Here is a 57,317-nt window from a genome sequence, read left to right as displayed (position 1 = left end):
CGCTGCTTCTTCATTCGTCCGTCCTTTATTGGGCCGGAATCTAATCCATTCTGGAGGAAATTCTCAGTGGCAGGTCACGAAAGATCCGCACTCGACAGTTCTGTCACTGGAAGAGGAAGCTGTCGTTGTCGCCTTCCGCAGACATATATTACTACCTCTTGATGATTGCCTGTATGCGCTTCAGCCCACAATTCCGCACCTGACACGCTCGTCGTTGCATCGATGCTTGCAGCGTCACGGCATTTCGCGCTTGCCCGATGTTGAAGGCGATAAGGAACCGAAAAAGAAGTTCAAAAATTATCCAATCGGCTATTTTCACATCGACATTGCCGAGGTGCATACAGCAGAAGGCAGGCTTTATCTCTTTGTGGCCATTGATCGAACATCCAAATTCGCCTTCGCCCAACTGGTTGAAAAGGCAACCCGGCGTGTTGCTGGGAACTTCCTCCGTGCCCTGGCTATGGCTATACCGTACAAAATCCATACTGTGTTGACCGACAATGGAACCCACTTCACCGATCCAACCGGCGATGGCTGGACACCTGAAGATATCAAGGCCATGCGCAGAGATAACGTGCCCTTTCGCTGCCATTCATTCGAGATGGCTTGTGCTGATCTCGACATCGAACATCGCCTGACCAAACCCCGCCATCCATGGACCAATGGCCAGGTCGAACGGATGAACCGCACTATCAAGGATGCAACGGTAAAGCGGTTCCACTATGACAATCATGAGCAACTACGCAGGCACATGATCGACTTTATCAATGCTTACAATTTTGGTCGGCGGTTGAAGAGGCTTCGAGGTCTCACACCATACGAGTTCGTCTGCAAAATCTGGACAACAGAGCCGGAAAGATTCATGATAAATCCGATCCATCAAATGCCGGGACTAAACATCTAGGAAGCCTTCGGCAAGCTCATCGGTCCGTTGCCTGAGTTCGGAATAGGTCAGCCGGATATTCTGGTGCCGGACGACGACGGCGGGACGGTCAGGATATTTTTCCGCGATCTGGTCCAGAAGCCGGCCGATCGTATTGCCGATGAGAAGCTTGTCGCTCGCGCCATGCACATAACTGGGAACAGAGCTGGCCTGCTGCATTTCCGATCCTCCCAAACCGAAGATGACGCCCGAAGGCGATGCATCAAGTGGTGAGAGGATGCCATCCGCAGAGCTTCATGAAAACCGCAGATTTTTAAGGCCGGGTTCAGCGTTTCGTGCAGCGCACCAGCGTGGCGGCTCCGGCATTGGTGTATTTGCTCTGCATCGTATAGAGCCAGCCCTTGCATTCGGACATGCTGCTGAAGCAGCGGATACGGTCGATCGGAACCAGCCCGTCGCCGCCGGTGGTGAAGGGTGAATCGTCCACGCCGCTGAACTGGCCGACGATGATGCCGCTGCCTCTTCTCGGCACGCTGCAGCGCTGGCCGGCAAATTCACCGACATCCTTGCGCACCTGAGCCTCAGCCGACATGGGCAGCGCAACAAGGCCGGAAACCGCAAGCGATGCGGAAGTGAGGCAGGCAGCAATGACCTGACGCAGCATCGAACTCTCCTTCAAAAGAATAGTTACAGAACAATAGTATAAGGGAAATGGCGCGTTCTTCCAGAGCATGCCTCCCGAAAGCGCGACCGGTCCGGAAAAGGCATGCGTAAGAGGAAGGCATCGCGCCCTTGAAAACTGGACGCGATGCTATCTGGCGGGAGCCGGAACAGGGCGGCTCTGGATGAGGCTCCTAGAGCGTGCCGCCCGCCTTGCCTGTCACCTTGAGCGCGAAAGCGTAGGTGTAGGCGACTTCTTCCAGCCGCGAGAACCGACCCGAGGCCCCGGCATGGCCTGCATCCATGTTGATGCGGAACAGGACAGGGTGGTCATCGGTCTTCAGTTCACGCAGCCGGGCGACCCATTTGGCGGGTTCCCAATAAGTCACGCGCGGATCGGTAAGCCCCGCCACCGCCAGAATGGCGGGATAGCCCTGACGGCTGACATTATCGTAGGGCGAATAGCCGGCAATGATCCGGTAATCCGTTTCCGATGTGATCGGGTTGCCCCATTCCGGCCATTCCGGCGGGGTGAGTGGCAATGTGTCGTCCAGCATCGTGTTGAGCACGTCGACGAAGGGCACTTCGGCGATGATGCCGCCGAAGGCGTCGGGCGCCATATTGACAATCGCGCCCATCAGCATGCCGCCCGCCGAACCGCCATGGGCGACGATGCGGTCATGGCTGGTAAAACCTTCGGCAACAAGGTGCCGTGAGGCGGCGATGAAATCGGTGAAGGTGTTCACCTTTTTGTCGCGCTTGCCGTTTTCATACCAGGCAAAACCCTTGTCCTTGCCGCCGCGGATATGGGCGATGGCATAGACGAAGCCGCGATCCACGAGCGACAGCCGCGAGGTGCTGAAGCTTGCCGGAATGGTGATGCCATAGGAGCCATAGCCATAGAGCAGGCAGGGCGCGGAGCCGTCGAGCCGGGTGTCCTTGTGATAGAGCAGGGAGACCGGCACCAGTTCGCCATCCGATGCCCTGGCGAACACGCGGCGCGTGACGTAATCCTGCGCATTGTGGCCGGACGGAACTTCCTGCGTCTTCAACAGCTTGCGCTCGCGCGTCCGCATATTGTAGTCGAAAAGCTGTTCCGGCGTCGTCATGGACGAATAGGAGAAGCGGATTACATCCGTATCATATTCGGCGCTGCCATGAAGGCCGAGCGAATAGGCTTCCTCGTCAAAGGCAATGGCATGTTCCTCGCCGGTTTCGCGGTCGCGGATCACGATGCGCGGCAGGCCGTTATCGCGTTCCATCCAGACAAGGTGATGCTTGTAGGCCGAATGCGACAGGATCAGCCGTCCCGGCTTTTCCGCCACCACCTCGACCCAGTTTTCCGGCTGCGGGGCGCTGGCCGGCGCCTGACAGATCTTGAAATCCTTGGCGCCGTCGGCATTGGTCAGGATGTAGAACACATCGCCGCCCGGCGCGATATCGTATTCCGTGCCGGTCTTGCGCTTCATGACGAGCTGCGGCTTGGCCGCCGGGTCGCTGGCGGGAAGGAGCCAGCACTCCGATGTTTCATGGTCATGAATATCGATGAAGATATAGTCGTCCAGCGCCGAACCGCCGACCCCGAGGAAAAAGCCGGGGTCTTTCTCCTCATAGATCAGCCGGTCATCCGACTGCGCCGTGCCGATCCTGTGATAGAAGACCTTGGATGGCCGATGGTTTTCATCAAGGCGCGTATAGAAGAAGCCCTCGCTTTGTGCATCCCACGCGCCGCCGCCATTCGTGTCGGTGACGATGTCCTCAAGGTCCTTCATCGAAGACAGGTCGCGGACCTTGAGCTTGTAGAATTCCGATCCCTTGTCGTCATAGCCCCAGATCAAAAGCTTGTGATCCGGCGCGTGATCGGCGGAAGCGAGGCGGAAATATGCCTTGTCCTTGCCCTCCACGTCACCGTCGAGAAGGATGGTCTCGGTGCCGCCATCGCGCGGCGTGCGGATGAAATAGGGCTGTTCGCCGCCGGTGCGATAGGACACGCCATAGGCATAGGGGCCATCCTTGGAAGGAACGGAGGAGTCGTCTTCCTTGATGCGCGCGCGCATTTCGGCAAACAGGCTTTTCTGCAGCGCTTCCGTGTCCTTCATCAGCGCTGCCTGATAAGCGTTTTCCGCCTCCAGATGCGCGCGGATTTCGGAGGAGAGAACCGAGGGGTCCTTGAATACATCCTGCCAGTTATCTGCGCGCAACCAGGCATAATCGTCGGTGCGGGTGATCCCGTGACGGGTGTCATTGACCGGATGTTTGGTTGCGTGCGGCGGTTGAAGTTGCAAGGAGCTCTGAGACATCCACAATTCCAATGAAAACTGTTTCGATTTGCTGCAAGGCAGGTAAGTAGTACCTTCTAATGGATTGATTTTGACGACGAATCCCGGCTGACATTGATGCTGTTTCGAACGTCAAATTCGAAAAATCCACCAGATACATATACTTCCTGACGGTCTTTTGAACACCAACATTTGCTCAGCGCTTGAACCAGTGGAGGCAAATGTTGGAATCAGACCATTAGCGGGTGACGGTGATATTTATATAGTTGGCTGAAAAGGCGAAAGCGAGTTCAATCCGTTGAAATATATTTGAACAATGCCATTTTGAGGCCCGATTCTGCGCCCAAAAGCTACGTTACGGAAGGCAATTAGTCTTGAGTCGCGTACAAGAAAACTTGAGGGAGAAAACTATTGCTAACGATAGCCCGGCAAATTAAAGGAAGCAACGCAGTGAACTGCGGCTCCACCCATATCCTGTAATAAATGACAGGGGCGGCAACGCCAACACATTGTGATTCAAAGTTTCCATATGTTGGCGCGGTTGCGATCCGAATTTTTGTATTTGACGATTCAAGAAGAAAGACTTGTTATTAATGTAATGTGGTTTGACAATTCTATTGCAAATGACATTATCAACTGATATTCGCAGTCGGGAATGGATGGGGCAGAGTTGGAATACGTAACGGCGATGGCAGGCGGGGATCTCCAGTCGTCGATTGCGCAACAATAAGAAGTAAAAAAGGAAATCTGATGGAAAATCTGGACACGCACGACGAGAGCGCAGAACTGCTTCTGAGCCTTACTGCAGATGTTGTAGCTGCATATGTCGGCAATAATTCGATTCGCGCTGGCGAGTTGCCGCTGCTGATCGCCGAAGTACATGCCGCGTTCAAGCGTCACGTCGAACGCGAAGAAGCGCCTGTCGTCGTTGAGAAGCCGAAGCCTGCCGTCAACCCGAAGAAGTCGGTTCATGACGACTACATCATCTGCCTCGAAGACGGCAAGAAGTTCAAGTCGCTGAAGCGTCACCTCATGACCCATTACAACATGACGCCGGAACAGTACCGCGAAAAGTGGGATCTCGACCCGAACTATCCGATGGTCGCCCCCAACTACGCTGCTGCCCGTTCGCGTCTTGCGAAGAAGATGGGCCTCGGCCGCAAGCCGAAGGAAGCTTGAGCGCTCTGACTTTCGAGCGCACTGCGCTTTGCCACATCTATTCTTGAGCGTTTGTTGAAATGGCCGTTATCGTAAAGCGCAAGCTCGACGATAGCGGCCATTTTGCTTGGGGTGCCTTTTCCGAAATGCTGGCCCCGTCAGCCGATCCGGTCGAAAGCCTGTTTCAATGCGATGTGTCGGTTCAGGTCATAACTCCAGTGACCGCACATTCCTTTCAGGCGCTCCCTTTCCATAAGGCGCGTCAGGCGCCGCTTGGTCCGTTCCTTTTCTTCCTGCGGCGCCTTGAGAACTTCATCCAGATCGATCCCGGCGATGATCTGCAAGGCGATGCGTTGCATCGCCGTCAGTTGATTCTCTTTTTTTCTGGCAAGGAATAATTTGCGGGCGTGTCTGATATCCGCATCCATCGTCACAATCCTCATTTCTCGGTGTGAACGAGCATGAACCTCGTGAGATGCTGTTGGATAATATTCCTAGATTTTGGCGCAGTTTTCTGTAAAATAGCGAGTAGCCGCACCCCTTTGGGTCCCGTTAATTCCACGCTTACAAGGCCTTAGCCTATCTTAGAAGTGTCGAAATTAACCGCGAAACACAATCCATTCTACAAAACTTATCCACTCTTGCATTTTTCTCCGTATAAGAAGATATTCCTATTCTGGCGAGGGAAGATGAATGTCTTTGGAACTATCGGATGTCATTCACACGCGGGCGGAAGCTTTCGAAGCATTGAAGCTGCTGGCAGCAAGGCATGGTCGGAACCTGAGCCTCACAATGGAGGAGGGCTGCGCCGACCGGTTGCGGCAACGGCGGAATGTGGCGCTGTGCGACGCACTGATCGATTTGCTTGTGGCCATGTTCGGGGTTTCCGGCACCGAATTGCGGTCCCCATTGCGTTGCAGGCGGGAGGTCGCGCGGGTCCGGCAGATCGGCATGTATGTCGCGCACACGGCTTTCGGGCTGGCCATGCGGGGTGTGGCCGCGGGCTTTGCACGGGGCCGCACCACGGTAATGCATGCCTGCCATCTGGTGGAAGACATGCGCGACGATACCGAATTCGATGCAATCGTCTCGACCTTCGAGCGCATTGCGTACAGTGCTTTTGCGGAGTGGAGGATGGCGGCATGAGCACTCAACTGTCAGTGTCCGAAGCGAGGATCATGCGCTTTCTGAAAGGCGGAGCCTGCGAGGTTCAGGATTCGGTCCGCGCGACGCATGTATTGCTGGCGGCGGATCGCGGAACCATCGCCGCTTCCCGCGCCGAACTGGAATCCATGCATCGGAAGGGGTTGCTGCGCTGGGAGGATGAACGGCTTGTTCTGGCGCCGCACGGTAACAGATGCCTGAAACAGAGGGGCAAGCCGCTGCCTAGCCCGGCAAGAGCCACGCTGACCGTCGAGTATGAGCAGGGCGAGAAGGTTGAAATCAACCCTGAAGAGTCGCCGCTTGCCATGCTTTACCGGCGCAAAACCGCAAGCGGTTCTTCCTTTATTTCGCAGAACGAGTTTCTTGCAGGTGAAAGATTGCGCGCCGACTTCACGCGCGGCTCGCTGATGCCTTCCATCACGATGCGTTGGGACAAAAGCGTCAGAAGCAGGGCGAGTGGGTCGGGCGGCATGGCCGAACTGACGGATATTGCGCTTGCCAGCCGCATCCGGGTCGAGCGGGCGCTGGAAGCGGTAGGGCCGGAATTGAACGGCGTTCTGGTCGACGTCTGCTGCTTCCTGAAAGGTCTTGAAACCGTGGAGCGCGAGCGGCAATGGCCCGCGCGTTCGGCCAAGATGCTGCTCAAGGTCGGCCTGGCCGCGCTCCACCGGCACTATAATCCGCAACCCGAAAAAGAACGCGGCGGCGGCGCTGTCCTGCATTGGGGAGCCGACGACTATCGTCCCCGGATGCAGCCGCTGAACAAGTGAAGCAATCTCCCGGATTGACACTCCACTGGGGCGGGTCTATCGCCTGTGTCCCAAACAAGCCTGACAGGCCTGATGGGGAAGTGGGGAGAAATCACATGAATTCGGTACGGGATCGGCTGGAAAGCATCCTGTCGCGGCTGGAAGCGCGGGCAGGCAACGAGCGCGTTTTCAGCAAGATTTATGCACGGCAGGCGCGTGCCGAGGCGGATGCCGCCGATGCGCGTCTGCGCGACGGAGGCGCTGTCGGCCCCCTCGACGGGCGCATCGTTTCGATCAAGGATCTCTTCGACATTGCCGGAGAACCGACGCTGGCCGGTTCGGTCATTCGCCGTGACGCGGCGCCCGCGACCAGAGATGCCGCGATTGTTCGCCGTCTGCGCGAGGCGGGTGCGGTCATCGTCGGCAAGACCCATATGACGGAATTCGCCTTCACGCCGGTCGGTCTCAATCCGCATTATGGCGAGCCGGGCAACGCCATTGATCCCACGCGCATTCCGGGCGGTTCGTCATCGGGCGCTGCCGTTTCCGCGGCGGAAGGCACCAGCGAAATCGCCATCGGCTCGGACACGGGCGGGTCGGTGCGCATACCGGCGGCGCTGAACGGCCTTGTCGGCTTCAAGCCGACGGCGCGGCGCATTCCGCTCGACGGTGCTTTTCCGCTGGCGCCATCGCTCGATTCCGTTGGTCCGCTGACCAGAACCGTCGCCGACGCCATTCTGACCGACGCGATCATGGCGGGCGAAACGCCGGTCCTGCCTGAAGCCCTGTCGCTGAAGGGCCTGCGCATCGCGCTGCCCAAGGGCTATCTTCTGGCCGATATGGAGCCGGACGTGGTGAAGCACTTCGAGGCAACGGTCGCGATTCTTGAAAAGGCGGGTGCTGTCATTGCCGATCTGGGGGTCGATGACCTGATCCAGCGTCTGCGTGAGGCAACCCGCGTCGGCTCCATTGCCGGGATCGAGGCAAGCCATGTCCACGCATCGACCTGGCTTGGCGATCCCGATGCCAATGTCGATCTTCGCGTGAAGCGTCCGCTCGCCGTGCGCGTCAAGGTGCCGATGGAAACCTATCGCGGCATTATGGAAACGCGCGCGGCGCTGGTGCGGGAAATGGACGAACGCCTGAGCGAGTTCGACATGTTCGTGACACCCGCCACGCCGATCGTTGCCCCGACGATTGCTTCGGTCAGCAATGATGAGGCCGAATATGACCGTGTGGAAGGGCTTCTGCTGCGTGATACGCAGGTTGGAAACCAGTTCGACCTGTGCAGCATCACCGTGCCGATGCCGGGCATGACCCTGCCGACCGGCTTCATGCTCACCGCACGCGGCGGCACCGACAAAAGACTGCTGGCGGCTGCCTTGTCGGTTGAGAAACTTTTACGCTGATTCTTTCGCCAGCTCTGCCTCACGCCGTATGCGCGCCACCATGGCGCGCAGGCCGTTGGAGCGTTGCGGCGTCAGATGTTCATCGAGGCCGAGCTTTTTCAGAATGGCTTCCGGCTCAATCGTCAGGATTTCCGACGCCTTGCGGCCCGAATAAAGCGCCAGCACGATGGCCACCAGACCGCGCACGATATGCGCATCGGAATCGCCCAGAAACTCCATGACCGGATCGTTGCCGCCTTGCGGCAGCGTCTTCAGCCAGACCTGGCTGACACAGCCCTGCACCTTGTGCACGGCATCGCGCGCATCGTCGGGATAGGGCGGCAGTTCCTTGCCGAGATCGATGACATAGCGATAGCGGTCTTCCCAATCGTCGAGAAATTCGAAATCGGACATGATGCTATCGATGGTCGTGGTCATGGTACTCGCCTGAAAAAGTTTCTTGCCGCTTATATAGTGATGAAACGCCGCGAGGTCACGGAAAACCAGAGCATGAATCCGAAAAGTGGCAACCGGTTTTCGGGTAAAATCATGCTCGAACAAAAGCCTGGAGCATGAATCCGAAAAGTGGGAACCGGTTTTCGGATAAAATCATGCTCCAATAAAAGCTTGAACCATGATGACGTTTCAACCTGAAAAAATCCCGCTCTAACGCCTAATCGCGCCGGTCGAGCGGCGATCCAGTGCGCGAAGGGCTTCTTCCCGCGGTGTCGGGATGGGAATGCCGGTTGCCCCCTGCACGGCTGGGGATGCCGCCGGTTCCGCTTTCGCCGGCGGTTGCGGCTTGGTGCCGAAGCGGTCGCTCAGGTATTCGAGCGCAACCCGGCTTCCTTCCAGAAGGCCGCTTCCGGCGCTGGACACAAGCGACGTTCCGTTCTGGCAGAAGGAAGGATTGTCGATGCAAAGCTTGCCCAGTTCCACGGCGGTTTTGCCGTTGGCGAGAAGCTGGTCGATGGAATCCGGCTCCCGCCTGGTGCCCGTCATGGCGGGCTTTTCCTGCGGGGTGTTCTGCTCATCCGCGGGGAAGATGCGTGGCATCACGAGGAATGCCAGCGTCAGCCAGAATGCGGATTTGATGAGAAAACGGATCATTGCCATGCTTCGGTTGCGATGTGTCGCCGTCAATGTCCGATGAATTCGAAAAGATTCCGTAACCGTTCGGTCTGAACGTTAAAATTGCATCGGCCAGCAATGGCGTCTCGCCGATTGCTACTCTCTGTTTACCATAGACAGAAAAGCAGACCCGGCATGTCACTTATCCGCTTTGGGCGCTCCCGCTTTATCGTTTCTTTAAAGCCTCCGCTGCAATCTGTTGCTGGCTGGGAATGCGTCGCCACGGCGAAGGGTTTCCAGTTCGGATCATGCAAGAGTATTGAGTGAGTAGGGCACGTTGAACGCCATTCTTTTGAAAACAGCCGATACCGTCCGCACGAGCGTGCAGGCGATCAGCCGTTTTTACGAACGTTTCTGCTGCCGCTGGGTGTCCACACCCGGCGCGGCCTCCATACGTGTCATCGGCTCGGTTCTCACCGTGCCGGTCCTGCTTTGTGCTGCGGTGCTCGGCTCCGGTGTAACGCCGAGCTTCACGGAATTTGCGATTCTCGCCGCCAGCTTTGCAGGCGTGGCCATGATCCTGTGCGCGCTGTCGCTGATGGGCGTTGCCGCGCCCGTTCTGGCGGGCCTGAATTTCGCCGCCTATGGCGCGGGTCTCGCTGCCATTGGCGCCTTCTCGCATGGCAATGCGGTTCTGTGGCTGATGGCGGCAGGCCTGCCGCTTGAAGTCTGGTTTGTGACCAGCCGACCGGGCGCTGCCGCAGCAGGCGCTGCGTTCGCCGCCATGATTCTGGCTTTCCTCGCGACCGCAAGCGGCGGCGCTGTTTCCGGCGGCAGCTATGCGTCTGTCGCGGTTCTTGTCCTTTATGCCGCAAGCCTTGTGGCGCGTGGCTTTGTGAACGCTGCCAAACCTGCCGAGATCAAGGTCGGCGCACCGCAGATCGCGGTTGCTGCCGGTGACGTGCAGTTCAGCCTCGACATGGAAGGCGTGGTGTCTTCGGTCGATGCAAATTCTGCCAAGCTTCTGGGCGTGCAGCCGAAAATGCTGGAAGGCACGGCCCTGATCGACCGCGTGCATGTGGCCGACCGCGTGGAATATCTTTCGCTTCTGGCCGATCTACGCGCCGGTGCCACGGTACGCAAGATCGACGTGCGCCTGCGCTCCATCGAAAATGGCGAGACCATCTTCCGTACCTATCGTCTCGAAGGAGCTGCAAGCGCCCACGCCATCACGCTGATCGGCCGTTCGCTGGAAGGCGAGCAGAAGCTTCTGGAAGAGATTGCCACGCTGAAAGCGGAGCTGGAATCGGAGCGCATCGGCAAGGGCCGTCTGCTTGCCGCCGTCAGCCACGAACTGCGCACGCCGCTCAATTCCATCATAGGCTTTTCCGACATGCTGTCGCATGAAATGGGCGGCAAGCTCGCCAGTGAAAAGCAGCGCGAATATGCGGGCCTCATTCACCAGTCCGGCCATTATTTGCTGGAGCTTGTTAACGCCGTTCTCGACAATTCGCGTCTGGAGACCGGCAATTACAGCATCGATCCGCAGACGCTCGCTTTCCGCGAAGCAGCCGAAATGTGCACCGCCGTCATGCTGCCGCTGGCTGAAAAGAAAGGCGTCGCCTTCTGCCATCGCGTCGGCAACGGTATTGGCGAACTGGTGGCCGACCGCCGCGCCGTCCAGCAGATCCTGCTCAACCTTGCCGGAAATGCGGTGAAGTTCACGCAAAGCGGCGGCTGCGTCACCATCGATGCGGCGCGCGTTATGGCCGAAGGCCGTGCGATGCTGGAATTCAGCGTGTCGGATACGGGCATCGGCATCGAGCCGGAAGACATGCAGCGCATCGGCACACCATTCGTGCGCGCCAACAACAATTATGCGCGCGCGCAGGAAGGTAGCGGCCTCGGCCTTTCGGTGGTCAAGGGGCTGGTAGAACTGCATCAGGGAACGATGCAGCTGAAAAGCTGCCCCGGCGAAGGCACGGTCGTCACGGTCCGCCTTCCGGTGGCGGGTCCGCAATTTGTGATGGGAGAAGACGAACATCAGGAGCTTGGCACGGTCATCGACATGCACCGTCACCAGGGAGAAAGGCGTCATGACTGGCAGAACGACGAAATCCGGGAGCAGAAAAATGCGCAAACCCGCAAAACGGCGTAGTCTCGGATCGCGGCTCCTCCATTTCTTCTTCACGTCGGCCTCGGCGCTGGCAATTGCTGCCGGAGAGTTCATCGCGCGCAACCCCGTCCTCACCGGCGGGGCAACCGCGTTTCTGGTGGTCATGAGTTTCGTTTCGGCCAATGCGCTTTGGTATCAGCCGGAGGCGCATAACGCCGTGTTCTTCCGCACAAGGCCGGATTTCGTGTTCAAGCCAACGCCGCGTGCGGTCCTGCCGGGAACGGCGGCGGCGAGCGACAATGCTCCAAAACCGACCGAAAGCGCTTCCGCAGCGCCGGTGAACAACGAGCCAGCCCAACCGCTGGAACCCGCCAATCTGTCGGCTGACCGGCTGAATATGAACGCCTCGGTGGACGATATGCTGCCGGCGCTTGCGCCCAATGCCGATCTGGAAATAGCGCGGCTGCAGTATCGGCTTTCGACGCTTGGAATCTATAAGGGGCCGGTGGACGGTTTCACCGGGCCGCAGACCCGCGAAGCGGTGGAACGCTGGCGCGCCTTGCAGCAGAAGCTCGGCGTGCAGGAGGCCAACATCCCGCAGCAATTGCTGGCCGATGCCCAAAACGGTAACTCGAACCGCACTCCGGCTCGGGACGATGTGGCAAAAGCCATCGAGGTCGCGGTTCCATCGCCGCGCCCGCAGCCCGCTGTCCTGAAATCGGAAACAGTTTCCAAACCGAAGCCGGATCTTGCTTCCTATGAAAAACCGGCGCCGAAAAAACAGGTCGCGGCAGCACCCGCCGGTCAGTCGGCGAAGGTGAGTTCGCAGGATATCATCCGCGTGCAGGCCGGGCTGAAGGCATTCGGCAACGACACGGTGCCGGTGAACGGACAGCCGGGCAAGGCGACCCAGGAAGCAGTGCGCGAATTCCAGAAACTGTTCAGCCTGCCGGTGACGGGCGAAATCGATGGAACGCTCATCGCCAAGATGCGCGAGATCGGCCTGATCAGCTGATGGATTTGCGATGCGCCTGACATCCGATTTCTGGGTTTCAGCCTTGATCCGCAAGGTGCAGGGCGAGGGCGGCTTTGCCTATCTCGCCCGCCGCGGCTCGCCGGAAGCCGGCGCGATATTCATCAAGGTAAGCTCGCGCTTCGGCACCTGCGATCTCTATTCGCCAGCGCCGCAAACCTCCTATGAAGAAGATAATGACGGGGAGCGCATGTTTCTGCGCATTCTTCACGACGCCGATGACATGGCGGCAAGTGACCGCATGGCGCGTGAAACCCGCTTCGACCCTGACCTGTGGCTGGTCGAACTGGAAGATATTGCCGATGCTTCGGCGCTGTTCTCTATTTCGCAGGACGGAGAGGCGTTCTGAATTTTTTGATGCGCTTATTTCGCCAGCCGCTGGCGGGAGGGATGATCGGAATTGGCCGCATCCACGAGCGGGGTGTCTTCTTCGGCTTCCGCCATTTCGCGCAGTTTGCCGCGCAGCATGGCCGACATGTCTTCAGCCTTCCAGCGCCGCACGAGCGCCATCGACTTTTCGCGGTCGATGGATCGGTAGATGTGGACGAACTCCCGCAGGCTGTCGCGATTGGTGTCGATCGGTCCCAGAATGGCTGTCATGGTGAGATAGCATTCCGCAGGCGACAATCCCAGCGCCTTGAGCGCAATCGGCAGATGTGAATCCGGCCACTGGCCGATGATCGCATCGGCCCGCTCGAACGAAATGTCGAGCGCATCGGCCAGCGCGTTGCGAAAGAACTGGCTGTCGATCAGAAGCGCGGTATCGATGAGATGCTGCGCGCCGGTGGCCGCACCTGTCTCGTAGAAAGGCTGTTGCAGCGCGCGCGCCAGCCGCTCGGAACTGCCTTCCTTCATCAGCGGTGTTCCGGCGGTTGAAAGGTCGGGCACAACCGGCTTTTCCAGCGGTTCGGCTTCCATATTGGCGAGATTTTCCTGAAGCGCCAGCGTGCGGTCGATCACCGGATCGGCAAAACTGCGCAGCACGCCTTGCAGAAGCACATCGCCGGACTGACGCCGCGCAACAGCGCGCGCATGGGCAAGGCCGTTCCTGCCGATGATCTCGATCAGGTCGGACGCGCGCAGAAGGGGAGAGCGCAGGAGAATAGGCGCGGAGATCTCCACGGGCTGGTCGGCCAGCGCCAAAATGAGGCGGCGCGGCGCGTCTTCCAATTGGGCCAGTGCATTGGCTGCGTGGCGCTTGCCGCGGGTGGAAGCGCATTGCAGAAGCGGCATGGCAAGATCTTCGAGCTGCTGCATATCCTGCCGTCCGGGGCGCGTGATACCCGCGAATGCCGAAATGGCGGCCGCCAGAAGGTCGTCCGCCTTGCTGCTCCCCGCTTTTGAATTCGACGGGCTCCGGTGGCCTGAAATATCCTCCAGGGCGCGGAACTGATCATTTGTCACGCAGAATACTCCGGTAGGCACACAACTCACCCGCCCCAAATCGCAGATCACGCCTCCGGCAGCAGCCGGTTTGCGCGAAAATGCACCCCGCATGGGTCGGTGTTCCGGATAGTAGCGTTGAAGCCTTAGCAACTTATTAACCGTGCCACAAAGAAACAGCATTGCTTCGGGCTTGGAAAGGTTCCAGTCGAACTAAAGTTTGCCGGAAATGCGTTATGCCGGATGCCGGGAGGCCAATGCATCACGCGCTGAAAATGCTCAGTCGCGGCACGGGTATTAGAGAGCCTCAAACGGTGCGCACCGCGCTTCTGTGAAGAAGCGCTGCACTTGCCTGTTCCACGTTCCATCGGGCACGAAAACGCGCAACACGGCGACGCCTTCGCCGATATTCTGCTCGATCAGGATCGAACGCGCATCGGCCTGCGAACCATCCGAGCGCAGACTTGCCATGCCGATGGGATCGGCAAGGATCAGGTCGAGCTTGCGTTCGTTGGAAACGCTGTCGTTGAGGCTGTAGAGATTGTCCCCGTTGGGCGCGTAGATCGACAGCGACCAGTAAGGCACGTTTGCGCCTGTCGTGATGTGCACGGGGCCGTCGGCAAGATCGAAGCGGCAGGTGGCTTCCTGTATCAGCGGGTCGCTGTCGCTGACTGGTCCGGTCTTTTGATCCAGCCGCTGGAAACGGTATGGCTCGCTTCCGGTTTCGATCCGCGACCAGGCATTCTTGTCTGAATAGAAGGGAACGAGGAAAAGAACCGCGATATGGACGATCGCCGCGCCGATGATGCCGAGAAGGACGAGGCGGAAAATTCTAGCCACGGCACGCTCCCGGATTTGCTCCCGCAACGCGTACGAGCCCCGGCATGACCAAGTCGGAAAGACCGGAGGATGATGCCGCAGGCGTGTCATAGAGCGTCATGACGAGAACGAATTCGCCGCCGCCCTCGACGGGAAGCCAGTTGCCGGGCGCGGCATCCGGGCCGATGGTGATCGTGACGCTGCCGTCATCGCCATAAAGCACATCGCGGGAATGCAGCGCTTCCAGCAATCCGTCGCGCGGCGTGATCGGCTCGAGATTGGGCGTGGCCGGATAGACCGTCCAGAAACGGGCGGGCGGGGTCATGCCGCTGAGACGATAGGTGCAGCCGCGCTGCAATGTGCGCCCGCTATTGTCGGTACGCGCATAGAAGGGCAGTCCTTCCGCTGTTCCAAGCGCCAGATAGGCTTTGCGGGCCGCACGGGCCTTAGAATAGGGATCGGCATCCGGCGTGCCAGCCGCCGGATAGGCACTCCAGGCCCCGACGCGGAGCTCACCGAAACCCTCGAACCGGTCGAGCACCTTGTCAACGCTCCAGATGCCGCCGCCGAGCGCCAGCACAAGCACAATCGCCGTGTTGAATATCGTCTTGAACATCGCCCCTCAGAGTACCGATACTTTTGTGCGCCCGGCGATCTTAGGCAGAGGCGGTGCCGCAAGGAAGCGGTCATGCAGTTCCTTGATGACTTTTGTCGACATGGGCGAGAGCACACGCGGCGGCGCGGCCATGACTTCTTCCGGCTTGGCAATGGCCACGTGCGGCTCGCTCTTCTTGGGCGGCGCGGGGAAGGGCGGCGTCACGCCCGGTATGGGCTTCAACTCGATGTTCTGATGCGCATAGGCCATCATCCGCTGCCAGGCCATGGCGGGCAGGACACCGCCGGTCATTTCCTTCATCGGGGTGAAATTGTCGTTGCCGAACCACACCGCCGCGGTGAAATTGCCGGTGAAACCGACAAACCATGCGTCGCGATAATTCTGCGTCGTGCCGGTCTTGCCGCCAACGCGCGTCGTTGGCAACGCGGCGCGGCGTCCGGTGCCGCGTTCGGGCACCTGCACGAGCATGGAGTTCATCTCGAGCGCCGCTTTCTCCGACAACGCCCTGTGCGGCTTCGGTGCATCGCGACCGAAATCCCACAACACCTTGCCGTCCGATGAAACGATCTGCGTGAAGGCGTGGCGGTTACCGGCCATGCCCGCATTTGGAAACACGTTGAAGCCGGTAGCCTGATCCATCACCGTCATTTCCGATGTGCCGAGCACCATTGTCTTGTGCGACGAGATTGGCGATTCCACGCCCATGGCCCTGGTCAGCGCGACGATGGGGGCCGTGGTCAGATAATCGCGCGCCAGCCGCACCGGCACGCTGTTCAGCGAACGGACAAGCGCGGTGGTCAAGTCGACGCGGCCTGCAAAGCTGCGGCCATAATTGCGGGGCGACCAGTTGCCCCAGCTGATTGGCGCGTCCGAGACTATGGTGCTGGGCGTCAGGCCCTTTTCCATCGCCGCCGCATAGACATAGGGCTTGAAGGACGAACCGGCCTGCCGCAATGCCTTGGTGGCGCGGTTGAACTGGCTTTCGCCATAGTCCCGCCCTCCGACCAGTGCGCGCACGGAGCCATCATTGGCGATCACAACGGTCGCCGCTTCAGAGGCATTATAATCCTTGCCGAACTGGCGCAGGTGATATTCGAGCGATTCCTCCGCCGCCTTTTGGATATTGCGGTCCAGCGTCGTGCGCACGATCAGCGTGTGCTGGGGAATATTGGCGGCGACCTTCTTCACCTCCTCGAAAGCCCAGTCGAGGAAATAGTCGGGGCTTTCGTTCTTGGCGCGGTCGATGACGCTTGCTGGATGGCGGCGCGCAACGGCGACTTGCCCTTCGCTCAGGAAACCGCTTTCAACCATATTGGAAAGCACGACATTGGCGCGCGCACGCGCCGCGGGCAGATTGACATGCGGGGCGAATTTGGCCGGCGCCTTGAAAAGCCCGGCCAGCATCGCAGCTTCCGCAAGCGAAATATCCTTCACGTTCTTGCCGAAATAGAATTCCGATGCGGCGGCAATACCGAAGGTTCCGCCGCCCATATAGGCGCGGTCGAGATAAAGCTGCAGGATTTCCTTCTTGCTGAGATTGCTTTCTAGCCAGAGCGCGAGAAAGGCTTCCTTGATCTTGCGCTCGATGGTGCGCTCGTTTGAGAGAAACAGGTTCTTCGCAAGCTGCTGGGTGATGGTCGAGCCGCCCTGGACGACGCCATTGGCGCGCATGTTCTGGCTGAAAGCGCGGGTCAGGCCCCAGAAGTCGATGCCGTAATGATCGAAAAAGCGCCTGTCCTCGGTGCCGAGCACGGCCTTGATGACATGGTCCGGCAATTCATCGATAGGCACGGCCTGACGATGCAGGATGCCGCGCTGGCCGATCTCATTGCCATAGCGATCAAGGAAGGTGACGGCATAATCGTCCTGCGCGCGCCAGTCCTTCTTGGTCTCCTCGAAGGCTGGCAGGGCCAGCACCAGCATCAGCACTGCTCCGGCGACACCGAGCGTAAATCCCTCGTCGAGAACCTCGACGACGAAACGCCGGAAACCGCGCACACGAAAACGCCGGGAGAAGATGGTGATGTTTTCCCACCACTCGCCGAGGTTGTGGCGCAGGCTGTAGAGGGTCGAATCGATCCACGCGTCGAGCCCGATCAGGCGCGAAACCCTGAACGGTTTGCGCTTCTCGCTTCCCGGTTCTTTTTCTGCTGTCTTACGCATTCACTAACTTCGGCACGGTTGGTTGTCGCAGACAGGTGGAGTGTCCATCATAGCAGAAAAATAAGCCACAGCTCATGTGAAATGGTTAAGGCCTTGGCAGCTTTTTATGGATAGGAACAAAATCAAATTATAGGAAAATAGTCCTTGACGGCGTAACGGTGCTTTGCTAGGTTTTGTCTACGGTCGACAAAGTGTGACTGTCGCCGGTCCCTGCTTTATACCCCCGGCAGATACCGGTGTGCATAACCCTGAGAGGCTATAGCGGCTTTTCAGGGTTATGTCTTTTAGACGGTTGTAAAAATTGTGAGGATACACCCTAAAATTGTGGATAAGTTAGCACCTGGCAAAGCACGCCTTCGTTTGGCGCCAATTGCAGGTTGCGCACGGCATCGACCCCGCGGATATCGCGCTATTACTGTCTGTTCCGGTAAGCCAGTATCTCAACCGTCTCAATCGCCTCAATCTGGACTGTTCATCCGCTGTGGCCGATTCGCAGGTGAAGACACGCGATGCAATCCTGGCGCGATTGCAGGCTGAACTTGAACGGCTGCTCGACGGCGAGGATTTGCCGGACAAGAGCAAGTCTGAAGCGCTGATGGCGCTAGCGCGGGCCGTCAAATCTGTTGGCGAACTGACCGCCGAGGACAAGTCGGCCGGGCCGTCTGGGCCGTTGTTCGCCGGTCGCACGGCCGCTTCGCTGAGCGACACGCGCAGGGCGCTGATGCGTATAAGCAGGAGGATAAACGAACTTGCAAGAGTCGGGCGCGGGAGATCCTGGATGGCAGACCTGACGCCGCAGCAAGTGGAAGCAGCGGAGGCGGAATGGCTGTTTCAGGCGCGTGATGCGCAATTGCCGCCCTATGGTGACTGGCGCACCTGGAGGAAACCTGGGACATGCTGCAATTTGACTTGCCTCTGGGCGCTTCTCCAAGACAGCTCGTGACAACGATACCGCGAGCGGTTCCGCTGCTGAAAGCGTTGGTCCGCGATGCCTCCGTTTTGATGACGCCTATGCGCACGGACGAAAACGCCGCCAATCTGGCACAAGGCTTCATGCAGACGATCAGCGACCGCTATGGCGAGATGCGTCTAGGACGGCGGGAACTCGACGGCGCACATTTTCGATGTCTCATTTCTCAGCGACGAAGAAAAAACGCGATGCGGTGGGCTACCAACCGCATTCAGCCAGGAGGTCGTAATGACGAACTTCAACGATGCAGTATTTACCTCGGAGACGACGTGGATATGGTTCGCCAAGATGGTGGGCGCAATGGCAGGTTCAGCCGTATCGCTCGCCTATATGCTGCCGCATGGAAAGCGTGAAGCGGCCATTCGTTTCGCCGTTGGCATCATTTGCGGCCTGGTTTTCGGCGGAGCGGCTAGCGTCAAGATTTCCGAGACCCTTGCTCTCAGCGGATTGCTTGGCCGGGCCGAGTTGATGCTGATGGGATCGGCTGCAGCAAGCCTTACCGCCTGGTCGGCGCTTGGCATCTTCAAGCGCTTTTCTGAACGGCTGAAACAGGCGCCGATCCCTGGAATCCTGCCTGAGGAAAGGGAAAGCAATGGCGATGTATGATATGCGGCTCGAAACGATGCAGCCCGCTCTCGCCATCGAGGATGTGGAGCTGGCCGGTAGCCTTTCCGGCTATGCCAGTGTCTTCGGCCTGCCCGATCTGCGCAACGACGTCGTCGGACGGGGGGCGCTCGCCCGCTCGCTCGCCAAGGCCGCGTGTCGGGCGTGCGGATGCTCTGGCAGCATGATGCGGCGGAGCCAATCCGCGAGTGGACGGCAATCTGCGAGGATGCGCGCGGCCTTTATGTCGAGGGCAGGCTGGCGCGAGCGCGATGCGCTGGAAGGGGAGAGAGACAGGGGCGGGACGCTCGCCTGTCGTGGCGGGAAACAAGCCTCGCCGAGAGCTGGTCCGACGTCGGCATGGTCTGGGGGCGCCTGCTGCGGGCGCCCAATGGAGAAGGGAAGGTGCTCGAGTTTTTGGATGAGGAGGAAATCGGTCTCAATCGCTGGAAACTCACGCGCGCCTTACGCGGGCAATTTGGAACAGAGCGGGCCGCGTCGCTCCTGAAGAATATCGAGACACCTTTCATATGGCTGGACGGTGCGTTTGTGGCTGCCGGTCTGCAAGCGTCGGAAGTCGGATTTGAACTCAATTGGCGTGTCGGTACAATCATCAACTGAGAGGAAAAAATATGAACGCAGATAAATCATGGTGTCTTTCGCGCACGGTCTGGGCTGGTCTCGTCGCGCTTATTCTATCGCTTGCGGGCGTTTTCGGCGTGGCGGCGGATCTTATCGACCAGGGCGCGCTAACGGATGTTTTGCTGCAACTGGCGACCGCAATTGCCGGAATTGTTACGATTATCGGGCGCATGGGGGCAACATCACGCATTTCATAATAACACAAACCGTGATAGTCAGATGCTGATTTTTCCTTTGGGCCCGCAAGAAGTTTGGTTGTTCATGCATCATTCAGCTGTTGGGCGCTATATAAGGCGGCATGATGAAACAGAACCCTGCACTCAAAGTTTTCGCGCTTCTCGCCGTTAGTATTGGCTTGCTGCCGGTCAGTGCCGGTGCCTTGCCGATAACCGCACCGCAGAAGTCCAATCTCATTGTTGCTGCCGCCGGTGATTGCGCTGCGGTCGGCGAACAGGTGGCCGCCCAGCAGGGTGGTCAACTGGCCAAGGCAACTGCCACGACGCAGAATGGCCGCCCCATGTGTGTGGTTGTCGTGCTGGTGCCGGGCCGTGATGGCGAACGTCCGCGCCGCGTTGAAGTGGCTGTTCCCGCTCAATAGGGCGGTTTCGTCAGACTGAATCGTCGAAATCGCTCTGCCAGTTTGTCTTGACGCGCATCCTCCTAAAACCGCTTCGCTTTTTCGGGATGCGCTCAATGACAACGGCTTTCACCGCCGTTCGGTAATGGATTGAGGGAGAATGTCCGCTTGCGTATCCTGATCGTTGAAGACGACAAGGACCTGAATCGGCAGCTTGCGGAAGCAATGGCTACTGCCGGTTATGTGGTCGACCGCGCCTATGACGGCGAAGAAGGCCATCATCTGGGCGACACCGAGCCTTATGACGCGGTCGTGCTCGATATCGGCCTGCCGCGCATGGACGGCATCAGCGTCGTGGAGCGCTGGCGGCGCAGTGGCCGCGCCATGCCCGTTCTCATGCTCACCGCCCGTGATCGCTGGAGCGACAAGGTTGCCGGCATCGATGCTGGCGCCGATGACTATGTTGCCAAGCCTTTCCATATCGAGGAAGTGCTGGCGCGGCTGCGCGCGTTGATCCGCCGTGCGGCTGGCCATGCGTCGTCTGAGCTTGTCTGCGGGCCGCTTTATCTCGATACGAAAACATCGAAGGCCAGCATCAACGGCGTCGCGCTCAAGCTGACCTCGCATGAATACCGGCTTCTGTCCTATCTTATGCACCATATGGATGAAGTGGTGTCACGCACCGAACTGGTGGAGCACCTTTACGATCAGGATTTCGACCGCGATTCCAACACGATCGAAGTCTTTGTCGGTCGTCTGCGCAAGAAGATGGGCGTGGACTTGATTGAGACCGTGCGCGGCATGGGCTACCGCATCCGTTCGGAAGGCGGGGGCGAAACGAAAGGCAACGACAGCTGAAGCTTCTTCGCGTCTTTCCTCCGCTGCGTTCGCTCGCGGTCCGCGTCGTCACCCTCTCAACGATCTGGGTCATCGTGGCCCTTGTGGTGGTCGCGACCTTTATCGGCTCTCTATACGGCGAAGCTGCGCGCAGCAACTTCGAGCGGCTCCTGACCGCCCATCTGTTCAGCCTTGTCGGCGCCGTCAGTACGTCGGGCGAAGGCTTCTTGCAGGGGCGGCCCGAACTGGGAGAACTGCGCTATTCCAGCCCGCTCTCCGGCTGGTACTGGTCCGTCGACCCCGTCACGCCGAACCTGTCCGGAAAACTGCAGTCACCTTCGCTGCTTGGTCGCATCGTGCCGGAAATGCCGGTCTCGCAGGCCCCGTTCGACAGTTCCTTCATGCGCAGCTACACCTTGCCCGGTCTCCATGGCGAGGAACTTTTCATCGTTGAAACCGAAGTGGTTCTGGACGCCGCCAATCGGGTTGCGCGTTTTCGCGTGATGGGCAATCTCAGCGAAGTCCTCAAGGAAATATCCGATTTCAGAACCAGCCTCGCGACCTATCTGGCGATCTTCGGCATCGGAAGCATTCTCATCAACGCAGCCGTGATCCTGTTCGGACTGCGCCCGCTCGACAAGGTGCGCCAGTCGCTGGCCGACATTCGCGAGGGGCGTTCGTCAAAGCTCGACACGTCGCTGCCTGTCGAGATCGCGCCGCTCGCCAGTGAAATGAATGCGCTGATCGAAAACAACCGCCGCATCATGGAACGGTCTCGTACACAGGTCGGCAATCTCGCCCATTCTCTCAAGACGCCGCTTTCGGTGCTGGTCAATGAAGCACGAAGCATGGGCGGCGAACATGGGCGCATAGTCCAGGAACAAAGTGAGGCGATGCAGGTGCAGATACAGCATTATCTGCAACGCGCACGCATTGCCGCGCAGCGCGACAGCGTTGTTTTCCGCACGCCTGTGCCCCCGGTTCTCGAGCGCATGCAGCGGGTGACGGCTAAGCTCAACCCGTCTTTCAAGGTCACGTTCCGCAACGATTTGCCTGACGCGGTCTTCGCAGGGGAACGGGAGGATCTGGAAGAAATCGTCGGCAACCTGCTTGAGAATGCAGGCAAATGGGGCCGCAAACGCATCAATATCAGGCTTTCCCCCGTTTCCGGCGAGCAACGCCGGTTCGAAATCCTGATCGAAGACGACGGGCCGGGGCTGGCATCGGACAAGATCGAGGCGGCGCTGAAACGTGGCAGCCGCGTCGACGAAACGAAACCGGGAACCGGGTTGGGACTGGCGATCGTACAGGATACCGTCCGCGAATATGGGGGCGGCTTGCATCTGGGCAAGAGTTCGTTCGGCGGACTGGGAGTCCGTGTCCTGTTGCCCCTGACAGAAGATTGACGGTTGTTTTTAGCTGAAAGCGAACTAGAAGATAAATTGAAAAGCCGCATGCCGTTATAGTATGCGTGCTAATTGTTCATGAAGGCTGGTTGTTATGGTAATGGTATCCAGGTTGTCTTCTCACCGGGTTTCAGTTGCTTCGACGATGTTTGCCGTGGCGCTTGCATTGTCAGCTTGTGGCACGACCACTGGCAAGGGGATCGGGCTTGGCTCGCTAGGCGGCGGCTCTGCGGCGCAGAAGCCGGAAACCAGCCTGTTGACGCCGCTCGGCAATGGTCTTCTCGGCAGTTCGGCCAACCAGCTGAATGCAGCCGACCGAAAGAAGGCGCTCGAGGCCGAATATCGCGCGCTCGAATATTCGCCCGCGGGCAAGGTTGTATCCTGGAGCGGCAGCGGATCGAATTCCGGCGATGTGACAGCGGCGCAGCCTTATCAGGTCGGCTCCCAGAATTGCCGCCAGTATTCGCACAGCTTCACCATCGGCGGATCGCAGCAGACTTCGCGCGGAACTGCATGTCGCAATCCGGATGGCAGCTGGACGCCATTGACCTGACATCCTTTGCGGCGAATTGCCCTAGGCAGCAACTTACTGCAGGTAGTGGTTGGTTTTTCCCTTGGCTGCGCTTAAGTCGTAGCCATGGGATTCTGGCTTATTGCAGCATTACTGACATTGGCAGCCACTCTGGTTGTTTTGTTGCCTCTCACGCGGCGCAAGCAGGCGTTCTTGCCCGCTGAAAAGAACGACCTCGAGGTCTATCGGGACCAATTGCGCGAGGTCGAAGCCGACGCTGCCCGAGGCATGATCGACCCGCAAAGCGCCGAACAGGCGCGCATCGAAATTTCACGTCGCATTTTGAACGCCGAAAAGTCAGCAAGGGAAGCTGCCGAAGCCGCAGGCAAGACGGCACCGGGCCGGTTGCTCGCTTTTCTTGCGGTGCTTGCAGTGCCGCTGGTCGCCTGGGGCGTCTACCCGCTGTTCGGAAAGCCGGACATGCCGTCCATGCCGCTCGCCGAGCGGCTTTCGGCAAGCGCGGATCGTGGCTCTGTCGATGAGCTGGTAGCGCGTGCCGAAGCGCATCTGGCACAAAATCCCGACGATGTGCGTGGATGGGATGTGCTGGCGCCGATTTACTTGCGGCTTGGCCGCGCTGCCGATGCCGTCAATGCATATCGCAGCTCCATTCGTATCGCGGGTGAGAATTTCCCGCGCGTTCTGGGGCTGGGTGAAGCACTGGCAACCGCTTCAGCCGGCACCGTTACCGCCGAGGCCGAAGGTTTCTTCAGGAAGGCTGCCGATCTCGAACCGAATGATGTGCGCCCGCAATTCTATCTCGCGCAGGGTGAGATGCAGGATGGTCGCATGGATCTGGCGGCCAACCGCCTGCAGGCGTTCCTCGACAAAGCCCCCGCCGACGCGCCGTGGCGCGGCCAGATTGAACAGGCCATCGCCCGGCTTCGCGATCCCGCTGCCGTTCAGCAGCAGCCGAAGGGGCCAACGGCTGACGATGTCGATGCCGCTTCGTCGATGAGCCCCGAAGACCGGCAGGCGATGATCGAAGGCATGGTTCAACGTCTCGACGAAAGTCTTCGCCAGAATAGCGGGGATGTCGAAGGCTGGAAGCGCCTTGTGCGCTCCTATATGATCCTCAATCGCCGCGATGCAGCACTTGACGCTCTCAATCGCGGAATGACAGCCCTTGAAGGCGAAAGCCGGTCGAACCTTGAGAGTTTCGCAGCCGGGCTTGGACTAGATATAAAGGCAGGGAACGCACAAAAATGAGCGCGACCGCAGACGACAACGCACGCAAAAGCAAACCGGCGGCCAATTTCGCCCGTACCGTAAGCCAGAGAAAGCGCAAGCGCCTGTTCCTGATCGGCGGTGCGCTGGCAGTTCTGGCCGTCGCGGTCGGGCTGATGCTGATGGCTTTCAGTCAGGACATTCGCTTCTTCCGCACACCAGCCGACCTGACGGAACAGGACATGGCCTCGGGCTCGCGGTTCCGTCTCGGCGGTCTCGTCGAGGAAGGGTCGGTCAGCCGCGAGGGCAGCGAACTGCGTTTCACGGTGACCGATACGATCAAGACCGTGAAGGTCGTGTTCGAGGGCATTCCGCCTGATCTCTTCCGCGAAGGGCAGGGCGTCGTCGCCGAAGGGCGTTTCGGTGATGGCGGGGTTTTCCGCGCCGACAACGTGTTGGCGAAGCACGACGAAAATTACATTCCTAAGGACCTTGTCGACAGCCTGAAGGAAAAGGGTGTCTGGGAAGGCAAGTAACAGTTGGGGCAGTCCAACCGGCGATGTCCGGTTGCGTGCCTGATGGAGACTGCAGATGAGCGTCGAGATAGGCCATTTTGCTCTGGTTTTGGCACTGGCATTGTCGATTGTCCAATCGATCGTGCCGGTGGTCGGCGCGCATCGTCGCGACACACAGCTCATGTCAGTCGCGGCGCCGACGGCAATTGCAGTCTTTGCGCTGATCTGCCTTGCATCCGCCGTGCTTGTCCATGCCTATGTCGTGTCGGATTTCTCGGTCCTGAATGTTGTCGAGAATTCTCACTCGCAAAAGCCGCTTCTCTACAAGATCACTGGCGTCTGGGGTAATCACGAAGGCTCCATGCTGCTGTGGGTGTTCATTCTCACCTTCTTCAGTGCGCTGGTCGCGGCTTTTTCCGGCAACCTGCCGGAAACGCTGCGCGCCAATGTCCTCGCCGTGCAAGGCTGGATCGGGGTGGCGTTTCTGGCGTTCATCGTCTTCACCTCCAATCCTTTTACCCGCATTTTTCCGGCTCCGATGGAGGGCGGTGATCTCAATCCGATCCTTCAGGATATCGGCCTCGCGATCCACCCGCCGCTGCTCTATCTCGGCTATGTCGGTTTTTCGGTCTGCTTCTCCTTTGCAGTGGCGGCATTGATCGAAGGGCGTCTCGATGCTGCATGGGCGCGCTGGGTGCGTCCGTGGGCGCTTGTCGCATGGATGTTCCTGACCGGCGGCATCGCCATGGGTTCCTACTGGGCCTATTACGAGCTTGGCTGGGGCGGCTGGTGGTTCTGGGACCCGGTTGAAAATGCATCCTTCATGCCTTGGCTGGTCGGCACCGCACTGCTCCATTCAGCACTCGTCATGGAAAAGCGCTCGGCGCTGAAAATCTGGACCGTGCTGCTGGCGATCCTCACCTTTTCGCTGTCGCTGCTCGGTACGTTCCTTGTCCGCTCCGGCGTTCTGACTTCGGTTCACAGCTTCGCCACCGATCCGGGGCGCGGCCTTTTCATTCTGGCTATCCTTGCCATCTTCATTGGTGGTTCGCTGTCGCTTTTCGCGCTTCGGGTGCAGAGCCTGACGGCAGGCGGCATCTTCCACCCGATTTCGCGCGAAGGCGCGCTGGTCTTCAACAATCTGTTTTTGACGACCGCCGCTGCGACCGTGCTGATCGGCACGCTCTATCCGCTGCTGCTGGAAGTGATGACCGGCGACAAGATTTCCGTTGGCGCACCGTTCTTCAACATGACGTTCGGCCCGCTGATGATCCCGCTTCTGTTCGCGGTGCCCTTCGGCCCGCTGCTCGCTTGGAAACGCGGCGATCTTTACGGCGTCTCGCAGCGGCTGATGACGGCTTTCGCGCTCTCGCTCGTGGCTGCGGCAATCGTCCTGTGGAGCACATCGGCGAAATCGGTTCTCGCCGCCTGCGGGATCGGGCTTGCGGCATGGCTGATTTTCGGCAGCCTGACGGACCTCGTTCTCAAGGCTGGCATAGGCAAGGTCTCCGCAAGCAAGGCGTTTGCGCGCTTCAAGGGTTTGCCGCGCTCGGTTTTCGGTACCGCACTTGCCCATATCGGGCTCGGCGTGACACTACTGGGCATCGTGAGCGTCACCACCTTCGGCACGGAAAATGTGCTGATCATGCGTCCGGGCGATACAGCCAGGGTGCAGGATTATACGCTGCGCTTTGAAGGCCTGCGCCCGCTGACTGGCTCCAACTTCACCGAAAATCGCGGTACTTTCACGCTGCTCGATTCCAGCTCGCGCAGCCTTGGACAGATCGAACCCTCCAAGCGGTTCTTCCCGGCTCGCCAGATGCCGACAACTGAATCGGGCATCAAGACGCTATGGTTCAGTCAGGTCTATGTCGCGCTTGGCGACGAACCGGGAGACGGATCGGTCGTCGTCCGTATCTGGTGGAAGCCGGACGTGACACTGATATGGTACGGGGCTCTCGTCATGATGGTGGGTGCACTGTTTTCTCTGGCTGACCGGCGCCTGCGGGTGGGTGCGCCTTCGCGCAGCCGCAAATCGGCTCGCCAAGAGGCGGAGGCCGCAGCATGAAAACGCGCTCGGCATTTGCGGCACTTCTGCTTGGCGCAGCCCTGGCCTTTCAGGGAACGGCAGCGCTCGCCGTCAATCCGGACGAGGTTCTCTCCGATCCAGTGCTTGAAAAGCGCGCCCGCACCATTTCCGGTGAACTGCGCTGCATGGTTTGCCAGAATGAATCCATCGACGATTCCAATGCCGAGCTTGCCCGCGATCTCCGCATTCTTGTCCGTGACCGGCTGAAAGAAGGCGATAGTGACGAACAGGTGATGGACTTCATCGTCGACCGTTACGGAGAGTTCGTGCTGTTGAAGCCGCGTCTCAACGCGCGCACCATACTCCTGTGGGGATTTCCGGTCGTCATATTGCTGATCGGTGCTGTAGCGCTGGTTTTCGCCTTTCGCGGACGCAGGCGGGTGGGAGAGGCGCCCCAGCCGCTTACCGAAAGCGAAAAGGCAGAACTCTCGCGCCTGCTGGACGGAAAATAGGCGCCGGTCGCCGGCATTTGTTGTTCGTAACCTTACGAAACTTTCATGTGGTGGAAACGGAGCGGTAAGGTAGCCCTGACTATCTTACGCTCTATAAAGGTTTCACAGGTCCACGTTTCCTGAATGATCAGGACCGCGGCCGGATTACTGCTCGTAAGGAGAAATAGATGTCCAGAGCCAGGATTTCCAACTATCGCAAGGGCGTTGCCGCGATTGCATTGTCGGCCGTTCTCGCCGGTGGTTTTGTCGCGACCGGTCCTATCGGCGCGCTCAATGACGCCCGTGCGGATGCCGTGCAGGTAACGCCGCCGCCGCAGGCTGCGGGTTTTGCCGATCTCGTTGAGAAGGTTCGTCCGGCTGTTGTCAGCGTCCGCGTCAAGAAGGACGTGCAGCAAACTGCTGATCGTGGCGGCGGCCAGTTCTCCGGCCCTCAGGGCTTCGATCAGCTTCCGGACGACCATCCGCTCAAGCGCTTCTTCCGTGATTTTGGCATGGACCCGCGCGGCGATGCACGTCCCGATGCGCGCCCTGATCGTCGCGGCCCCGGCAAGCGCGGTCCCCGTCCCGGCCACGAACGTCCGGTTGCTCAAGGTTCCGGCTTCTTCATCTCTGAAGACGGTTATGTCGTAACCAACAACCACGTTGTTTCCGACGGCGATGCCTATAGTGTGGTCATGGACGACGGCACGGAACTCGACGCCAAGCTGATCGGCACCGACCCGCGCACCGATCTGGCCGTGCTGAAGGTCAACGATCCGAAGCAGAAGTTTACCTATGTCGCGTTCGGCGACGATAACAAGATCCGCGTGGGTGACTGGGTCGTGGCTGTCGGTAATCCGTTCGGTCTCGGCGGTACGGTGACCTCCGGTATCGTGTCGGCCCGTGGCCGTGATATCGGCGCTGGTCCTTACGACGACTTCATCCAGATCGACGCGGCCGTGAACAAGGGCAACTCCGGTGGTCCCGCCTTCAACCTGTCGGGTCAGGTCATCGGTATCAACACCGCCATCTTCTCGCCTTCGGGCGGCAGCGTGGGCATTGCCTTTGCAATCCCGGCCTCGACCGCAAAGCAGGTCGTTGACCAGCTCATCAAGAAGGGCTCGGTGGAACGTGGCTGGATTGGCGTACAGATCCAGCCGGTGACGAAGGATATCGCGGCTTCGCTCGGCCTTGCCGAAGAGAAGGGCGCACTGGTCGCTTCGCCGCAGAAGGATGGTCCGGCTGCCAAGGCTGGCATCCAGTCCGGCGACGTGATCACGGCAGTCAACGGCGAAACCGTGCAGGACACTCGTGATCTGGCACGCAAGGTTGCGGGCGTTGCTCCCGGTGAAAAGGCGGCTCTGACCGTCTGGCGCAAGAACAAGGCCGAGGAAATCAGCGTCACCATCGAAGCGATGCCTGGCGATATGGGCAAGTCGGCCAACCCTTCGACCGACAATGGCGGCGGCCAGAACGAGACCCTCGACTCCTATGGCCTCACCGTGACCCCGTCCGAAGACGGTAACGGAGTGGTGGTAACCGATGTCGATCCCGACAGCGATGCCTCCGACCGCGGTATCCGTTCCGGCGACATCATCGTCAGTGTCAACAACCAGACGGTGAAGAGCGCCAAGGACATCAACAACGCCATCAGCGAAGCCGAAAAGTCGGGTCGCAAGGCAGTGTTGCTGCAATTGCAGAGCAACGACCAGAGCCGCTTCGTGGCCCTGCCGATCGATCAGGGATGATGACCGGCTGCTCAAGGCTCTGAGAAATTCGATGCCAGGCGGTGCACCGCCTGGCATCGCCTTGTCCTCAAACACTATTATAGTAGCGCCATGAAGATTCTCGTTATCGAAGATGACCGCGAAGCGGCCCGCTATCTGGAGAAGGCCTTCACCGAGGCCGGACATTCCGCCGATATCGCCGGTGACGGCGAGACCGGCTATGCGCTGGCCGAAAATGGAAGCTACGATGTTCTCGTAGTCGACCGCATGCTGCCAAAGCGCGACGGCCTGTCCGTGGTGGCAGGTTTGCGCGCCAAGGGCATGGAAACGCCGGTCCTGATCCTTTCCGCGCTGGGCGAAGTGGATGACCGCGTTACCGGCCTGCGCGCCGGCGGCGACGACTATCTGACCAAACCCTATGCATTCTCGGAATTGCTCGCCCGCGTCGAGGTTTTGCAGCGCCGTTCCAGCCCGCGCGAGGCGGATACGATCTATCGTGTCGGCGATCTGGAGCTTGACCGGCTTGCGCACACTGCACGCCGACAGGATGTCGACATCACCCTCCAGCCCCGCGAATTCCGCCTGCTCGAATATCTGATGCGCCACGCCGGACAGGTCGTGACGCGCACCATGCTGCTCGAAAATGTCTGGGATTACCACTTCGACCCGCAGACCAATGTGATCGACGTGCATATCTCGCGTTTGCGTTCGAAGATCGAGAAGGGCTTTGACGTTCCTTTGCTTCATACGGTGCGCGGCGCTGGATACATGCTGAAGGCTGGCAAATCGAAACAGTCCACAGCCGCCAAGGTGGATTGAGCATGTCTCCCAAAAGTGAGAACCGGTTTTGGGATAAAGACATGCTTAAAAACAAAGGAAAGCGCGTTTCCTATGATTCAGTTTAAACAAGAAATGCTCTGATGGGCCGCTTTTCCGCGCTCATGCGCACCACCGCCGTTCGATTGTCGACTCTTTATCTGCTGCTCTTCATTGTGGGTGCGGTGGCGCTGGTCTTCTATATGACCAATCTGTCGGCCTCCATGCTGGCCGCACAGACACAGCAGTCGCTCGGCGAGGAAATAGGCAGCATCGGCAAGAGCTATGCGCGAGGCGGCATTCCGCAGCTTGTGCGGACCATCGACTATCGCTCGCGCCAACCGGGCGCCTACCTCTATCTGGTCGCTGATCCGACTGGCCGCATCCTTGCGGGCAATGTCGAAAGCGTGGAACCCGGTGTTCTGGACACGAATGGCGTTATCGAACGTGATTTTAAATATCGGCGCTACGGCGAGCAGGGCGCCGAGACTGAACACCGCGCCATTGCGGTCGTGATCGCCTTGCCGAACGGCATGCGGCTGCTGGTTGGCCGCGATCTTGGCGAACCGGAACGGTTCCGCGACGTGGTCCGCCGGTCGCTCATGCTGGCGCTGGGCATCATGGGAATCGGGGCGCTGCTGATATGGCTGTTCGTGGGACGGCGCGCCTTGAAGCGCATCGATGAAGTATCGAAGGCCTCACAGCGCATCATGGATGGCGACCTGACGGGCAGGCTTCCGGTCAACGGTTCGGGCGATGAATTCGACCGCCTGTCGGGCAATCTCAATGTCATGCTCGGCAAGATTCTCGAATTGAACGAAGGGCTGAAACAGGTCTCCGACAATATCGCCCATGATCTCAAGACACCGCTCACGCGCCTGCGCAACCGTGCGGAAGAAGCCCTTTCCGGTAAGAAGGCTGGCCCGGAATACCGTGAGGCCTTGGAAGACATCATTGGCGAGTCGGATCAACTGATCCGTACCTTCAACGCAATCCTCATGATCTCGCGGCTTGAAGCGGGCTATTCATCGGAGAGTCTCGAAAACATGCCGGTGGCGCCCATTCTTCGGGACGTGGCCGAAATGTACGAACCGGTCGCCGAAGATGCGGGCGTGAATCTAACGCTTGGGGATCTGGATGAAGTAGCGCTTCACATCAACCGCGAACTGGTCGGGCAGACGATTTCCAATCTCGTTGATAATGCGATCAAATATGCGGGCGGTGATGAGCGGACCGCGACCGTCAGTCTTTCGATGGAACGTGATCCGAACGGGGTCCGCATTATCGTTGCCGATAACGGCCCCGGCATTCCGGAGGAAAAACGAGAACAGGCGACGGAACGTTTTGTTCGCCTTGAGGAAAGCCGCACACAACCCGGCTCTGGACTCGGTTTAAGCCTTGCCAAGGCTGTGATGAAATTGCACGGTGGCGCACTTCGTCTTGAAGGCAACGATCCGGGCCTGCGCGCTGTTCTGGAGTTCCCGTTGCCATCGGAGAAGGTGGAATAACGTGACGTAAGAGGGGATCATGGCGGCAGAAAACGCAAAGGCACAGTTTTTCGACAGAGATATTCGTGCTTTGACGCCGCTTGATCCCGCAAGGGCGGAAGGTTTTTTAGCCGACCTTGCAGCACGCGCCGGAGAAGAGGAGCTTACGGGCGTCGTTGCCTTGCTGCGAAAGGTGGAAGCCGCCCGTTTCCTTTCGGCTGTTCTCGATCTCTCACCGTTCATTCGCGAAGCTCTGACCCGCCATCCGCGCATTCTCGACCGCATCGTCGCAAAAACGCCCGAGGCGGCGTTGCAGGATATTTTGTCGGAAATATCGGCCAGCGCTGCGAGCGACGCCGTGACGGAAGCCTCGCTCATGACAAGCTTGCGCGTTTTGAAACGCGAAGCACATGTCCTGATCGCCCTCTGCGATCTCGCCGGTATCTTCGACACGCAGGCAACGACTGGTTGGCTCACCGATCTGGCTGAAGCCTGCACGGGCGCTGCCGTCCACTTCCTGCTGCTCGATGCGGATAGCGCGGGCAAGATCAAACTTCCTGACCGCAACCATCCCGACAAGGACAGTGGCTGGATCGTGCTTGGCATGGGGAAGTTCGGTGCACGTGAACTCAACTACTCATCCGATATTGATCTTATCGTCTTTATCGACGAGACCAGACCGGCCATCGGCGATCCATATGAATGCGTCGAAACTTTTTCACGGCTGACGCGCCGCCTTGTCCGTATCCTGCAGGACCGGACGGGTGACGGCTATGTCTTCCGTGTCGATCTTCGCCTGCGCCCCGATCCCGGTTCCACGCCGCTGGCCATTCCTGTCGGTGCGGCACTTCACTATTACGAAGGGCGCGGCCAGAACTGGGAACGTGCGGCCATGATCAAGGCGCGGCCTGTTGCCGGTGATCGCGAATCCGGAAAACAGGTGCTGGCGGAACTTTCCCCCTACGTGTGGCGCAAATATCTCGACTATGCGGCCATTGCTGACGTGCATTCTATCAAGCGCCAGATTCATGCCCATAAGGGCCATGGCGATATTGCCGTGCGCGGCCACAATGTGAAGCTTGGACGCGGCGGCATCCGTGAAATCGAATTCTTCGTCCAGACGCAGCAGCTGATCGCTGGCGGGCGCTTTCCTGAATTGCGGGGCAACCAGACGGTGCCGATGCTGGCAAGACTGGCGGAGCGGGGCTGGATCACCGATAAGGCCCGTGATGCTCTGGCGAAGGAATATTATTTCCTGCGCGATGTGGAGCATCGCATCCAGATGATTGCCGACGAACAGACGCACATATTGCCGGAAGACGATGAAGGCTTTGCGCGTGTCGCCCATATGATGGGCTATACCGATCCGGCAGTCTTCGCCGATGCATTTCTTGACGCGCTCAGGATCGTTGAAAAGCACTACGCGGCGCTGTTCGAACAGGCTCCCGAACTTGGAAGCTCATCCGGCAATCTGGTCTTTACCGGCGATGTGGACGATCCGGGTACGCTGGAGACACTCGCCGCTATGGGCTATGAGCGTCCGAGCGATATATGCCGCGTGATCCGTACATGGCACTTCGGGCGTTATCGCGCGACCCAATCTGCCGAAGCGCGTGAGCGTCTGACCGAACTTACGCCAGCCCTGCTCAAGGCTTTTGCCGAGACCAAACGTGCCGACGAGGCGTTGCTCCGTTTTGATGGCTTTCTGAAAGGCCTGCCTGCGGGCATCCAGCTTTTCAGCCTGCTGCAATCCAATCCCCGCCTCCTGAATCTCCTCGTGATGATCATGAGCGCCGCACCCCGGCTTGCTGAAATCATCACGCGAAACCCGCATGTTTTCGACGGTTTGCTTGATCCGGCTATCTTTTCCGAAATGCCCACGCGTGCCTATCTGGAGGAACGCCTTCGCGTGTTTCTGGGGCCTGCGATCGACTATGAGGAAGTGCTGGACCGGTTGCGCATCTTTGCCGCCGAGCACCGCTTCCTGATCGGTATTCGCTTGCTCACCAGCGCCATTGACGGCGTGCGGGCTGGCCGCGCTTTTTCCGATCTGGCAGAACTGATGATCGGAAAGGCTTTCGAGGTTGTCGAGGCTGAACTGGAACGGCGACACGGCAGGGTGAAGGGCGCAAAAGCCGCGCTTCTGGCGATGGGCAAGCTTGGCAGTCGTGAGCTTACCGCTGGTTCCGATGTCGATCTGATCCTGCTTTATGATCACGACAAGGATACGGATGAATCCGACGGCGAAAAGCCGCTGGCACCGTCGCAATATTATATCCGCCTGACGCAGCGGCTCATTGCAGCACTTTCCGCGCCAACGGCGGAAGGGGTGCTTTACGAAGTCGATATGCGGCTGCGCCCTTCCGGCAACAAGGGACCGGTTGCGACCCATATCGAATCCTTTGGTAAATATCAGCGTAGCGAAGCATGGACATGGGAACATATGGCCCTGACCCGCGCGCGCCCGATCCACGGCGACGCGGCCTTTATGGAGCACATCAGGAGCGAGATAGACGAGGTCCTTTCCGCGCAGCGTGATGTAAAGAAGATCGCCAAGGATGTGCGTGAGATGCGCGATCTCATCTATCAGGAAAAACCGCCTGCCGATGATTGGGATTTCAAGCTCAAGCCCGGTGGCATTGTCGATCTGGAGTTCATTGCCCAATTTGCCGTGCTGGCGAACAGGGTTGACCGGAAGCCGCGCCCCCTGGGTACGGAAGAAATTCTTTCAGCGCTCGACCCGTCCTTTGCCGATCCGGCGCTTGCCGACAATCTGGTGAGTGCGCACCGCCTCTATACCAATCTGAGCCAGACGATCCGCCTGTGCCTTGGAAGCGATGCGAAGCGCGAGGAGTTCATTCCGGGCATGATCGATCTGTTATGCCGTGCAGCAGACATGCCCGATATAAAGCGTGTCGAGCATCATCTGGCGGAAGTTGCCACCGACGTGCGGACAAGTTTCGAGAAGCTCTTGAATATCTGATCAAGCCGCGTGAGTTTCTGCGCCATTTCCAACGAGACCGCGCTTGCGGTCAGGAATGCAGACAGAAACCACGGTGCCGACGCCTTCGGTCGAGCGAATGCGAAGCCAGCCGCCGTGAAGTTCGGCCAGAGAGCGGGTGATGGCAAGCCCCAGACCGGAACCGGTGTGGGTCTTGGTGAACTGGTTCTCCACCTGCTCGAAGGGCTGTCCGATCTTCTTGATCGCCGATTTCGGAATGCCGACGCCGGTATCCTGAATGGTCATGAACAGGGCCGAGCCGGTCTTGCGTGCCCGCACTGTGATCTGCCCGCCATAGGACGTGAATTTCACCGCATTGGAAAGAAGATTGATCAGCACCTGCTTGATCGCACGCCGGTCGGCATAAAGCTGCATCGCGTCTTCGATGCGCGTATTGACCGCAATATTCTTCTCATCCGCCTGTAGCGAGATCATGCGCACTGTTTCGTTGATGAGCGGGCAGAGATCGATTTCCTCGCGGTCCAGCGAGAAATGTCCGGCCTCGATCTTCGACATGTCGAGAATGTCATTGATGACGTTGAGCAGGAAGTTGCCGCTCGTATGGATGTCGTTGATATATTCTTCGTAGCGATCGGAGCCGAGCGGGCCGAATGTGCCAGCCTGGATCATTTCCGAGAAACCGATGATCGCGTTGAGCGGCGTGCGCAATTCGTGGGACATATTGGCGAGGAATTCTGACTTGGCACGGTTTGCAGCCTCGGCGCGTTCCTTTTCCTGACCGTATTTGCGCGCAAGCTCGGATAGTTCGCGCACGCGGTCGCGCTCGCCCTTTCGTGCAATCGACAGGTCGTGAATGGTCGCCATCAGGCGGCGTTCGCTATCGACCAGACGTTCCTGATGCAGTTTGAGCTGGGTAATATCCGTGCCGATGGAGACAAGGCCGCCATCCTGCGTGCGCCGTTCGTTGACCTGTAGCCAGCGTCCATCGCTCAACTGCCGTTCAAATGTCTGGCCACCGGCGCGGTTATGCTCATTGGCCATGCGGCGCTCGAAGGTAAAGGGGCGCGTATGGGCGTCGACTTCGTTGCGCGGCACACCGGGTTTCAGCGTCCAGACCGGAAGGCCTGCATATTCGCTGAACTTCGAGTTCGCCATGACGAGGCGATTGTTGGAATCCCACAGGACGAAGGCTTCCGAAATGTTCTCGATGGCTTCGCGGATGCGCATGTCGGCTTCCGCCGTCTGCTGTGCAAAACGGTGCTGTTCGCTGACGTCGAAGGCAATGCCGACCAGATGGAGGTCGCCTTCGCTCGCAATTTCTGCGCGGACACGCATCCACACCCATGAACCATCGGCATGGCGCATGCGGAAGACACGATCGACATGCGAAATATCGCCTGCCGCTGCCTGTTCAGCGATGGAATAGAGGTCGCCGTCTTCCGTATTGATGATTGCCGCCACATCGCCGAATGGCAGCACTGCGTCCTGCGCTTCATAGCCCAGCATTTCATACATCGAGCGCGACCAGTAGATGCGGCCGCGGGCCATGTCCCAATCCCACAACCCGCAACGGCCGCGCGCCAGCGCCAGATCGATACGCCGCTGGATCTGGCCGGAAAGATCGTCGGCCTCGCGAGCGCGCGCCGCCTGGCTGAAATAGGCGTAGAGAATGGCGAACATGACGCCCGTCGTACCGGCAAAGAGTGTCACATTGAGCGACACGGCCCGGCGCCATTCCGCAAAGATCGTGCTTTCCGGTTCCACGGCGATAATGGAATAGGGCAGGGACAGCGGCTTCGACAGGGCGCCGAATGCCGGTTCGGCCTGCAGCGTGACTTTCAGCACACCTGCACGCTCTGCAAACAGGAACAGCGGCTGCGCATCCGACAGGATTGTGTCGACCGGTTTGCCGGAAATATCAGGGCCCGGACCCGATGCCGCCACCACCGACGATTGCCCGTCAATGACGGCAAGCGTCATGCCCGGGGATGACAGCCCGCGAGAGCGAAACTCCGCCATCGTGTCCTGAATGTCTTTCGCGGATAACTGCGCTCCGGCATCGGTGCCATTGGCAGCGCGTTCGACCATTTGTGCAAGATTGGCCGTTGCAGCCGACAGAAATGCCTTGTGCTGCTGCTCGATATCGTCGCGCCACGCCAGCATCGAAAAGACGCGCGCAACGCCGAGAATAATCAGGAAAATGATGATGAGTGCAGGTACGAGACGTCGCAGGATAGGCTCGATCGAGACGAATTTGCCATAGGCCGGACCAGCAAGAAGACTGACATGGCCCGAAAGCTTGCCCTTTCTTCTTTTCCGACCGGATTCGCAATGCGTCCCCGCCGGCGCGCCATACGCGTCGGTGCTCGCCATATAATGGTCCCTCGTGAATTCCCTGCGAGTGAAGTGATTCGGAATACGCCACCTCCGAATGACATCAATGAATCAAAAGTGATTCGCGCTGTCCAGCGAATTCGTTAACGAGGCGTAAAAATCGGGAATTTCATCGGCCAATTTATTCATGAATCTCAAGCTGTTAAGTGGAATCTGCGTGGCATTTGATTCGGCTAAACGCATGAAAAGACTCATGAAAGCTGACTGCCTCGCCTCCTTTGCCCTGGTCCGCATGAAAAGCCCCGTTCCGGTAGCATATCAGCAACCGGAACGGGCGAATCATCACGACGGCAGGATGGAGCGCGAATCAGGCGAGAGTGCGGTCCACGATGTCGCGCAGGTCGGTCGACAATTTGCCCGCGCCGGAAATCCGCGCCAGCGCTGCCCTGGCATGTTCACGACGGGTATCTTCGAGCGAACGCCAGGAACGGAGCGCAGTCAGAAGCCGCGCCGCCAGTTGTGGGTTCTCCGGGTCGATGGACAGGATCGTGTCGGCAAAGAACTCGTAAGCCGCACCATCCTTGCGGTTGAAGCCGGTCGGGTTGGACGCGGAGAACGAACCGATCAATGAACGGACGCGGTTCGGATTGTCGAGTGAGAAGAGGGCGTGTTTCGTAAGGTCGCGCACGGCCTGCAAGGCTACATCACCGGGACGGCTCGCCTGCACGTTGAACCATTTGTCCATCACGAGCCCATCCTTGCCGAACTGCTGTTCGAAGCTTGCCAGTGCGTCCTTTGCTTCACGCGTATCCCCAAAGCGATGCACCAGGACGGTCAGCGCCGCGAAGCGGTCGGTCATGTTATCGGCAACGGCGAACTGGTTGGCGGCGCGTTGCTGGCTTTTTTCATGACGGCTCAGATAGTCGAGCAGTGCGTTTCGCAAGGCGCGCTTGCCTGCTGCATCAGCATCCGGCGAGAAGGCGCCATCCTGTTTGAGGGCATCGTAGAGCTTCGCAAATTCATCGGCATAGCGGGCGGCGATGGCATCGATGAAATGGTTCCGGCTCGCAAGGATCGCGTCCGGATCGACATTGCTGCCCATTTCGCGCGCGATGTCGCTTTCGGTAGGCAGCGTCAGGCAGAGCGCGCGGAAGGCCGGATCAAGCGTCTCATCGGACGCCACCTTGCCCGCAAGTTCCACATTTCTCTCATCAATCGCCGGTGCATGATCGCCGCGAACGCGCTTGGCTCCTTCAAGCAGGACCTGGCTGAAAATTCCGGTCAATGCCTGCCAGCGTGCGACCGGGTCGCTGTCGTTCAGGGCAAGGAATGCGCGGTCATCGTCCGATAACGGCGCCGTCAGGTTGACGGGAGCCGAGAACCCGCGCAGCAGCGACGGCACAGGACGTTCCTTGATGCCATGAAAGACAATGGTTTCCGATGAGCGATGCAGATGGATGACATCGCCGCGCACATCACCGCCTTCAATGGAAGCTGGAGCCATGTCCTTGCCGTCTGGCCCGACAAGGCCGAAGGCGATCGGAATATGCATCGGCTTCTTGACCGATTGCCCCGGCGTGGCTCCAAGCGACTGAGAAAGTTCAATCGTGTAGGTTTCCTTTGCCGCATCATAGGCGAAGGCGGCTTCTACCTTCGGCGTTCCGGCCTGATCGTACCAGAGCGCGAATTGTGAAAAGTCCTGGCCGGAAACATCAGCGAAAACCTTGACGAAATCCTCGATGGTTGCAGCGTCTCCGTCATGACGCTCGAAATAGAGGTCCATGCCTTTGCGGAAGAGATCGGGTCCGATGATCGTGCGGATCATGCGCACCACTTCCGAGCCTTTTTCATAGACGGTGGCCGTATAAAAGTTGTTGATCTCGCGATATTCACGCGGGCGCACCGGGTGGGCTAGCGGCCCCGCATCTTCGGGAAATTGCTGCGCTTTCAGAATCTTCACTTCGGTAATGCGCTTGACCGGGCGCGAACGCTCGTCAGCGGAGAATTCGTGATCGCGATAGACCGTCAGGCCTTCCTTGAGGCACAGCTGGAACCAGTCTCGGCAGGTGATGCGGTTTCCGGTCCAGTTATGGAAATATTCGTGCGCGATGACCGCCTCGATACCTGCATAGTCGATGTCGGTTGCTGTCTCTGGATCGGCCAGCACATATTTGTCATTGAAGACGTTGAGCCCCTTGTTCTCCATCGCGCCCATGTTGAAATCGGACACGGCAACGATGTTGAAGACATCGAGATCATATTCGCGACCGAACTTCTCCTCGTCCCAGCGCATGGAGCGTTTCAATGCATCCATCGCATAGACTGCGCGGCTTTCCTTGCCATGTTCGACATAGATTGCCAGATCGACCGGTTTTCCCGACTGCGTGGTGAAGTGATCCTTCACGACGCCGAGCGATCCGGCAACGAGCGCGAAAAGATAGGAAGGTTTCGGGTGCGGGTCGTGCCAGACGGCGAAATGCCGGTCGGGCTTGCCTTCGACCGATCCGCCGTCGATCGGATTGCCGTTGGACAGAAGGATTGGAGCGGCTTGCCTGTCGGCGTCGATGCGGACCGTATAGACTGACAGCACATCCGGGCGGTCGTAATAATAGGTGATGCGGCGGAAGCCTTCGGCCTCGCACTGGGTGCAATAGACACCGCTGGAGCGATAAAGGCCGGACAGCTGGCGGTTTGTCGTCGGATTGATTTCCGTCACGATTTCAAGCGTGAAGCGATTTCCTTCCGGCAGGTCGCTGATTTCCAGCTGGTCGGGCGTTGCAACATAGCTGTTATCGGCGAGCGGCTTGCCATCAATGGCGATGCTGACGAGTTTCAGTTCGTCGCCAACCAGCACCAGAGGCGTACCGGCGGGGGTGCCATCGCGGCGTTCCATAGTGAGGGTCGCACGGACGTTGGTTTTTTCCGGTTCCAGTGAGAAATCCAGTTTCGTCTCGGGTATGGCGTAAGGGGTCGGACGGTAATCTTCGAGACGAAATGTCTGGCCGGTTTCAGTACGCATAGTGGAAACTCTCTCCCTGAACTCACGTTGAACTCACGATGCTGGATTCGTACCCGGAATTGCTGCCGAGGGAAACTTAATTCCAGAACAACCAGCCCGGCTTTGCAGCAGGGGTATGTTTTACCAAATATTTTTCGACTTGACCTTTGAGCTACTGGTGCTGTGTCACAAACAGGAATAAGAAAGACGGGCACGCGAATATTTCGGGTGTAGCTGCGCATCATATTTTAAGGAATTGCGTTGTGAACGCTCATGCGAGCGCGCCTGTCGAGGCTGCCCATCTTGAAACGAACCCGATGCTTGGCATCGGTCTCAAAATCGCTTCCGTTGCCGTTTTCGTCGCCATGTCCACCTTGCTGAAGGCGACTGATGGCGTGCCGGTCGGGCAACTGATCTTCTTCCGGTCGTTCTTCGCTATCTTCGCGATATTGCTCTATCTGGCCTGGCGCGGGCAACTTTCGGGCGTATTCCGCACGCAGAACGGTTTCAGCCATTTCTGGCGCGGGTTGGTCGGCGTCTGTTCCATGTCGATGAGCTTTTTCGCTCTAACCAAGTTGCCGTTGCCGGAAGCAATCGCCATCAATTACGCTTCGCCGCTGATCAGCGTCATTCTTGGCGCGGTCGTCCTGCACGAAGTGGTGCGGCTTTATCGCTGGAGCGCGGTGCTCATCGGGCTCGGCGGGGTAACGTTCATCATATGGCCGCGGCTGACGGTGTTCTCTGGCGGCGATCTAGGGTTTGAAGAAGCCATCGGTGCCCTTGCCGCCCTCGGTGGAGCGGTCATGTCCGCGGTAGCCATGATGCTTGTGCGCCATCTTGTGCAGACTGAACGCACATCGACCATCGTGATCTATTTTTCCATATCGGCGAGCGTCATCTCCCTGGCGAGCTTTCCATTCGGCTGGATCGTACCAAGCTGGGCGCAGCTTGCCATGCTGATAGGGGCCGGTTTTGCCGGTGGGGTCGGGCAGATCCTTCTGACCGAATGTTATCGCCACGCGCCCATGTCGACCATTGCCCCTTTCGAATACACATCGATGCTGCTGGGGCTTGCCATCGGGTTCCTGCTGTTCGGCGACATCCCGACTCTGGAAATGCTGACAGGCAGCGCCATCGTCATGGCGGCTGGCGGTTTCATCATCTATCGCGAGCACAAGCTTTCCATAGCGCCGCACAAGGTGAATGCGCCGCAAACGCAGTAATCAACTCTGGCCAGGTGCGCCTTCTGCGCGGGGGTCGAGCTGCATGGTCTCCGGCGTGGACTGGCCGTCCGGCGTATGGAACTTGTACTCGGTCTTCTGGTCGCTGATGGCCGGACGCTCGAAGCGGCGGATGCGCCAGAACGCGTGCAGGCCATATAGGGCGTAAGCGAGAGCCATGGTCACGAAAAAGCCCGAAGCGCCGATCAGATCCATCAACGGGCCGGAAAGTGCGGGGCCGATGACACTGCCCACGCCGTAGATGATCAGCAATCCACCGGAAACCTTCACGAATTCGCTGGCGTCTGCATAGTCGTTGGCATGGGCGACGTTCAGGCTATAGATCGGATAAATCACCGAACCGAACAGAAACATCATGATGTAGAGCGCTGTGGGCGAAGTGGGATGGAACAGTACCATCACCAACGACAGGACAAAGCCGATGATCCCGGCTATCACCATCACATAGCGACGGTCCACGAAGTCTGACCCCCGGCCAAGCGGATACTGGAAGATCGCACCGCCGATCATGGCGCAGGCAAGCATGGTCGCAATGCCGAAGGTGGAAAGGCCATTCATCTCGCCGTAAATGGCAGCGAGGAAATTCCACGTGCCCGCAACGATACCGGCGATCAGCGAGCCCACAGCAGCAGCGGGCGACCGTCGGTAAAGCCCCTTGAGGTCGAGCGAAACCTGCGTCAGCGGATTGGGCGATTGCGCGCTTGAAAGGGCGGTCGGAAGCAGTGCGCTGGCATAGATGATGGCGCAGATGATGAAGAGCGTCTGGGTTCCTGCATCGCCGAACGGCAGGATATACTGTCCGCAGAGCAGGCCGAGCATGGTGATGATCATATAGATCGAGAAGATGCGGCCGCGCGATTCATTGGTCACGCGCTCGTTCAGCCAGCTTTCGATAATCATGTAGCTGCCCGCGAGTGAAAAGCCGGCGACGCCGCGGAAGATCATCCATGCGACGGGGTTGACGAGCAGTGCATGCAAGAGAAGCGCCATCGAAAGCAGTGTCAGCAGCGCGGAGAAAACCCGAACATGCCCCACGCGCCGCACCAGATGCGGCACCACGATGCAGCCAATCGTGAAAGCGAAGGAGTAGCTCGTGCCCATCCAGCCGATGGTCGTGGTCGACCAGCCTTCCATGCCGCCGCGCAGAGGCAGAAGAATGCCCGCAAGGCCGCCTGCAAGCAGCATGAGGAAGGTGCTTGCAAGCAAAGCGGCTATGGGCAGGAGCTGGCCAGCCATGAAAAACTCCACTCGAGCATTTCCAGCAAAAGTGCGAAGCGGCTTTGCGTCGGACAATGCATAAACAAACAGATAGAGCGCTTTCCGCTCTATGAACCAGAATTTAGGGCTACATGTCGCCGATAGGCGCTTTGGCAAGCGGCGGAATAGACCATGTTTGCGGCATGTTGGTGACAATGCCGCCCGGGTCCTTGCCGATGCCACTGAAATATCCGGTTATCAACTCGTCAATTCGGCCAATTTCAACTTCACGGCCAGAAAATCACGCCAGGCGAAACGTTTCTGCGCCGGAGTGCGCAGAAGATAGGCCGGATGCAGCGTCGGCATGACGGGGATTTCGATGCCGGATGGTGTCCGATGAATCTTCCAGTTGCCGCGCAGCCGCAGGATGCCTTCCGTCGCACCGGTGAGCGCCTTGCCCGCCGGTCCGCCCAGCGCAACCAGAACCTTGGGCGCGGCAAGCTCGATCTGCCTTTCAATGAAAGGCCGGCAAAGCTCTGTTTCAAGCGGCGTCGGTGTACGATTGCCCGGCGGACGCCACGGGATCGTGTTGGCGATATAGACGCTTTCCCGCTTCAGACCGATGGATTCGATCATGCGATTGAGAAGCTGGCCGGATTTTCCGACGAACGGCAACCCTTCCATATCCTCGTCCCGTCCGGGCGCTTCGCCGATGAACATGATGTCGGAGGATGGATCGCCATCGGCAAAGCAAAGGTTCTTCGCTGTGAATTTCAGATTGCAGCCATCGAATGCGGCAAGCTTTTCCCGCAGTTCGTCCAGCGTTGAAGCCTGCGCCGCCGCTTCGCGCGCAAGCGCAATCTGCGCCGTATCGGGAAGATCGGCCGCAGCTTGAACAGGTCTGCTGGTGGGAGCAGGCGCTGGTGCGGGGCGGGGCTGCTGCCGGGGGCGCTCAGGCGCGCTTGGCGTCTGCATGGCGGGCTGGGTCGGGGCAGGGCATTGCGGCTCGGCAAACCGATCTATCGGCGTTTCGGAAAGCGGCATGTCGACGCCCGCTTCTGCATAGAAGCGTAGCAAACCTTCAATATCCAGCGTTTCGCGATTTTCAGCCATTATCTACCTCACCTTTGAGGTGGCGAATTTTGCGGGTGAATGCAATAGCCCTGTTCAGATTTTGGAGGTGTTTGGCCCATTAGTTCCGGTTCGTGCCCACTTTCCTGCGCGGGCTTGACCAGAACCCTCAATATGACATGAAGTCATGCTTCCCTACCGTTCGGACAAATGCTCATCGCAGCTTCTTGAATGGAATAGATTTGACGTTTACGTTAAGGTAAAGATATTTGACGACGTAAGACGCCCGTTTTGGACAATTGGACGCATTTGCGACAGTCTCCAACTCTGCGACAGGGTAAGGCGGAATACGGGGAAACGGCAGGTCTTTCGTGTGCCGCCAGTGCTGACGGGCAGTCGGTTCATGGATATTCGCGATCAGATCATGCACAAAAACAATTGGATGTGTCGTCTGGGCTATCTTAGTGAGAAGACGATATTACACCGGACGGAGGGATGAATGTCTGAAGCCCCAGAATATGCAAATCAGGAGCTTCCCGAACGCGAGAGCATGGAGTTCGACGTTGTGATCGTCGGCGCAGGCCCGGCGGGCCTTGCTGCGGCAATCCGTTTGAAACAGGCGAATCCGGAGCTTTCCGTCGTTGTCCTCGAAAAGGGCGGGGAAGTCGGCGCGCATATTCTTTCCGGCGCTGTCGTCGATCCCGTGGGTATCGACCAGCTTCTGCCGGGCTGGCGCGAGGAAGAGGGACATCCGTTCAAGACGCCGGTGACGGCTGATCATTTCCTTGTTCTGGGGCCTGCTGGATCGGTGCGCCTGCCAAATTTTGCCATGCCGCCTTTGATGAACAATCACGGCAATTACATCGTGTCACTCGGCAATGTCTGCCGCTGGCTTGGCACGAAGGCCGAAGAACTGGGTGTCGAAATCTATCCGGGCTTCGCGGCAACCGAAGTGCTCTATAATGATGAAGGCGCGGTCATCGGCGTCGCCACGGGCGATATGGGCGTTGAACGCGACGGAACGCACGGGCCGAACTATACGCGCGGCATGGCACTGCTCGGCAAATATACGCTGGTCGGCGAGGGCGCACGCGGCTCGCTTGCCAAGCATTTGATCTCGAAGTTCAAGCTTGATGAAGGTCGCGAACCGGCCAAATACGGTATCGGCCTCAAGGAACTGTGGCAGGTCGACCCTTCCAGGCACAAGCCGGGTCTGGTCCAACACTCATTCGGCTGGCCGCTCGACATGAAGACCGGCGGCGGCTCGTTCCTTTATCATCTGGAAGATAATATGGTTGCGGTCGGCTTCGTGCTGCACCTCAACTACAAAAACCCGTATCTGTCGCCATTTGAGGAATTTCAGCGCTTCAAGACGCACCCGGCCATTCGCGACGTATTCGAGGGCGGCAAACGTCTTTCCTACGGTGCACGTGCGATTACCGAAGGCGGTTTCCAGTCGGTACCGAAGCTTTCGTTCCCGGGCGGTGCGCTCATCGGCTGCTCGGCTGGTCTGGTCAACGTGCCGCGCATCAAGGGCAGCCACAATGCAGTTCTGTCGGGCATTCTCGCCGCCGACAAGATCGCAGAAGCAATTGCAGCGGGCCGCGCCAATGACGAGCCGGTGGAGATCGAAAACAACTGGCGTTCGAGCCTGATCGGCAAGGATCTGAAGCGCGTGCGCAACGTCAAGCCGTTGTGGTCGAAGTTCGGCACGATTGTCGGCGTAGCGCTCGGCGGTATCGACATGTGGACCAACCAGTTGTTCGGCTTCTCCATCTTTGGGACGCTGAAACACGGCAAGACCGATGCGCAGTCGCTGGAACCGGCCGCAAAGCACACGAAGATCGACTATCCGAAACCGGACGGTGTTCTGACGTTCGACCGGCTGTCGTCGGTGTTCCTGTCGAACACGAACCATGATGAGAACGAGCCCGTGCATCTCCAGGTCGCTGACATGAAACTGCAGCAGACTTCCGAGCACGATGTTTTTGCAGGTCCGTCGACACGCTACTGCCCTGCGGGCGTCTATGAATGGGTGGATGCGGACGGTAACGCCGCTGCCGATCCGCAGGCAAAGGACGTGCGGTTCGTCATCAACGCGCAGAACTGCGTGCACTGCAAGACATGCGACATCAAGGATCCGAACCAGAACATCAACTGGGTGCCGCCACAGGGCGGCGAAGGACCTGTTTACGTAAACATGTGATGTTTGCGGAAACGGCGTCCGTCTCGTCCGCCGTCCGGGCATTTCCAGCAAAAGCGGGTGCCGGTTTTGCATTTCGAAAATGCGTTTAAGGGAGTGTCGGCGAAGGACCGGTTTACGTGAACATGTAAAAGAAAAAGGCGGTTCCGGACCGCCTTTTTTTATTGAAGCATCACGGACTGCGTTTCCGGTTCTTCTTCATCGGGTCGAACAGGCGGCGGAACGGAAAACTCGAGCCGCACCGGCAGGTGATCGGAGCCGGCGTCCTCGCGGGCCGAAACCTTCGCCCCTCCGATTTCGGGGCTTACGAGTATCTGATCAATCGGCAGGCCGATATAGGGCGCCAGCGTAACAGGCAGCAAGTGCGTCATCCACGTGCCGCCGATACCGGTCAAATGGCGGGCTCCGGAGGCGTATTCGACCCGGCGAACGGCATTGCTCCACGGAGCCGCATTGAAATCGCCAGCAATGATCAGTGGACCGTTCAGCTTCTGCAATTCCGGTTCAATATAGCGGAGCTGATGCGGCTGCCAGCGCGGCCATGGCCATGAAAAGTGAATGGCCGCCACGTGCACGGTGGTTCCGGCGAAGTTGATCGGCGCGATTGCCAGCAAGCCGTCACCGACGCAGGCCGTCTGCGCCTCTTCGCTGAAAGGCCGCTTGGACAGGATTCCCACGCCCCAGGTATTGGGGTCGTCAGCGCAATTAAGATGGTAGGGATAAGAACCCTGGAGGATGGTGAGCCATTTCGTCCATTGGTCGCTCGCTTCCTCATAGGTGATGACGTCGGGCTTCTCGCGCGCGATCATCTGGAGAATGCGTTTCGGCTCAGGATTGTCTTCGCGCAGATTGATCTGGACGAGGCTATAGCGCGCGCCAGCCTGTTCGTCTGCCTGTGCGCCGGTGGACCCGCTGAGGAAATCGCGTGCGGCACCGATAGTCGTGCTGAGAGCCATGACCGCAAAAAGCAGGAGCATAGCCGCTTCACGCCGCATCCCGGTGAAAAGCAAGGGCAAGGTCAGCACTGCCAGCAGGACGGCGATATGGGCTCTGAAGTGCGAGAAGGAATCGAGAGCCGGATGCACTGCCCCCAGAAATCCAAGCACGAGCGGGACAGACAGCGCAACGGCAGCCAGCAGCAACAGGAATGAAAGGTTTTCACGGCTTTTCGACATGAAAATTCCCATAGGTGTCGATTGCGGCGTGATGATGAAGGTGAGGGCAGTAAGGCAGTAGAAGCATAAGGCAGTATGTTAGAGCGCTAACTCACATACTGCCCTACTGCCCTACTGCCCTGTTGCCTTACTCACCTATTCCCTGCCTCACTGGAAAGCCGTCTCATAGAAGCTGCGGAGCTTGCGGGAATGCAGCCGCTCATCCGGCATGGCCGCGATCTTTTCCATCGCCCGGATGCCGATGCGCAGATGCTGCGCCACTTGCCGCTTGTAGAATTCGGTCGCCATGCCCGGCAGTTTCAACTCGCCATGCAGCGGCTTGTCGGAAACACAAAGCAGCGTGCCGTAAGGCACGCGGAAGCGGAACCCGTTCGCGGCAATCGTGGCAGACTCCATATCGAGTGCGACCGCGCGCGCTTGCGAAAGGCGCTGTACCGGGCCGCGCTGGTCTCGCAGTTCCCAGTTGCGATTGTCGATGGTCGCGACCGTACCGGTGCGCATGATCTGTTTGAGGTCATAGCCTTGCAGGCCGGTGATTTCCTCTACGGCTTCTTCAAGTGCGACCTGAATTTCCGCAAGCGCCGGCAAAGGCACCCAGACCGGGAGGTCATCGTCCAGTACATGGTCTTCACGCATGTAGGCGTGCGCCAGAACATAGTCGCCGAGCTGCTGGCTGTTGCGCAGTCCCGCGCAGTGACCGAGCATCAGCCACGCATGCGGGCGAAGCACCGCGATATGATCGGTAATGGTTTTGGCATTGGATGGGCCGACACCAATATTGACCATTGTGATACCCGAATGGTCTGCCCGCTGCAGGTGATAAGCGGGCATCTGGGGCAGGCGTTGGAGCGGATTGCCGTTGCTGGGTGCGGTTTCTCCCGCCAGCGTGACGATGTTTCCCGGCTCCACGAACCGTTCGTAACCGCCGCCGCCCTCTGCCATCAATTCGCGGGCATAGGCGCAGAACTCGTCCATATAGAACTGGTAGTTGGTGAACAGCACGAAGTTCTGGAAATGCGCGGGGCTTGTCGCCGTATAATGCGCCAGCCGATGCAGCGAATAATCGACGCGCTGGGCGGTGAATGGCGCAAGCGGCATCGGTTCGCCCGGTGCGGGCTCGAAGTCTGCATTGACGATCTTGTCATCCGTTGCAGCAAGATCGGGTACGTCGAACAGATCACGCAGCGGATGCGTGAAGGCGCTCGCGACAGAAGCCTCGACATAGGTGCCTTCCCTGAAGGCGAAATGGATCGGAATTGGCGTCGAGGATTCCTTCACCGTCACGGTCACACCGTGATTGCGCATCAGAAGGCGAATCTGCTCGTTCAGGTAATGATCGAACAGATCGGGGCGCGTGATGTTTGCGGAATAATCGCCCGGCGTCGAGACGTGCCCATAAGCCAGCCGCGAATCCACATGCGCGAAGCTGGACGTGGACAGACATATTTCCGGATAATAGGCACGGTAACGCTGCGCCGGGACCTCGCCGCGCGCAACCTTCTCGAACGCGTCGCGCAGGAAGGCCGTGTTGCGATCATAGAGTTTCTGCAGGGCGGCAACCGCCGCACCGGCATCGGTGAAAACCTCCGGGTCAACCGTCGGCGGTGTTTTGATCTCAGTCAGAAATGGATGTTCGATTCGCTGTGTCATGGCCTGGTGTCGTGATCTCGAAGTTCGCCTGTGTTTCGATATCGTCGTCGCAACCGAACTTCGAGATCGAAACGACACTAGGAAACCACGCTGCTAGTGTCTCTTTGCTTCTGAAATTTGCGTCTCGCTGGATATATCAGCCCAATGCAAATTCCAGAATCAGGACGCCAGTATAGCAAAGTCTATGACCATGACATGACCCAGTTTATGCGGCGCGCTGCAGGCTTACGTAAAGTACGAGGCCGATGCCGCTCATCTGGGAATGCTGACCGATCTGCGTATAGGCGAAGGTGGCTGCCGGACCCGTGAAAATGGCCGTGAAAAGGAAAACACGAAGCGCGATTGCGGCGATGACCTGGGTTCGCCTCATTGCCGTTCTCCGGCGTGCTTCTGGGTGAATGCGGCGACAGGCCCGATCACCGGCTGGTCCCGATACACATTGTATCGCTGGTCGACGAAAATGCTGGCGACAGCCGCAAAGCCAGCGATCATCAGGCAGACAATTGTTAAACGACGAAGCATACCACTGACCCCAAAGCCGTTCAGATTTCCGTTCTCCCTCGCCAATTTAGCGACCGCGCCTGAACCGCCCCTGAGAGCGTCGTTCATGCGGCGTTCAAAAATATTGATGTTCCGTTTATTGCGGCACGGGGCTCTTGTGCCTGTTCGAAAGGCTCTTATGTTTCCCATCATTGGAATGCGGGACCTTGTCCCGCGCAACTTCAGGATCAGCGGGAGAGAGCCCATGGCCCAACAGACCAAGCCCATCGAATTGTATTACTGGCCCACGCCGAATGGCTTCAAGATCAGCATCATGCTGGAAGAATTGGGCGTTCCCTATGAGGTTAAATATGTCAACATCGGCAAGGGCGATCAGTTTCAGCCCGACTTTTTGAAGATTGCTCCGAACAATCGCATGCCCGCCATCATCGACCCCGAAGGTCCGGGCGGCGAACCGATTTCGGTTTTCGAGTCCGGTGCAATCCTGCAATATCTCGGGCGCAAATTCGGCAAGTTCTATCCCACTGACGAGCGCAAGCGCGTGGCCGTCGATGAATGGCTGATGTGGCAGATGGGCGGCCTTGGCCCAATGTCGGGGCAGGCGGGGCATTTCCGTATCTACGCGCCGGAAAAGGTTCAGTACGGGATCGACCGCTATACCAACGAAGTCAATCGCCTCTATGGTGTGCTGAACAGGCAGCTGGAAGGCAAGGAATATATCGCGGGCGAATATTCGATTGCCGACATGGCCTCGATAGGCTGGATCAACGCCTACAAGAACTATGACCAGAACCTTGATGATTTCCCGAACCTGAAGCGCTGGCATGAGACGATGAACGCTCGTCCGGCAGTGCAGCGCGGCCTGCTTGTGGGAAAAGAGGAGCGGGAGAAGTCCAATCTGGCAACCGACAAGGAAGCCCAGAAAATCCTCTTCGGCCAGAAGGCACGCTGAGGCGAACATAGAAAGGGCAGCCCCCGGGCCGCCCTTTTCGATTCCTATGCCGGCGAAATTACTGGCGCGTGAGGCTCTCGCTCTTGCAGATCAGGCCGCCCATCACGCAGCCGGAAAGCGAGAGCGTGTTGCCTTTGACACTGGCCTTGCCGGTATAGGTCTTGCCTTCGTCGAGCTTGTTGACTTCACCCTTGTAGCTGCCCCCGGTGCCGGACATCGTGCCGATGGACTTGCCTTTGTACTCGCCCGTCTGCACCGTACCGCAAAACTTGTTGGCGCCGCAGGATGCATAGCTGATGATCGTACCGTTGGGGCGCTTCCATGTGCCGACAATTCCTTCCTCGGCAAGGGCAGGAGCGGCAAAAGTGGCTGCAAGCGTCATTCCAAGAATAAATGTGCGGATCATTCGTTCCTCCCAAGTCGCCGCTGGCCCGGCATTGCCGGTTGCAGCGATGAAACCGCTGTTCTGCGCTCTGAGGTTTGAAACAGAAGCCTCCTCGACCACCTGCCAAACTTACGCAAACGTAAACGTAATATAGTTTTAGACCGAGCGGAAGAGGATAGTTGCACCTGCAAATCATCCGTGAAACAGCCTGCTTCTATACGGATGGCTGCGTTTGAATGTTGTCTATAGTTAGCAACTGGTTTCGTTCGACGAAGAGCATTTGAATCGAATTTTTGCAAAAATCCAGCAATCGGCGGCACTTGCATGTTTAATAAAATCCCAAGTTTACCCCTTGTTCGGATTTTGTTGGTCGCTCGTTAAGCATCCGATTTAACGTGCATTTCAACCCTTTCCCGTAGATTTGAAAGCATGAACGGAACGACAGAGACGGCAGTTTCAAAGCAATGAAATCAAGCTTTGAAAATAAAGACCGGACGGTTCTCGGGATTTAACAGGGACAAAGAAAATGGCACAGTTTCAGAGCTTTACGCATAAGAACAGCGCAGTTGCACAGGATCGCATTCTTCTGGAAATGGGCATGAAATACGCTATCGGCCGTGATTGCGAGATCGACGTTGTGGAAGCCCACAAGTGGCTGAATATCGCCGCCATCCGCGGTAGCGAAAAGGCCGCCCGCATGCGCAATCAGGTAGCGGCCACGATGAGCAAGGGCGAACTGGCTGCAGCCCTGCGTGGCGCGCGCGAGTGGATGACCACCCACTGACGAGTTATCTTTCGTGACAAAAGCCGCCTTTCGGGCGGCTTTTTGTTGTTCAGCTTATGCCGAGATATCTACCGGGCTTGTGGTTGATCGCGATGATGAGGTTCATCGCAATGGCGCCGATCAGCGAAAGCAACATATTTTCCCACGGAATAAAGAACAGCGATGCCAGCATGATCACGCCATCGAGGCCGAGCTGAAACCAGCCTGCTCTTATCCCATAAGTATCCTGCAGATAGAGCGCGAGAATGTTGACGCCGCCGACGCCGGAACGATGCCGGAAAAGCGCCAGCACGCCCATGCCAATTAGCGTGCCGCCCATGAGTGCCGCGAAAAGCGGATGGACGCTTGAGAAATCGACGCTGAGCGGCATCAACCGGGCAAAGCCCGACATCATCGCCACCGCGACGAAAGTTCTGATAGTGAACGCCCAGCCCATCCGCCGCACGGCGAAATAATAGAACGGCAGATTGATCAGGAAATAAAGCAATCCGAATTCTGCACCCGTCGCATACTGGATGAGCAGTGCAATACCGGCGGTGCTGCCGGTCATCAGCGTGGCCTGGCTGTAAAGTGTAATGCCGAGCGCGATGAAGGATGTGCCGATCAGCATCGCCATCGCATCTTCATAGAGACGGTGGCGGTCCGGCGCGGCGGATTTTGACGCATCGATGAGCGGGGCGGCGTTATCAGCGATATCGGCCACGGGCAAACTCCAGAACAGCGAAAAGCCGGCAAACCGGCAAGAGGATTATGGTGCCGGAAAGAAATCCGGTGTGTCATGCATTCGCGCTGTGCAGATGGCTAGGCCGTGGCACGCAGCGTAAAGTCTTGGGAGACGGCCAAATATAACAGTCGCCTCGGCCCTTCGCACCGCTTGAAATATTGTTATTTCGCGGTCGACTTTGTGGATTTGTCGCTATCGGAAGGGGGGATTGTTTTATTTTATTTCGCGCTTCACCCGCGACAGAAAGCGTTCCACTTCACGCGGGCTGCGCAAATGGTGCTTTACGAGGTGCGGGGGCGCCTTGTCCAGAAAGGCGAGCGCACGAATGCGACCGTTCTTGCGATAGCCCGCCACCCATTTCAGGAAGTCCCAGTCGAAACGCTCCACGCAGCCTTTCGCCATATCCGGACGGGAGCGGCCATAATGCTTTAGCGTCCTTTTCACGACCCGCCATAGCCGCCGTCCGGTCGATATATCGAGAAAAATGAGCATATCCGCTCGTGAGGCTCGATAATCCATAGTTTCGCTATGATTGCCTTCGAATATCCATGCATCCCGATCTGCCGCTTCGATGGTGAGACGACCGATCTCGTCACGCGGCCGCATCACCCAGCCGGGCTGCCAATAGAGGGTATCGATATGAACGACCGGTAAGCCGGTAATGTCGCCGAGCGCACGCGCAAGGCTTGATTTTCCGGAACCGGCGCCGCCAATGATCATGATCCGCTTCATCACCTGTCTCGTTCCCGGATTTTAACTCTGTTCGAATAAAAATCGGACATGAGGAGCGAAGTACTATAATTTTACTTCATGGCACCCGAATGACCATAACGAGCAAAGAAAGTCCGTTAGAAAATTTGTATTGGAGTTGAGGGTAATATTGCCCAGATGATTGACAGTCAACTTTGCGAGGCGCAATGTTGACGTATAAGCGGAACGGGTCAGAGCAACGATGACGTCTGCCGTTTCTCTATATTAGCAAGATCGCAAGGCATGAAACATGCCGGGTGATTGCAAGAGCTGCATTCGACAGGAGTGACAAGATGTCTATTCGATCCATCACAGCTATGGCAGGCACAGCCATTATTATGAGTGCCGCCGCATTCGCTTTTTCTTCGCCTGCCAATGCGCTGACGATGAAGGAATGTAGCGCAAAGTATCAATCGGCCAAGGATGCCGGCACGCTTGGCAACATGAAGTGGAACGATTTCCGCAAGGCGCAGTGCGGTGACGACGCGGATGCCGCCGCAGCTCCGGCTGCGCCCGCAGCTGCTGCTCCAGCCAAGAAGGCCGCCGCTGCACCTGCAGCAGACGATAGCGCCAAGGGCCTGACGATGAAGCAGTGCAGTGCCAAGTATCAGGCGGCGAAGGATGCCGGCACGGACAATGGCGCGAAGTGGAACGATTTCCGCAAGGCCGAGTGCGGCCCGGGCGCCGATCCGGTTGCGCTCAGCACGGACGGTAATTCCGAACCCGCGGCGCCGACGGTTGCTGCGCCGAAGGGTGTGAAGTTCCCGACCGCCGTATCGGCGAAGTTTTCCAGTGAATCCGCTGGCAAGGCTCGTATGCACACCTGCCTCGAACAGTACCACGCCTTGAAGGACGCCAATGCACTGGGTGGCCTGAAGTGGGTGCAGAAGGGCGGCGGTTATTACAGCCTCTGCAATGCGCGCCTGAAGGGTAACTCCTGATTTATTCGGCGCATGAGAACGAGAAGGGGCCTTTCGGCCCCTTTTTATTTGGTTCTTGAGAACCAACCCGCGACTGCGACGACGAGCCAGCCAAGAATCATCAATGATCCACCGGTTGGTGCGGCCATCGGAAAAAGCCGGTCACCCGTCATGTCGCGCATGAAGAGGTCGCCGCAGAACAAGGCGAGGCCCAAAGCGAGCAATGCCCCGCCCAGATAAGCGACGCGGCTTCCTGGTACAATCAGCGACAGCGCGAGGAAGGCAGGCGCATGGCCGAGAAGTAGCGGAGCAATATTGCTCAGGTGGTTCTCTCCTCCGTGGGCAGCACCTGCATAAGCGGCAATCGCAAGTGCGCCGCACAAGCCGGCAAGCGTGCTGAAAAGAATATTCTGAGGCCAGCTATCGGATCGTTTCTGCAATTTGGACCTCCACTGTTCAGGCAGTTTCGCGAATGTCTGCGTGCTTGCGGGCATCTTCCAAAGCTGCAGGAAGGGCGGCCGCGAAGAGATCGAGCTGCTCTTCAACGCCGACACTCACGCGAATGCAGCGATCCAGAACCGGAGCTCCGGGTTTGCGGACAAAAATGTCCCGCGCAATGAGCCCGTTGAGAACGGCCGTGGCAAACGCTCCATCCCTGCCGCAATCGATGGCGACAAAATTGGTGGCCGATGGAATCGCCGACAGGCCGTTGGCCTCGGCGATTTGAGCGATACGGTTCCGCCCGGCCTCTATTCTCGAAACCACGGTGTTCAGGTAGGCCTGATCCTTGAGGGCAGCTATAGCTGCCGCCTGTGCAAGCCGGTTCACCGCGAAATGATCGCGAATCTTATCGAAGGATTTGATGGCTTCGGCACTGCCAACAACATAACCGCACCGAATTCCGGCAAGGCCATAGGCTTTGGAGAAGGTGCGCATACGAAGGACGTTCTGGCGGTCGGTTTCGAAGGGCGGGAAAGCGGATGCAGGCCCTGTTTCACAATAGGCCTCATCGAGAATGAGCAGCGTGCTTTCCGGCACACGCTCGATGAAGGACTGGATATCCGAACCCTCATGCCAGGTCCCCATCGGGTTATCAGGGTTGGCGAGGTACAAAATCGCTGCATCTTGCTTGCGCGCCGCGGCAAGCAGGCCATCGAGGTCGGACTTGTCATCGATATAGGGAACGGTGACCAGTTTGCCGCCGTAACCGGCAACGTGGTAGTTGAAAGTCGGGTAGCCACCAAGCGAGTTGATGACACTGTCGCCTTCCCGAACATATTGCCTGACCACAAGGCCAAGCAAAGCATCCACGCCGGCTCCCGGCATAATATTTTCGGGCTTTACGCCGTGATGTGCCGCAATTGCGTGACGCAGCTCATAATTTTCAGGATCGCCATACTTCCAGATCTCGCCTGCTTCGGCTTGAATAGCGTCGAGGACGGAAGGTGCAGGCCCAAAACTGCTCTCATTCGCGCCGATTCGCGCTTTGAATGGCTTTCCACGCTGCAACTCAAGCGTCTCGGGACCTGTAAATGGAACGGTAGACGGCAGGTTTGCAACGAGCGGTGTAAGGCGAGGCGATCCCATGACGATTTCCAGTCGATTCTCGGTCCTGTAAATGCGGACAAGTCGAGCGACCGATAATGCTGTCAGTCACCGCGCCTGTTCCGGTTAGAAAGGCATAGCAACTTGTATTGGCCGGTGCCATCACAATGATTCTGCGTCGGCTGAATAATCAAGCAACGATCAGGCTGGCAGTCGTTCGACTGGAGTGAACTCCAGATCCACTCAAACTGAATGATCCGGACGCAGGTCCGAATATGGGCATCGCCACCATCAAAGCCACACCAACCCAGGTTGCCCGTCAAATCCCCGACAGTGTTGAAGTCGCACCGGACGCATTTTGATCAGTTCGACGGAATGAATTCCAGCCGATAGCCGTCTCACATCTTCCGAAAGCCGTTTCGCAGCTTTCCAAGGTGTTTCAATGAACTTCGAGCACTTTCACGCATGAATCGAGATCGTGTGTCGCCAAATGCGCATAACGCATGGTCATCTGCAGGGTCTGATGGCCCAGCCACATCTGAACACGACGGATATCGATCCCACCCCGGACCAGACGGGATGCACAGGTATGACGCAGAATATGCGGAACGACCTGATCGTCGGTACCCAGTCCAACTTCCATCTTTGCTTCATTCCAGATCTGGCGGAACCGGACCTGATTGAGCATCGAGAAGGGACCTTTAAGCTTCTCATGTGGGATATGTGCTGCTTTTCGTGCACGCCGGGTGAGAGGGACAGTGCGACTACGATTCGACTTGGTGAGCCAGAATGTAACCCGCTGATCCTGAACATCGTTCCAGGTGACGCCGATCGCTTCACCGAGACGGCAACCCGTGTCGACAAGGAACAGGGAAAGCCGGTAGCTGTCTTCGCAGCGCGATTTAATCGCGGCGAACAGGCGCTTTTCTTCCTCATATTCAAGGAATCGAATGCGTCCGACTCGCTCTTTCTGCCGGACGAACTCCGGTAAATTGAAGATATCTCCCATCTTATGCGCCTTTCGCAGCAGCTTGCTCAGCGCAGCCATCTTTCTATTGATGGTTGCATTGCTGTTGCCGCGCTCACGGAGCGAACCGATGACGGAGTCAAGCATTTCCTGATCGAAGCCTGAAAAGCGCTCGCCTTTCAGAATCTCGTCAATTTCGCCGAGAAACGACTTCACATTATACTTGTGTGACCCGTCATCCCACAGGATGTTGATGTATTTCCCCGTCAGATCCGCCACCGAAAATTGTTCGACAAGCCGGTGGTTCGGACTTTTGCTGGATGTATACTTTAAGTTGTAGTCGACTATCGGCGTAAACTTGTCGCCCATGTCGATCTTCGTTTCCCCAACGACGATCATTGCACGCCCCCCATAGCTTTATGAGACGCACAATTAATGAAATAATTCTCAGAGCACAAGATAAGTGAGCTAACTTTATGCGGAGACATCTTTGGACCTTTCTAAAAGACCGTATTTGCCCCCAGCTTTATGTCGTCCCCCGTCACTCCCCTCGGTTTTCGATCCTTTTCGAAATCCCCATTCCTGAAGGATCAAAATTCACGCATTCGTGAGCATCGTTTCAAATGAATGTGCGCCAACGGTTTCCCGTTGGCGCTTTTCGCTTAAGCGTCGATCTGATTAGAACGAGCGCTGGAAGCGGATGATGCCGCCGAACGCATCCTTGTTGCCACCGGCCAGACGAGCCGGATGATCGCTATCCCAACGGGTGTAGTTGATTTCCGGGGTGATCGTGAAACCAGGAACCAGCTGATAAGCTACGTTTGCAGCAACTGCGGTCTTGCCCCAGTCTTCGTAAGCAGCCTGAACGTTGATGGTTGCCTTTTCCGAAGCGACGAACTTTGCGCCACCCCAGACGGCCCAATCGCCACCCCAGTTGCCGTACATGCCGATGTCGTCTTCATAAGACGAGTAGCCGCCCTGTACCCAGACCGAAACCTTGTCCGTGACGTTTACGTCGAGGCGAACCTTGCCGGCCCATTCTTCGAGGTTGGCGTCGTAAGCTGCAACAGCTGCGATCGAACCCCAGCCCTGAGCGAACTTCAGACCGCCAACAACGTGCGGCATGTAGTCGTCAATGCGATTGGAGACGAGACGATCTTCTTCATCAATGAAGTCGTCATGGTTGATGTATGCGTCACCACCCTGTTCGAGCGACAGGATGGCCGAGAAGCCGTTGCCGCCGGTGAAGGTGTAGCTGATGAGGTTGGTGCGGTAGACGCCAGCAGCAACCACGTCGTCGTTGATGATGTCGCCGAGGTAACCGGTGAAGGTGTGGAAGGCCGACTCATCGAGACCGAGGCGCAGGCCACCGAGCTGGATGTAAGCGAAGTTCAGCGTATGACCGCCCTGGAAGCCGTCCGTGAAGTTGAAACGGTTTTCAGTGTAGGTCTTGAGGGTGCCGAGTTCGGTTTCCGAAGCGGTCGACGTACGCAGCGTGAAGCGCGTGTTCTTGCGCCAGGTCTTGGCATCCGAGCCATCGTAAGCGTCGCGGCCAGCAGCTGCGTCGTAACGAACATAGCCATGGATACGCAGGCAGGTTTCGGTGCCTGGGATGTAGAAGTAGCCGGCGCCGTAAGC

Annotated in this window: 53 protein-coding genes and 2 pseudogenes; 30 read left to right on the top strand and 25 right to left on the bottom strand. The window is 58.3% G+C overall.

The window, feature by feature from the left end:
• On the top strand, positions 1-904 hold a 904-nt coding region (locus JNC63_RS20530), incomplete at its 5' end, for an IS481 family transposase (RefSeq protein ID WP_445433047.1).
• Here the strand turns inward: JNC63_RS20530 and JNC63_RS20525 are convergent.
• From JNC63_RS20525 to JNC63_RS20515, 3 genes are all read right to left on the bottom strand, one after another.
• Positions 893-1,102 (bottom strand): AMP-binding protein, encoded by a 210-nt coding sequence (locus JNC63_RS20525; protein WP_006473364.1) that lies wholly within the window; start codon positions 1,100-1,102, stop codon positions 893-895. The genes JNC63_RS20530 and JNC63_RS20525 overlap by 12 nt on opposite strands.
• A gap of 106 nt (positions 1,103-1,208) precedes the next feature.
• The gene (locus JNC63_RS20520; RefSeq protein ID WP_006473365.1) at positions 1,209-1,547 is read right to left on the bottom strand and encodes a hypothetical protein; all 339 of its coding nucleotides are present in this window, start codon (positions 1,545-1,547) and stop codon (positions 1,209-1,211) included.
• 190 nt (positions 1,548-1,737) lie between these two features.
• The gene (locus tag JNC63_RS20515; protein WP_006473366.1) at positions 1,738-3,843 is read right to left on the bottom strand and encodes a S9 family peptidase; all 2,106 of its coding nucleotides are present in this window, start codon (positions 3,841-3,843) and stop codon (positions 1,738-1,740) included.
• 729 nt (positions 3,844-4,572) lie between these two features.
• On the opposite strand from JNC63_RS20515, the gene JNC63_RS20510 reads away from it, so the two are divergent.
• On the top strand, positions 4,573-5,001 hold the full coding sequence (locus JNC63_RS20510) for a Ros/MucR family transcriptional regulator (RefSeq protein ID WP_006466324.1): 429 nt from the start codon (positions 4,573-4,575) through the stop codon (positions 4,999-5,001).
• Positions 5,002-5,138: 137 nt separating this feature from the next.
• Here the strand turns inward: JNC63_RS20510 and JNC63_RS20505 are convergent, their stop codons facing one another.
• Positions 5,139-5,408, bottom strand: coding sequence for a hypothetical protein (locus JNC63_RS20505; protein ID WP_022570218.1), 270 nt, complete (start codon positions 5,406-5,408; stop codon positions 5,139-5,141).
• Between the two features lie 271 nt (positions 5,409-5,679).
• Here JNC63_RS20505 and JNC63_RS20500 point away from each other — a divergent pair, with 271 nt between their 5' ends.
• The 3 genes from JNC63_RS20500 (at position 5,680) to JNC63_RS20490 (ending at position 8,302) form a co-directional block, all read left to right on the top strand.
• Positions 5,680-6,126, top strand: coding sequence for a helix-turn-helix domain-containing protein (locus tag JNC63_RS20500; protein ID WP_006473367.1), 447 nt, complete (start codon positions 5,680-5,682; stop codon positions 6,124-6,126).
• Positions 6,123-6,914: a DUF6456 domain-containing protein gene (locus tag JNC63_RS20495; protein WP_021587918.1), complete on the top strand. Its 792-nt coding sequence runs from the start codon at positions 6,123-6,125 to the stop codon at positions 6,912-6,914. Before JNC63_RS20500 ends, JNC63_RS20495 begins: the two co-directional genes overlap by 4 nt.
• A 95-nt stretch (positions 6,915-7,009) precedes the next feature.
• Complete coding sequence (locus JNC63_RS20490; RefSeq protein ID WP_006472709.1) at positions 7,010-8,302, top strand: amidase; 1,293 nt, start codon at positions 7,010-7,012, stop codon at positions 8,300-8,302.
• Here the strand turns inward: JNC63_RS20490 and JNC63_RS20485 are convergent.
• Both JNC63_RS20485 and JNC63_RS20480 read right to left on the bottom strand, forming a co-directional pair.
• Positions 8,294-8,719, bottom strand: a complete 426-nt coding sequence (locus JNC63_RS20485) for a SufE family protein (RefSeq protein ID WP_006466328.1) — start codon at positions 8,717-8,719, stop codon at positions 8,294-8,296. The genes JNC63_RS20490 and JNC63_RS20485 overlap by 9 nt on opposite strands.
• Positions 8,720-8,947: 228 nt before the next feature.
• Positions 8,948-9,391, bottom strand: coding sequence for a hypothetical protein (locus JNC63_RS20480; protein WP_006472708.1), 444 nt, complete (start codon positions 9,389-9,391; stop codon positions 8,948-8,950).
• Positions 9,392-9,689: 298 nt separating this feature from the next.
• Between JNC63_RS20480 and JNC63_RS20475 the strand changes: the two genes are divergently transcribed.
• From JNC63_RS20475 to JNC63_RS20465, 3 genes are read left to right on the top strand one after another with little or no spacing between them, the layout of a single operon-like run.
• Positions 9,690-11,510 carry a sensor histidine kinase gene (locus tag JNC63_RS20475; RefSeq protein WP_021587915.1) on the top strand — a complete coding sequence of 607 codons (1,821 nt, stop codon included), beginning with the start codon at positions 9,690-9,692 and terminating at the stop codon, positions 11,508-11,510.
• Complete coding sequence (locus JNC63_RS20470; RefSeq protein WP_006472706.1) at positions 11,485-12,483, top strand: peptidoglycan-binding domain-containing protein; 999 nt, start codon at positions 11,485-11,487, stop codon at positions 12,481-12,483. Before JNC63_RS20475 ends, JNC63_RS20470 begins: the two co-directional genes overlap by 26 nt.
• A gap of 10 nt (positions 12,484-12,493) precedes the next feature.
• On the top strand, positions 12,494-12,850 hold the full coding sequence (locus JNC63_RS20465) for a DUF1491 family protein (RefSeq protein WP_006472705.1): 357 nt from the start codon (positions 12,494-12,496) through the stop codon (positions 12,848-12,850).
• A gap of 14 nt (positions 12,851-12,864) precedes the next feature.
• On the opposite strand, the gene JNC63_RS20460 is transcribed toward JNC63_RS20465, so the two are convergent.
• The 4 genes from JNC63_RS20460 to JNC63_RS20445 form a co-directional block, all read right to left on the bottom strand.
• Positions 12,865-13,905, bottom strand: coding sequence for a DUF2336 domain-containing protein (locus JNC63_RS20460; RefSeq protein WP_006472704.1), 1,041 nt, complete (start codon positions 13,903-13,905; stop codon positions 12,865-12,867).
• A 276-nt stretch (positions 13,906-14,181) separates the two neighbouring features.
• Complete coding sequence (locus JNC63_RS20455; RefSeq protein WP_006472703.1) at positions 14,182-14,724, bottom strand: DUF1254 domain-containing protein; 543 nt, start codon at positions 14,722-14,724, stop codon at positions 14,182-14,184.
• Positions 14,717-15,319, bottom strand: coding sequence for a DUF1214 domain-containing protein (locus JNC63_RS20450; protein WP_006472702.1), 603 nt, complete (start codon positions 15,317-15,319; stop codon positions 14,717-14,719). The genes JNC63_RS20455 and JNC63_RS20450 overlap by 8 nt, the downstream gene beginning before the upstream one ends.
• Before the next feature lie 6 nt (positions 15,320-15,325).
• On the bottom strand, positions 15,326-17,482 hold the full coding sequence (locus tag JNC63_RS20445; protein WP_021587911.1) for a penicillin-binding protein 1A: 2,157 nt from the start codon (positions 17,480-17,482) through the stop codon (positions 15,326-15,328).
• A 370-nt stretch (positions 17,483-17,852) separates the two neighbouring features.
• Here JNC63_RS20445 and JNC63_RS20440 point away from each other — a divergent pair, with 370 nt between their 5' ends.
• The 17 genes and pseudogenes from JNC63_RS20440 (at position 17,853) to JNC63_RS20355 (ending at position 34,303) form a co-directional block, all read left to right on the top strand.
• Positions 17,853-18,425, top strand: a complete 573-nt coding sequence (locus tag JNC63_RS20440; protein WP_006472700.1) for a hypothetical protein — start codon at positions 17,853-17,855, stop codon at positions 18,423-18,425.
• Positions 18,362-18,667 (top strand): annotated as a pseudogene (locus tag JNC63_RS20435) (DNA-packaging protein); the annotation flags it as partial. The gene JNC63_RS20440 and the pseudogene JNC63_RS20435, both read left to right, overlap by 64 nt.
• A gap of 13 nt (positions 18,668-18,680) precedes the next feature.
• Positions 18,681-19,058, top strand: a complete 378-nt coding sequence (locus JNC63_RS20430) for a DUF6107 family protein (protein WP_006472699.1) — start codon at positions 18,681-18,683, stop codon at positions 19,056-19,058.
• Positions 19,045-19,403: pseudogene (locus JNC63_RS20425) on the top strand (HK97 family phage prohead protease); the annotation flags it as partial. The gene JNC63_RS20430 and the pseudogene JNC63_RS20425, both read left to right, overlap by 14 nt.
• A gap of 284 nt (positions 19,404-19,687) precedes the next feature.
• On the top strand, positions 19,688-19,894 hold the full coding sequence (locus JNC63_RS20415) for a hypothetical protein (protein ID WP_006472697.1): 207 nt from the start codon (positions 19,688-19,690) through the stop codon (positions 19,892-19,894).
• Positions 19,895-19,998: 104 nt separating this feature from the next.
• Positions 19,999-20,295, top strand: a complete 297-nt coding sequence (locus tag JNC63_RS20410) for a hypothetical protein (protein ID WP_006472696.1) — start codon at positions 19,999-20,001, stop codon at positions 20,293-20,295.
• A gap of 147 nt (positions 20,296-20,442) precedes the next feature.
• On the top strand, positions 20,443-21,132 hold the full coding sequence (locus tag JNC63_RS20405; RefSeq protein ID WP_006472695.1) for a response regulator transcription factor: 690 nt from the start codon (positions 20,443-20,445) through the stop codon (positions 21,130-21,132).
• Positions 21,133-21,206: 74 nt separating this feature from the next.
• Entirely contained in the window at positions 21,207-22,517 is a 1,311-nt protein-coding gene (locus tag JNC63_RS20400; RefSeq protein WP_113464557.1) for an ATP-binding protein, read from the top strand.
• Between the two features lie 94 nt (positions 22,518-22,611).
• Positions 22,612-23,070, top strand: coding sequence for an RT0821/Lpp0805 family surface protein (locus JNC63_RS20395; RefSeq protein ID WP_138725297.1), 459 nt, complete (start codon positions 22,612-22,614; stop codon positions 23,068-23,070).
• Positions 23,071-23,154: 84 nt separating this feature from the next.
• On the top strand, positions 23,155-24,297 hold the full coding sequence (ccmI, locus tag JNC63_RS20390; RefSeq protein WP_138725298.1) for a c-type cytochrome biogenesis protein CcmI: 1,143 nt from the start codon (positions 23,155-23,157) through the stop codon (positions 24,295-24,297).
• The gene (gene ccmE / locus JNC63_RS20385) at positions 24,294-24,791 is read left to right on the top strand and encodes a cytochrome c maturation protein CcmE (RefSeq protein WP_138725299.1); all 498 of its coding nucleotides are present in this window, start codon (positions 24,294-24,296) and stop codon (positions 24,789-24,791) included. Before ccmI ends, ccmE begins: the two co-directional genes overlap by 4 nt.
• A 55-nt stretch (positions 24,792-24,846) precedes the next feature.
• A complete protein-coding gene (locus tag JNC63_RS20380; RefSeq protein WP_374846724.1) occupies positions 24,847-26,838 on the top strand; it encodes a heme lyase CcmF/NrfE family subunit in 1,992 nt (663 codons plus the stop codon).
• Entirely contained in the window at positions 26,835-27,311 is a 477-nt protein-coding gene (locus tag JNC63_RS20375) for a cytochrome c-type biogenesis protein (RefSeq protein ID WP_121995833.1), read from the top strand. The genes JNC63_RS20380 and JNC63_RS20375 overlap by 4 nt, the downstream gene beginning before the upstream one ends.
• A 167-nt stretch (positions 27,312-27,478) precedes the next feature.
• Positions 27,479-29,038, top strand: coding sequence for a Do family serine endopeptidase (locus tag JNC63_RS20370; protein ID WP_113464561.1), 1,560 nt, complete (start codon positions 27,479-27,481; stop codon positions 29,036-29,038).
• A gap of 90 nt (positions 29,039-29,128) precedes the next feature.
• Positions 29,129-29,836 (top strand): response regulator transcription factor, encoded by a 708-nt coding sequence (locus tag JNC63_RS20365; RefSeq protein WP_021587901.1) that lies wholly within the window; start codon positions 29,129-29,131, stop codon positions 29,834-29,836.
• A gap of 98 nt (positions 29,837-29,934) precedes the next feature.
• The gene (locus tag JNC63_RS20360) at positions 29,935-31,341 is read left to right on the top strand and encodes a sensor histidine kinase (RefSeq protein ID WP_374846728.1); all 1,407 of its coding nucleotides are present in this window, start codon (positions 29,935-29,937) and stop codon (positions 31,339-31,341) included.
• Between the two features lie 19 nt (positions 31,342-31,360).
• A complete protein-coding gene (locus JNC63_RS20355) occupies positions 31,361-34,303 on the top strand; it encodes a bifunctional [glutamine synthetase] adenylyltransferase/[glutamine synthetase]-adenylyl-L-tyrosine phosphorylase (protein ID WP_374846722.1) in 2,943 nt (980 codons plus the stop codon).
• Here JNC63_RS20355 and JNC63_RS20350 read toward each other — a convergent pair whose 3' ends face one another.
• Positions 34,304-36,655 (bottom strand): PAS domain-containing sensor histidine kinase, encoded by a 2,352-nt coding sequence (locus tag JNC63_RS20350; protein WP_374846721.1) that lies wholly within the window; start codon positions 36,653-36,655, stop codon positions 34,304-34,306.
• A 328-nt stretch (positions 36,656-36,983) separates the two neighbouring features.
• Entirely contained in the window at positions 36,984-39,635 is a 2,652-nt protein-coding gene (pepN, locus tag JNC63_RS20345; RefSeq protein WP_374846720.1) for an aminopeptidase N, read from the bottom strand.
• Between the two features lie 242 nt (positions 39,636-39,877).
• Here pepN and JNC63_RS20340 point away from each other — a divergent pair, with 242 nt between their 5' ends.
• On the top strand, positions 39,878-40,837 hold the full coding sequence (locus JNC63_RS20340) for a DMT family transporter (RefSeq protein WP_063882659.1): 960 nt from the start codon (positions 39,878-39,880) through the stop codon (positions 40,835-40,837).
• Here the strand turns inward: JNC63_RS20340 and JNC63_RS20335 are convergent, their stop codons facing one another.
• On the bottom strand, positions 40,838-42,091 hold the full coding sequence (locus tag JNC63_RS20335; RefSeq protein ID WP_063882737.1) for an MFS transporter: 1,254 nt from the start codon (positions 42,089-42,091) through the stop codon (positions 40,838-40,840). It abuts the gene before it with no gap.
• 219 nt (positions 42,092-42,310) lie between these two features.
• Positions 42,311-43,165, bottom strand: coding sequence for a uracil-DNA glycosylase (locus tag JNC63_RS20330; protein WP_063882657.1), 855 nt, complete (start codon positions 43,163-43,165; stop codon positions 42,311-42,313).
• A gap of 457 nt (positions 43,166-43,622) precedes the next feature.
• Between JNC63_RS20330 and JNC63_RS20325 the strand changes: the two genes are divergently transcribed.
• Positions 43,623-45,329, top strand: a complete 1,707-nt coding sequence (locus tag JNC63_RS20325) for an electron transfer flavoprotein-ubiquinone oxidoreductase (RefSeq protein WP_374846719.1) — start codon at positions 43,623-43,625, stop codon at positions 45,327-45,329.
• Positions 45,330-45,487: 158 nt separating this feature from the next.
• On the opposite strand, the gene JNC63_RS20320 is transcribed toward JNC63_RS20325, so the two are convergent.
• The 4 genes from JNC63_RS20320 to JNC63_RS20305 all read right to left on the bottom strand — a co-directional run bounded on the left by JNC63_RS20320 (position 45,488) and on the right by JNC63_RS20305 (position 48,760).
• Positions 45,488-46,501 carry an endonuclease/exonuclease/phosphatase family protein gene (locus JNC63_RS20320; RefSeq protein ID WP_235693798.1) on the bottom strand — a complete coding sequence of 338 codons (1,014 nt, stop codon included), beginning with the start codon at positions 46,499-46,501 and terminating at the stop codon, positions 45,488-45,490.
• A 147-nt stretch (positions 46,502-46,648) separates the two neighbouring features.
• Positions 46,649-48,151 carry an AMP nucleosidase gene (locus JNC63_RS20315; RefSeq protein ID WP_006472678.1) on the bottom strand — a complete coding sequence of 501 codons (1,503 nt, stop codon included), beginning with the start codon at positions 48,149-48,151 and terminating at the stop codon, positions 46,649-46,651.
• Between the two features lie 205 nt (positions 48,152-48,356).
• Positions 48,357-48,521, bottom strand: a complete 165-nt coding sequence (locus JNC63_RS20310) for a hypothetical protein (protein ID WP_006472677.1) — start codon at positions 48,519-48,521, stop codon at positions 48,357-48,359.
• Positions 48,518-48,760 (bottom strand): hypothetical protein, encoded by a 243-nt coding sequence (locus JNC63_RS20305; protein WP_006472676.1) that lies wholly within the window; start codon positions 48,758-48,760, stop codon positions 48,518-48,520. The genes JNC63_RS20310 and JNC63_RS20305 overlap by 4 nt, the downstream gene beginning before the upstream one ends.
• A 136-nt stretch (positions 48,761-48,896) precedes the next feature.
• On the opposite strand from JNC63_RS20305, the gene JNC63_RS20300 reads away from it, so the two are divergent.
• Positions 48,897-49,604: a glutathione binding-like protein gene (locus JNC63_RS20300; protein WP_021587888.1), complete on the top strand. Its 708-nt coding sequence runs from the start codon at positions 48,897-48,899 to the stop codon at positions 49,602-49,604.
• A gap of 58 nt (positions 49,605-49,662) precedes the next feature.
• On the opposite strand, the gene JNC63_RS20295 is transcribed toward JNC63_RS20300, so the two are convergent.
• Entirely contained in the window at positions 49,663-50,010 is a 348-nt protein-coding gene (locus JNC63_RS20295) for a DUF2147 domain-containing protein (RefSeq protein ID WP_006472674.1), read from the bottom strand.
• A 505-nt stretch (positions 50,011-50,515) separates the two neighbouring features.
• Here JNC63_RS20295 and JNC63_RS20290 point away from each other — a divergent pair.
• Positions 50,516-50,773 (top strand): sel1 repeat family protein, encoded by a 258-nt coding sequence (locus tag JNC63_RS20290; RefSeq protein ID WP_063882653.1) that lies wholly within the window; start codon positions 50,516-50,518, stop codon positions 50,771-50,773.
• 49 nt (positions 50,774-50,822) lie between these two features.
• Here the strand turns inward: JNC63_RS20290 and JNC63_RS20285 are convergent, their stop codons facing one another.
• A complete protein-coding gene (locus JNC63_RS20285; RefSeq protein WP_006466363.1) occupies positions 50,823-51,476 on the bottom strand; it encodes a YitT family protein in 654 nt (217 codons plus the stop codon).
• Positions 51,477-51,710: 234 nt separating this feature from the next.
• Positions 51,711-52,229 carry a P-loop NTPase family protein gene (locus JNC63_RS20280; protein WP_006472673.1) on the bottom strand — a complete coding sequence of 173 codons (519 nt, stop codon included), beginning with the start codon at positions 52,227-52,229 and terminating at the stop codon, positions 51,711-51,713.
• A 311-nt stretch (positions 52,230-52,540) separates the two neighbouring features.
• Here JNC63_RS20280 and JNC63_RS20275 point away from each other — a divergent pair, with 311 nt between their 5' ends.
• Positions 52,541-53,188 carry a hypothetical protein gene (locus JNC63_RS20275; RefSeq protein ID WP_025091294.1) on the top strand — a complete coding sequence of 216 codons (648 nt, stop codon included), beginning with the start codon at positions 52,541-52,543 and terminating at the stop codon, positions 53,186-53,188.
• Positions 53,189-53,232: 44 nt separating this feature from the next.
• Here JNC63_RS20275 and JNC63_RS20270 read toward each other — a convergent pair whose 3' ends face one another.
• The 4 genes from JNC63_RS20270 to JNC63_RS20255 all read right to left on the bottom strand — a co-directional run.
• A complete protein-coding gene (locus JNC63_RS20270; protein ID WP_006472672.1) occupies positions 53,233-53,607 on the bottom strand; it encodes a DUF423 domain-containing protein in 375 nt (124 codons plus the stop codon).
• 16 nt (positions 53,608-53,623) lie between these two features.
• Entirely contained in the window at positions 53,624-54,754 is a 1,131-nt protein-coding gene (locus JNC63_RS20265; RefSeq protein ID WP_006472671.1) for a pyridoxal phosphate-dependent aminotransferase, read from the bottom strand.
• A gap of 397 nt (positions 54,755-55,151) precedes the next feature.
• Positions 55,152-56,078, bottom strand: coding sequence for a tyrosine-type recombinase/integrase (locus JNC63_RS20260; RefSeq protein WP_006472670.1), 927 nt, complete (start codon positions 56,076-56,078; stop codon positions 55,152-55,154).
• Positions 56,079-56,357: 279 nt separating this feature from the next.
• On the bottom strand, positions 56,358-57,317 hold a 960-nt coding region (locus JNC63_RS20255; RefSeq protein ID WP_374846717.1), incomplete at its 5' end, for a porin.

It is taken from the genome of Brucella ciceri, assembly GCF_041930145.1.
Taxonomy (GTDB): Bacteria; Pseudomonadota; Alphaproteobacteria; order Rhizobiales; family Rhizobiaceae; genus Brucella; species Brucella intermedia.
This window is presented reverse-complemented; position numbering and strand designations above follow the sequence as displayed.

Excerpts from the sequence above, each read along its gene's own strand:
- JNC63_RS20525 (WP_006473364.1), bottom strand. The coding sequence starts at position 1,102 with ATGCAGCAGGCCAGCTCTGTTCCCAGTTATGTGCATGGCGCGAGCGAC.
- JNC63_RS20520 (WP_006473365.1), bottom strand. The coding sequence starts at position 1,547 with ATGCTGCGTCAGGTCATTGCTGCCTGCCTCACTTCCGCATCGCTTGCG.
- JNC63_RS20515 (WP_006473366.1), bottom strand. The coding sequence starts at position 3,843 with ATGTCTCAGAGCTCCTTGCAACTTCAACCGCCGCACGCAACCAAACAT.
- JNC63_RS20510 (WP_006466324.1), top strand. The coding sequence starts at position 4,573 with ATGGAAAATCTGGACACGCACGACGAGAGCGCAGAACTGCTTCTGAGC.
- JNC63_RS20505 (WP_022570218.1), bottom strand. The coding sequence starts at position 5,408 with ATGGATGCGGATATCAGACACGCCCGCAAATTATTCCTTGCCAGAAAA.
- JNC63_RS20495 (WP_021587918.1), top strand. The coding sequence starts at position 6,123 with ATGAGCACTCAACTGTCAGTGTCCGAAGCGAGGATCATGCGCTTTCTG.
- JNC63_RS20490 (WP_006472709.1), top strand. The coding sequence starts at position 7,010 with ATGAATTCGGTACGGGATCGGCTGGAAAGCATCCTGTCGCGGCTGGAA.
- JNC63_RS20485 (WP_006466328.1), bottom strand. The coding sequence starts at position 8,719 with ATGACCACGACCATCGATAGCATCATGTCCGATTTCGAATTTCTCGAC.
- JNC63_RS20480 (WP_006472708.1), bottom strand. The coding sequence starts at position 9,391 with ATGATCCGTTTTCTCATCAAATCCGCATTCTGGCTGACGCTGGCATTC.
- JNC63_RS20470 (WP_006472706.1), top strand. The coding sequence starts at position 11,485 with ATGCGCAAACCCGCAAAACGGCGTAGTCTCGGATCGCGGCTCCTCCAT.
- JNC63_RS20465 (WP_006472705.1), top strand. The coding sequence starts at position 12,494 with ATGCGCCTGACATCCGATTTCTGGGTTTCAGCCTTGATCCGCAAGGTG.
- JNC63_RS20450 (WP_006472702.1), bottom strand. The coding sequence starts at position 15,319 with ATGTTCAAGACGATATTCAACACGGCGATTGTGCTTGTGCTGGCGCTC.
- JNC63_RS20445 (WP_021587911.1), bottom strand. The coding sequence starts at position 17,482 with ATGCGTAAGACAGCAGAAAAAGAACCGGGAAGCGAGAAGCGCAAACCG.
- JNC63_RS20430 (WP_006472699.1), top strand. The coding sequence starts at position 18,681 with ATGACGAACTTCAACGATGCAGTATTTACCTCGGAGACGACGTGGATA.
- JNC63_RS20415 (WP_006472697.1), top strand. The coding sequence starts at position 19,688 with ATGAACGCAGATAAATCATGGTGTCTTTCGCGCACGGTCTGGGCTGGT.
- JNC63_RS20410 (WP_006472696.1), top strand. The coding sequence starts at position 19,999 with ATGAAACAGAACCCTGCACTCAAAGTTTTCGCGCTTCTCGCCGTTAGT.
- JNC63_RS20395 (WP_138725297.1), top strand. The coding sequence starts at position 22,612 with ATGGTAATGGTATCCAGGTTGTCTTCTCACCGGGTTTCAGTTGCTTCG.
- ccmI (WP_138725298.1), top strand. The coding sequence starts at position 23,155 with ATGGGATTCTGGCTTATTGCAGCATTACTGACATTGGCAGCCACTCTG.
- ccmE (WP_138725299.1), top strand. The coding sequence starts at position 24,294 with ATGAGCGCGACCGCAGACGACAACGCACGCAAAAGCAAACCGGCGGCC.
- JNC63_RS20380 (WP_374846724.1), top strand. The coding sequence starts at position 24,847 with ATGAGCGTCGAGATAGGCCATTTTGCTCTGGTTTTGGCACTGGCATTG.
- JNC63_RS20375 (WP_121995833.1), top strand. The coding sequence starts at position 26,835 with ATGAAAACGCGCTCGGCATTTGCGGCACTTCTGCTTGGCGCAGCCCTG.
- JNC63_RS20370 (WP_113464561.1), top strand. The coding sequence starts at position 27,479 with ATGTCCAGAGCCAGGATTTCCAACTATCGCAAGGGCGTTGCCGCGATT.
- JNC63_RS20365 (WP_021587901.1), top strand. The coding sequence starts at position 29,129 with ATGAAGATTCTCGTTATCGAAGATGACCGCGAAGCGGCCCGCTATCTG.
- JNC63_RS20355 (WP_374846722.1), top strand. The coding sequence starts at position 31,361 with ATGGCGGCAGAAAACGCAAAGGCACAGTTTTTCGACAGAGATATTCGT.
- JNC63_RS20350 (WP_374846721.1), bottom strand. The coding sequence starts at position 36,655 with ATGGCGAGCACCGACGCGTATGGCGCGCCGGCGGGGACGCATTGCGAA.
- pepN (WP_374846720.1), bottom strand. The coding sequence starts at position 39,635 with ATGCGTACTGAAACCGGCCAGACATTTCGTCTCGAAGATTACCGTCCG.
- JNC63_RS20335 (WP_063882737.1), bottom strand. The coding sequence starts at position 42,091 with ATGGCTGGCCAGCTCCTGCCCATAGCCGCTTTGCTTGCAAGCACCTTC.
- JNC63_RS20330 (WP_063882657.1), bottom strand. The coding sequence starts at position 43,165 with ATGGCTGAAAATCGCGAAACGCTGGATATTGAAGGTTTGCTACGCTTC.
- JNC63_RS20325 (WP_374846719.1), top strand. The coding sequence starts at position 43,623 with ATGTCTGAAGCCCCAGAATATGCAAATCAGGAGCTTCCCGAACGCGAG.
- JNC63_RS20320 (WP_235693798.1), bottom strand. The coding sequence starts at position 46,501 with ATGTCGAAAAGCCGTGAAAACCTTTCATTCCTGTTGCTGCTGGCTGCC.
- JNC63_RS20315 (WP_006472678.1), bottom strand. The coding sequence starts at position 48,151 with ATGACACAGCGAATCGAACATCCATTTCTGACTGAGATCAAAACACCG.
- JNC63_RS20310 (WP_006472677.1), bottom strand. The coding sequence starts at position 48,521 with ATGAGGCGAACCCAGGTCATCGCCGCAATCGCGCTTCGTGTTTTCCTT.
- JNC63_RS20305 (WP_006472676.1), bottom strand. The coding sequence starts at position 48,760 with ATGAACGACGCTCTCAGGGGCGGTTCAGGCGCGGTCGCTAAATTGGCG.
- JNC63_RS20300 (WP_021587888.1), top strand. The coding sequence starts at position 48,897 with ATGGCCCAACAGACCAAGCCCATCGAATTGTATTACTGGCCCACGCCG.
- JNC63_RS20295 (WP_006472674.1), bottom strand. The coding sequence starts at position 50,010 with ATGATCCGCACATTTATTCTTGGAATGACGCTTGCAGCCACTTTTGCC.
- JNC63_RS20290 (WP_063882653.1), top strand. The coding sequence starts at position 50,516 with ATGGCACAGTTTCAGAGCTTTACGCATAAGAACAGCGCAGTTGCACAG.
- JNC63_RS20280 (WP_006472673.1), bottom strand. The coding sequence starts at position 52,229 with ATGAAGCGGATCATGATCATTGGCGGCGCCGGTTCCGGAAAATCAAGC.
- JNC63_RS20275 (WP_025091294.1), top strand. The coding sequence starts at position 52,541 with ATGTCTATTCGATCCATCACAGCTATGGCAGGCACAGCCATTATTATG.
- JNC63_RS20265 (WP_006472671.1), bottom strand. The coding sequence starts at position 54,754 with ATGGGATCGCCTCGCCTTACACCGCTCGTTGCAAACCTGCCGTCTACC.
- JNC63_RS20260 (WP_006472670.1), bottom strand. The coding sequence starts at position 56,078 with ATGATCGTCGTTGGGGAAACGAAGATCGACATGGGCGACAAGTTTACG.